Source organism: Macrococcus sp. PK (assembly GCF_022501545.1).
In the GTDB taxonomy this organism is placed as follows: domain Bacteria; phylum Bacillota; class Bacilli; order Staphylococcales; family Staphylococcaceae; genus Macrococcoides; species Macrococcoides epidermidis.
On sequence record NZ_JAEPRF010000010.1, the window covers coordinates 1 to 57,671 of the forward strand.

General features: G+C 34.4%; 57 protein-coding genes, 2 tRNA genes, 1 riboswitch and 1 other annotated feature (1 of these 61 running past the window's edge). Of the genes, 25 read left to right on the forward strand and 34 right to left on the reverse strand.

Annotated features, from left to right (window positions below; genetic code table 11):
* Positions 1-229: IS3 family transposase (locus tag JJJ02_RS07930; protein WP_240837646.1), on the forward strand; the 229-nt coding region annotated here is incomplete at its 5' end.
* A gap of 92 nt (positions 230-321) precedes the next feature.
* Here the strand turns inward: JJJ02_RS07930 and JJJ02_RS07935 are convergent.
* From JJJ02_RS07935 to JJJ02_RS07950, 4 genes are all read right to left on the reverse strand, one after another.
* Positions 322-441: a cation transporter gene (locus JJJ02_RS07935; RefSeq protein WP_396614732.1), complete on the reverse strand. Its 120-nt coding sequence runs from the start codon at positions 439-441 to the stop codon at positions 322-324.
* Between the two features lie 137 nt (positions 442-578).
* On the reverse strand, positions 579-1,055 hold the full coding sequence (locus JJJ02_RS07940; protein ID WP_396614733.1) for a CopY/TcrY family copper transport repressor: 477 nt from the start codon (positions 1,053-1,055) through the stop codon (positions 579-581).
* A 63-nt stretch (positions 1,056-1,118) separates the two neighbouring features.
* Complete coding sequence (locus tag JJJ02_RS07945) at positions 1,119-3,167, reverse strand: copper-translocating P-type ATPase (RefSeq protein ID WP_240838269.1); 2,049 nt, start codon at positions 3,165-3,167, stop codon at positions 1,119-1,121.
* Positions 3,168-3,423: 256 nt separating this feature from the next.
* Positions 3,424-3,930, reverse strand: a complete 507-nt coding sequence (locus tag JJJ02_RS07950) for a CueP family metal-binding protein (RefSeq protein WP_240838271.1) — start codon at positions 3,928-3,930, stop codon at positions 3,424-3,426.
* A gap of 271 nt (positions 3,931-4,201) precedes the next feature.
* Between JJJ02_RS07950 and JJJ02_RS07955 the strand changes: the two genes are divergently transcribed.
* From JJJ02_RS07955 to JJJ02_RS07965, 3 genes are all read left to right on the forward strand, one after another.
* On the forward strand, positions 4,202-4,567 hold the full coding sequence (locus JJJ02_RS07955; protein WP_240838273.1) for an ArsR/SmtB family transcription factor: 366 nt from the start codon (positions 4,202-4,204) through the stop codon (positions 4,565-4,567).
* Entirely contained in the window at positions 4,560-6,974 is a 2,415-nt protein-coding gene (locus JJJ02_RS07960; RefSeq protein WP_240838281.1) for a heavy metal translocating P-type ATPase, read from the forward strand. The genes JJJ02_RS07955 and JJJ02_RS07960 overlap by 8 nt, the downstream gene beginning before the upstream one ends.
* 79 nt (positions 6,975-7,053) lie before the next feature.
* Positions 7,054-7,671, forward strand: coding sequence for a CadD family cadmium resistance transporter (locus JJJ02_RS07965; RefSeq protein ID WP_240838283.1), 618 nt, complete (start codon positions 7,054-7,056; stop codon positions 7,669-7,671).
* A 389-nt stretch (positions 7,672-8,060) separates the two neighbouring features.
* On the opposite strand, the gene JJJ02_RS07970 is transcribed toward JJJ02_RS07965, so the two are convergent.
* The 9 genes from JJJ02_RS07970 to JJJ02_RS08010 all read right to left on the reverse strand — a co-directional run bounded on the left by JJJ02_RS07970 (position 8,061) and on the right by JJJ02_RS08010 (position 15,328).
* Positions 8,061-8,546 carry a GNAT family N-acetyltransferase gene (locus JJJ02_RS07970; protein WP_239242214.1) on the reverse strand — a complete coding sequence of 162 codons (486 nt, stop codon included), beginning with the start codon at positions 8,544-8,546 and terminating at the stop codon, positions 8,061-8,063.
* 215 nt (positions 8,547-8,761) lie between these two features.
* Positions 8,762-9,241 (reverse strand): 23S rRNA (pseudouridine(1915)-N(3))-methyltransferase RlmH, encoded by a 480-nt coding sequence (gene rlmH, locus JJJ02_RS07975; RefSeq protein WP_239242215.1) that lies wholly within the window; start codon positions 9,239-9,241, stop codon positions 8,762-8,764.
* A 299-nt stretch (positions 9,242-9,540) separates the two neighbouring features.
* Positions 9,541-10,332 (reverse strand): MBL fold metallo-hydrolase, encoded by a 792-nt coding sequence (locus JJJ02_RS07980; protein ID WP_205758311.1) that lies wholly within the window; start codon positions 10,330-10,332, stop codon positions 9,541-9,543.
* Positions 10,333-10,349: 17 nt separating this feature from the next.
* Positions 10,350-11,141, reverse strand: a complete 792-nt coding sequence (locus JJJ02_RS07985; protein ID WP_239242216.1) for a two-component system regulatory protein YycI — start codon at positions 11,139-11,141, stop codon at positions 10,350-10,352.
* Positions 11,141-12,454 (reverse strand): YycH family regulatory protein, encoded by a 1,314-nt coding sequence (locus JJJ02_RS07990; protein ID WP_239242217.1) that lies wholly within the window; start codon positions 12,452-12,454, stop codon positions 11,141-11,143. The genes JJJ02_RS07985 and JJJ02_RS07990 overlap by 1 nt, the downstream gene beginning before the upstream one ends.
* On the reverse strand, positions 12,447-14,285 hold the full coding sequence (walK, locus tag JJJ02_RS07995; RefSeq protein ID WP_111716928.1) for a cell wall metabolism sensor histidine kinase WalK: 1,839 nt from the start codon (positions 14,283-14,285) through the stop codon (positions 12,447-12,449). Before walK ends, JJJ02_RS07990 begins: the two co-directional genes overlap by 8 nt.
* A 6-nt stretch (positions 14,286-14,291) precedes the next feature.
* Entirely contained in the window at positions 14,292-14,993 is a 702-nt protein-coding gene (yycF, locus tag JJJ02_RS08000; protein ID WP_096077737.1) for a response regulator YycF, read from the reverse strand.
* 170 nt (positions 14,994-15,163) lie between these two features.
* A tRNA-Asp gene (locus JJJ02_RS08005) sits at positions 15,164-15,236 on the reverse strand.
* A gap of 17 nt (positions 15,237-15,253) precedes the next feature.
* Positions 15,254-15,328 (reverse strand) — tRNA-Glu (locus JJJ02_RS08010).
* A gap of 130 nt (positions 15,329-15,458) precedes the next feature.
* Here JJJ02_RS08010 and JJJ02_RS08015 point away from each other — a divergent pair.
* Complete coding sequence (locus JJJ02_RS08015) at positions 15,459-16,346, forward strand: YitT family protein (protein WP_240838285.1); 888 nt, start codon at positions 15,459-15,461, stop codon at positions 16,344-16,346.
* Between the two features lie 81 nt (positions 16,347-16,427).
* On the opposite strand, the gene JJJ02_RS08020 is transcribed toward JJJ02_RS08015, so the two are convergent.
* The 7 genes from JJJ02_RS08020 to serS form a co-directional block, all read right to left on the reverse strand.
* Positions 16,428-17,723, reverse strand: coding sequence for an adenylosuccinate synthase (locus tag JJJ02_RS08020; RefSeq protein ID WP_099581679.1), 1,296 nt, complete (start codon positions 17,721-17,723; stop codon positions 16,428-16,430).
* A gap of 319 nt (positions 17,724-18,042) precedes the next feature.
* The gene (dnaB, locus tag JJJ02_RS08025; protein WP_099581677.1) at positions 18,043-19,440 is read right to left on the reverse strand and encodes a replicative DNA helicase; all 1,398 of its coding nucleotides are present in this window, start codon (positions 19,438-19,440) and stop codon (positions 18,043-18,045) included.
* 18 nt (positions 19,441-19,458) lie between these two features.
* Positions 19,459-19,905, reverse strand: a complete 447-nt coding sequence (gene rplI, locus JJJ02_RS08030; RefSeq protein ID WP_111716932.1) for a 50S ribosomal protein L9 — start codon at positions 19,903-19,905, stop codon at positions 19,459-19,461.
* A gap of 2 nt (positions 19,906-19,907) precedes the next feature.
* The gene (locus tag JJJ02_RS08035; RefSeq protein WP_111716934.1) at positions 19,908-21,875 is read right to left on the reverse strand and encodes a DHH family phosphoesterase; all 1,968 of its coding nucleotides are present in this window, start codon (positions 21,873-21,875) and stop codon (positions 19,908-19,910) included.
* A 24-nt stretch (positions 21,876-21,899) separates the two neighbouring features.
* A complete protein-coding gene (locus JJJ02_RS08040) occupies positions 21,900-22,820 on the reverse strand; it encodes a DUF2232 domain-containing protein (protein WP_111716936.1) in 921 nt (306 codons plus the stop codon).
* Between the two features lie 139 nt (positions 22,821-22,959).
* A complete protein-coding gene (locus JJJ02_RS08045; RefSeq protein WP_240838323.1) occupies positions 22,960-23,475 on the reverse strand; it encodes a YceI family protein in 516 nt (171 codons plus the stop codon).
* A 263-nt stretch (positions 23,476-23,738) separates the two neighbouring features.
* Positions 23,739-25,010: a serine--tRNA ligase gene (serS, locus tag JJJ02_RS08050; RefSeq protein WP_111716938.1), complete on the reverse strand. Its 1,272-nt coding sequence runs from the start codon at positions 25,008-25,010 to the stop codon at positions 23,739-23,741.
* A 50-nt stretch (positions 25,011-25,060) separates the two neighbouring features.
* Positions 25,061-25,268, reverse strand: a binding site (T-box leader).
* A gap of 99 nt (positions 25,269-25,367) precedes the next feature.
* Between serS and JJJ02_RS08055 the strand changes: the two genes are divergently transcribed.
* Complete coding sequence (locus tag JJJ02_RS08055; RefSeq protein ID WP_099581668.1) at positions 25,368-26,177, forward strand: NAD(P)H-hydrate dehydratase; 810 nt, start codon at positions 25,368-25,370, stop codon at positions 26,175-26,177.
* 40 nt (positions 26,178-26,217) lie between these two features.
* Here the strand turns inward: JJJ02_RS08055 and budA are convergent, their stop codons facing one another.
* From budA to dnaA, 12 genes are all read right to left on the reverse strand, one after another.
* Positions 26,218-26,919 (reverse strand): acetolactate decarboxylase, encoded by a 702-nt coding sequence (gene budA / locus JJJ02_RS08060; protein ID WP_240838287.1) that lies wholly within the window; start codon positions 26,917-26,919, stop codon positions 26,218-26,220.
* A gap of 10 nt (positions 26,920-26,929) precedes the next feature.
* The gene (alsS, locus tag JJJ02_RS08065; protein WP_240838289.1) at positions 26,930-28,597 is read right to left on the reverse strand and encodes an acetolactate synthase AlsS; all 1,668 of its coding nucleotides are present in this window, start codon (positions 28,595-28,597) and stop codon (positions 26,930-26,932) included.
* Between the two features lie 190 nt (positions 28,598-28,787).
* Positions 28,788-31,451, reverse strand: coding sequence for a DNA gyrase subunit A (gyrA, locus tag JJJ02_RS08070; RefSeq protein WP_240838291.1), 2,664 nt, complete (start codon positions 31,449-31,451; stop codon positions 28,788-28,790).
* A 27-nt stretch (positions 31,452-31,478) separates the two neighbouring features.
* Complete coding sequence (gyrB, locus tag JJJ02_RS08075) at positions 31,479-33,401, reverse strand: DNA topoisomerase (ATP-hydrolyzing) subunit B (protein ID WP_302054721.1); 1,923 nt, start codon at positions 33,399-33,401, stop codon at positions 31,479-31,481.
* Between the two features lie 7 nt (positions 33,402-33,408).
* On the reverse strand, positions 33,409-34,518 hold the full coding sequence (recF, locus tag JJJ02_RS08080; protein ID WP_240838293.1) for a DNA replication/repair protein RecF: 1,110 nt from the start codon (positions 34,516-34,518) through the stop codon (positions 33,409-33,411).
* Entirely contained in the window at positions 34,518-34,736 is a 219-nt protein-coding gene (gene yaaA / locus JJJ02_RS08085; RefSeq protein WP_096077751.1) for a S4 domain-containing protein YaaA, read from the reverse strand. The genes recF and yaaA overlap by 1 nt, the downstream gene beginning before the upstream one ends.
* Before the next feature lie 149 nt (positions 34,737-34,885).
* On the reverse strand, positions 34,886-35,305 hold the full coding sequence (locus JJJ02_RS08090) for a disulfide oxidoreductase (RefSeq protein WP_099581655.1): 420 nt from the start codon (positions 35,303-35,305) through the stop codon (positions 34,886-34,888).
* A complete protein-coding gene (locus tag JJJ02_RS08095; protein WP_239242221.1) occupies positions 35,305-36,024 on the reverse strand; it encodes a DsbA family protein in 720 nt (239 codons plus the stop codon). The genes JJJ02_RS08090 and JJJ02_RS08095 overlap by 1 nt, the downstream gene beginning before the upstream one ends.
* A gap of 129 nt (positions 36,025-36,153) precedes the next feature.
* Entirely contained in the window at positions 36,154-37,395 is a 1,242-nt protein-coding gene (locus JJJ02_RS08100) for an ABC transporter permease (protein WP_239242222.1), read from the reverse strand.
* On the reverse strand, positions 37,388-38,284 hold the full coding sequence (locus JJJ02_RS08105; RefSeq protein ID WP_111716953.1) for an ABC transporter ATP-binding protein: 897 nt from the start codon (positions 38,282-38,284) through the stop codon (positions 37,388-37,390). The genes JJJ02_RS08100 and JJJ02_RS08105 overlap by 8 nt, the downstream gene beginning before the upstream one ends.
* A gap of 170 nt (positions 38,285-38,454) precedes the next feature.
* Positions 38,455-39,591, reverse strand: coding sequence for a DNA polymerase III subunit beta (dnaN, locus tag JJJ02_RS08110; RefSeq protein WP_239242259.1), 1,137 nt, complete (start codon positions 39,589-39,591; stop codon positions 38,455-38,457).
* Positions 39,592-39,764: 173 nt separating this feature from the next.
* Entirely contained in the window at positions 39,765-41,102 is a 1,338-nt protein-coding gene (gene dnaA, locus JJJ02_RS08115) for a chromosomal replication initiator protein DnaA (RefSeq protein WP_111716956.1), read from the reverse strand.
* Positions 41,103-41,558: 456 nt separating this feature from the next.
* On the opposite strand from dnaA, the gene rpmH reads away from it, so the two are divergent.
* The 17 genes from rpmH (at position 41,559) to JJJ02_RS08200 (ending at position 54,286) form a co-directional block, all read left to right on the forward strand.
* On the forward strand, positions 41,559-41,711 hold the full coding sequence (gene rpmH / locus JJJ02_RS08120; protein ID WP_096078141.1) for a 50S ribosomal protein L34: 153 nt from the start codon (positions 41,559-41,561) through the stop codon (positions 41,709-41,711).
* A 103-nt stretch (positions 41,712-41,814) separates the two neighbouring features.
* Complete coding sequence (gene rnpA / locus JJJ02_RS08125) at positions 41,815-42,162, forward strand: ribonuclease P protein component (protein WP_111716958.1); 348 nt, start codon at positions 41,815-41,817, stop codon at positions 42,160-42,162.
* A gap of 21 nt (positions 42,163-42,183) precedes the next feature.
* The gene (gene jag, locus JJJ02_RS08130) at positions 42,184-42,999 is read left to right on the forward strand and encodes an RNA-binding cell elongation regulator Jag/EloR (protein ID WP_254256952.1); all 816 of its coding nucleotides are present in this window, start codon (positions 42,184-42,186) and stop codon (positions 42,997-42,999) included.
* Positions 43,000-43,130: 131 nt separating this feature from the next.
* Positions 43,131-44,513, forward strand: a complete 1,383-nt coding sequence (gene mnmE / locus JJJ02_RS08135; RefSeq protein WP_239242223.1) for a tRNA uridine-5-carboxymethylaminomethyl(34) synthesis GTPase MnmE — start codon at positions 43,131-43,133, stop codon at positions 44,511-44,513.
* A 12-nt stretch (positions 44,514-44,525) separates the two neighbouring features.
* Positions 44,526-46,400, forward strand: a complete 1,875-nt coding sequence (mnmG, locus tag JJJ02_RS08140) for a tRNA uridine-5-carboxymethylaminomethyl(34) synthesis enzyme MnmG (RefSeq protein ID WP_111716964.1) — start codon at positions 44,526-44,528, stop codon at positions 46,398-46,400.
* Complete coding sequence (gene rsmG / locus JJJ02_RS08145) at positions 46,401-47,117, forward strand: 16S rRNA (guanine(527)-N(7))-methyltransferase RsmG (protein ID WP_239242224.1); 717 nt, start codon at positions 46,401-46,403, stop codon at positions 47,115-47,117.
* A 47-nt stretch (positions 47,118-47,164) separates the two neighbouring features.
* Positions 47,165-48,010 (forward strand): nucleoid occlusion protein, encoded by an 846-nt coding sequence (gene noc / locus JJJ02_RS08150; protein ID WP_111716967.1) that lies wholly within the window; start codon positions 47,165-47,167, stop codon positions 48,008-48,010.
* Positions 48,011-48,122: 112 nt separating this feature from the next.
* Entirely contained in the window at positions 48,123-48,884 is a 762-nt protein-coding gene (locus JJJ02_RS08155) for a ParA family protein (RefSeq protein ID WP_111716969.1), read from the forward strand.
* Entirely contained in the window at positions 48,877-49,725 is an 849-nt protein-coding gene (locus JJJ02_RS08160) for a ParB/RepB/Spo0J family partition protein (RefSeq protein ID WP_239242225.1), read from the forward strand. Before JJJ02_RS08155 ends, JJJ02_RS08160 begins: the two co-directional genes overlap by 8 nt.
* A gap of 9 nt (positions 49,726-49,734) precedes the next feature.
* Positions 49,735-50,622 (forward strand): mechanosensitive ion channel family protein, encoded by an 888-nt coding sequence (locus JJJ02_RS08165; protein ID WP_372486717.1) that lies wholly within the window; start codon positions 49,735-49,737, stop codon positions 50,620-50,622.
* Positions 50,612-50,803 carry a DUF951 domain-containing protein gene (locus JJJ02_RS08170; RefSeq protein ID WP_111716973.1) on the forward strand — a complete coding sequence of 64 codons (192 nt, stop codon included), beginning with the start codon at positions 50,612-50,614 and terminating at the stop codon, positions 50,801-50,803. The genes JJJ02_RS08165 and JJJ02_RS08170 overlap by 11 nt, the downstream gene beginning before the upstream one ends.
* Before the next feature lie 12 nt (positions 50,804-50,815).
* Positions 50,816-51,916 carry a redox-regulated ATPase YchF gene (ychF, locus tag JJJ02_RS08175; RefSeq protein ID WP_111716975.1) on the forward strand — a complete coding sequence of 367 codons (1,101 nt, stop codon included), beginning with the start codon at positions 50,816-50,818 and terminating at the stop codon, positions 51,914-51,916.
* Positions 51,917-51,937: 21 nt separating this feature from the next.
* Positions 51,938-52,261 carry a hypothetical protein gene (locus tag JJJ02_RS08180; RefSeq protein ID WP_111716977.1) on the forward strand — a complete coding sequence of 108 codons (324 nt, stop codon included), beginning with the start codon at positions 51,938-51,940 and terminating at the stop codon, positions 52,259-52,261.
* 123 nt (positions 52,262-52,384) lie between these two features.
* A complete protein-coding gene (rpsF, locus tag JJJ02_RS08185; protein WP_096077769.1) occupies positions 52,385-52,675 on the forward strand; it encodes a 30S ribosomal protein S6 in 291 nt (96 codons plus the stop codon).
* A gap of 24 nt (positions 52,676-52,699) precedes the next feature.
* Entirely contained in the window at positions 52,700-53,230 is a 531-nt protein-coding gene (ssb, locus tag JJJ02_RS08190; protein WP_099581623.1) for a single-stranded DNA-binding protein, read from the forward strand.
* A 33-nt stretch (positions 53,231-53,263) separates the two neighbouring features.
* The gene (gene rpsR, locus JJJ02_RS08195; protein WP_096077771.1) at positions 53,264-53,506 is read left to right on the forward strand and encodes a 30S ribosomal protein S18; all 243 of its coding nucleotides are present in this window, start codon (positions 53,264-53,266) and stop codon (positions 53,504-53,506) included.
* Positions 53,507-53,737: 231 nt separating this feature from the next.
* Positions 53,738-54,286 (forward strand): YfbU family protein, encoded by a 549-nt coding sequence (locus tag JJJ02_RS08200; protein WP_239242226.1) that lies wholly within the window; start codon positions 53,738-53,740, stop codon positions 54,284-54,286.
* A gap of 61 nt (positions 54,287-54,347) precedes the next feature.
* Here JJJ02_RS08200 and JJJ02_RS08205 read toward each other — a convergent pair whose 3' ends face one another.
* Both JJJ02_RS08205 and JJJ02_RS08210 read right to left on the reverse strand, forming a co-directional pair.
* A complete protein-coding gene (locus tag JJJ02_RS08205; RefSeq protein ID WP_239242227.1) occupies positions 54,348-54,956 on the reverse strand; it encodes a GNAT family N-acetyltransferase in 609 nt (202 codons plus the stop codon).
* 128 nt (positions 54,957-55,084) lie between these two features.
* The gene (locus JJJ02_RS08210; protein WP_239242228.1) at positions 55,085-56,119 is read right to left on the reverse strand and encodes a YsnF/AvaK domain-containing protein; all 1,035 of its coding nucleotides are present in this window, start codon (positions 56,117-56,119) and stop codon (positions 55,085-55,087) included.
* 369 nt (positions 56,120-56,488) lie between these two features.
* Positions 56,489-56,590: riboswitch (purine riboswitch) on the forward strand.
* A gap of 98 nt (positions 56,591-56,688) precedes the next feature.
* On the opposite strand from JJJ02_RS08210, the gene xpt reads away from it, so the two are divergent.
* Positions 56,689-57,264, forward strand: coding sequence for a xanthine phosphoribosyltransferase (gene xpt / locus JJJ02_RS08215; RefSeq protein WP_111716985.1), 576 nt, complete (start codon positions 56,689-56,691; stop codon positions 57,262-57,264).
* Position 57,265: 1 nt separating this feature from the next.
* A protein-coding gene (locus tag JJJ02_RS08220) for a nucleobase:cation symporter-2 family protein (protein ID WP_240838295.1) crosses the window boundary here: on the forward strand, positions 57,266-57,671 show its 5' portion. 863 nt of this gene lie beyond the right edge of the window; 406 of the gene's 1,269 nt are visible here — the first part of the coding sequence; it begins with the start codon at positions 57,266-57,268; its stop codon lies beyond the right edge, outside the window.

Sequence of the window (57,671 nt, forward strand, 5' to 3'; positions counted from 1 at the left end):
TCAAAGCATGTCTAGAAAAGGTAATTGTCTAGATAATTCTCCAATGGAGAATTTCTTTGGAATATTGAAACAAGAAATGTTTTATGGTGAATCATTTGATTCGTATGATGAGTTAGAAGAGGAAATTAATGATTATATGGAATATTATAATTTCGTCAGAAAGAAGAGAAAATTAAAAAGCAAGACTCCTGTAGAATACAGAAATCTTGCTTTAATGAAAGTAGCTTAATAAAAAGTTCAACTTTTTGGGTTCACTACAATCTTGAATTAAGATTTGCCGGATTTTTTATCTTGGTCTCTTTCTTCAATTATTATATAGAATCAATCAGGAATTTGAGCTTTGACTGATTCAACGCCATTTAATTGACTGACACTTCCCTCAACTTTATTAACGCAAGCCCCACATGACATTCCTTCTACATTAAGTGTTACTTTTGACATATAAATTCCTCCTTAAAATTTAATTAGATTACGCTATACAATAATTTCATCATACCCCAGGCAGGTATTTTATATTTTCTCTATTTTTTTATTTAACCAATCAATTATCTTACTTAATTCATTGTATCTACTGCTGATTAACAGTTACATTGACCTGGAACACAATTACATTGCACTTCGTCAACTGCATTCTTTTTCTTCATTTCTAATACTTCTTCTAATTCTTCTATGTCTCTAAAACTTAATGTTGATTTTGAAATTAAATCTGCAATTATTTTTCCAACGTCTTTACTACATATATTATTGAAAGTTTGTTCAAGCGTACTTTTAATAAAATCACTTTCCTTTAAATCAGTTGAATAAATGTATTTATTGCCGTCCTTTTCTGTGTTTAATACACCTTTATCAACAAGTCTGCCAATAAGTGTTTTGGTCGTGGCCGGTTTCCAATTCTTTTTATTTTCTATAGTATCTCTAATATCTTTACTCGTAGTTTTGTTTTGTGCCCAAACGACCCGCATCACTTCCCATTCGGAATCTGTGATATTTAAATCAATTGCTTTGGTCATATTTTCACCTCTAAATTTTTCAAGTATTTTTAAGATGTCTTTCATATTTCATACATTAAAGAATTAAAATACCGACTATCCTTAAGTAAGGATTTGTCGGCATTTATTTTATTCTACTTCAAATCTATGAAGTAACTGCGCATTGATTGCAACGATGATTGTACTGAGACTCATCAAAATCGCACCTACAGCCGGACTGAGTATTATCCCCCAAGGCGCCAGCACTCCTGCTGCCAATGGGAGGGCAATCACGTTATATCCGGTTGCCCAGATCAGATTCTGTACCAATTTATTATATGTTCTTTTGGACAGGCTGAATATTGCAAGAATATCTTTCGGATTACTGTCAACGAGAACGATGTCTGCACTATCCATCGCGATATCTGTGCCTGCACCCACTGCGATACCAACATCTGCTTTAGTCAATGCCGGTGCGTCATTGATTCCGTCACCTGTCATTGCAACAACCAAACCACGTTCTTGGATTTCTGCCACTTTATCTGCTTTCTCATTGGGCATTACTTCAGCATAGACTTCATCAATCCCAATTTGTTCTGCGACATAATTTGCGACTTTTTGGTTATCTCCGGTCAACATTATTGCTTTAATATTTCTCTTATGCAGCTGTTCTATTGTCTGCTTAGAACTTTCCTTAATCTTATCTGCCAGTGCAATGGCACCTGCTAATTCTTCGTTTACCAAAATAAAAACTACCGTCTTACCTTGTTCTGACCATTTATTAAAGTTCTTATCGTCAAAATCTATTTTTTGTTTACGTACATATCCCGGACTCACTACTTTGACTTGTTTATCATCAATCGTTCCTTCAATTCCTACACCAGTAATTGAATTGAAATTTGACATTTCAAGCAATTCAAGTTCTTTTAACTTGGCTTCATTGAGTATACCTCTCGCAATAGGGTGTTCCGAGTCATTTTCTATTGTTGCTGCATAACTTAAAAGGATATTTTCGTCAATATTATTGAAAGTCTGTATATCTGTAACACCAAATTTACCCTCAGTCAAAGTACCCGTCTTATCGAAGATTACAGCGTTAATTTTACGAGCCTTTTCAAACTGTGGACGTTTTCGAATTAACAAACCGTGCTTTGCAGCAAGTGATGTAGATACTGAAATAACCAAAGGTGCTGCCAGACCTAAAGCATGAGGACAAGCAATAACCAAAACTGTTACCAATCTTATGATAGCAGTATCTATAGTTGCTCCAATACTTATCCAAGCGATAAATGTGATAATACCGGCAGCTAAAGCGATATAGAATAACCATTTAGCTGCTTTATTAGTTACATCCTGAGTTTTCGATTTAGTACGTTGTGATTCTCTAACCATATCTATAACTTGTGTCAGATAAGATTCATTCATCAGTTTCTCTACTTCAATAGTGAGAGAACCTTCTCTGTTTATTGAACCTCCAATGACCTCGTCATCAACGGATTTTTCAACTGGAACAGATTCACCCGTTAACATTGATTCATCAACTTGCGACTTTCCTTTAACGATTTTACCATCCAGCGGCATTTTTTCCCCGGGTTTTACCAATAGTAAATCACCCGCTTTAATATCATCAATCTGAACTTCTTCTGTTTCACCATTTTCAGTGATACGGTTTGCCGTATCAGGCATTAATGATGCGAGGGATTCCAGGGCCTTGGAAGCATTGTTAATAGATCGCATTTCAATCCAATGTCCCAGAAGCATGATTAATACAAGAGTTGCCAACTCCCAGAACATTTCTTCCCCATCGAATCCAAAAACAACTGCCATACTATAGAAGTAAGCGACAGAAATCGCCATTGCTATTAATGTCATCATGGCTGGTTCTTTGCTTTTCAATTCATCGTAAGCGCCCTTAATGAATGGCCAACCCCCGTAGAAATAAACGAACGTGGCCAACGCTGCCACAATATAACTATCTCCAGTAAATTGCCAATCCACACCTATGAAATTTTGAATCATCGGAGATAGAAGTACAATTGGAATTGTGAATACCAGTATAATGAAGAATTTATTTCGAAAATCTGTCTCCATATGTGCATGATGATCGTGACCGTTATGATTATGGGATTCATGGTTCTCCTCATGGTTATGATGATTTTCTTCATGCTCAGCATGATTATGATTACCTTCTTTATTCATTTCTTTCCCCTCCTATATCACAATAAGATTACAACTGTAATCGATTTATTAACTTAAGTTTACATTTGTAATCGTTATTTGTCAAGCTGTTAATTTACTAAGTTTATTATAAAAAATATATGTGCAGAAACTATCCACTACATGTATTTAAAAACTAAGTAAAAATAAATTAACTGCTACTCTGTGATTTAACATTGAACTTAAAATGCAGATTACACAACACTAAATAGCATTGGGTAATCTGCATTCAATAATATTATTTAAGCTGTAAATCTGTCAGACAGGTGCTGTCATTCTCAAAAGTTGAAAAATTAGATTCAACTTTTTTTCCATCATAATTAATTTCTAAAGAGTAATTTTTATCTCTTGGCAGCCAAAAATCCAAAAAACCATTCTTAAGGGTAGTCAACTTCTCATCAACATGAACTTCTCCATCTTCATCTGTAATTTTTACATCCATCTCTTCATTTATCAGCTCTCCCTGACAACCTGTTAAGCTATGAAATTCACAAGGATGTGTATTTGAGATGTATGGTGCAATAGATACAAAAAATTCATCGTCTGGCAAATTATAGACATTCTCATCTCCATTATCTTTAACAATAAGTGTTTTATCATTTATAGATGCTGATTCTACAATATTACTAGCGCTTAATTCCGAAACCATTTCTTTAATATTTGATTCGTTCGATGCTGAGTCATCACTACAACCTGTTAAAATAAATATTACGCCCATCAAAACTGGCATTAAATATTTTTTCATTCAGATTCCTCCTTGATATTTAATTTTAACAATAATTTTTAAACAAATTTTATAATAATATGTCATTTCTATGAAAGTTATATAAACAAGTCATTTAATGTATTCATAATTAGAAGCCTTGAAAATCTCCGAAAGGATTGGTTTCTAACATTAGAAACCAATCCTTTTTAATATTAATCATATATCATTCAAACAATCATTTGACTATTTGTTTATGGTGGGATATATTATAATCATCAAACAAACAGTCATTTGAATAAGGAGGATAATTATGACAAAAGATATGTGTGAAGTTACCTGTATTCACGAAGATAAGGTAAACAGGGCTAAAAAAGACCTTGCTAAACAGAATCCTATGGATGTAGCGAAAGTTTTTAAGACTCTGTCAGATGATACAAGGGTTAAAATTGCTTATGTTTTATCTTTAGAGGGAGAGTTATGTGTTTGTGATGTAGCGAATATCATTGAATCTTCAACGGCTACGGCATCCCATCATTTAAGATTGTTGAAAAATTTAGGTATAGCAACATACCGTAAAGAAGGAAAATTAGTCTATTATTCACTAGATGATGAGCATGTTAAAGAGCTTGTAGAAAAAGCTTTCTTGCATCAAAGGGAGGTTGCTAGTATTGGATAGTTCAACAAAAACATTAACAGAAGGTAAACAGGTTTACCGTGTGGAGGGTTTCTCGTGTGCGAATTGTGCTGGGAAGTTTGAAAAAAATGTAAAAGAACTACCAGGGGTGCATGATGCTAAAGTCAATTTCGGAGCTTCCAAAATTGATGTCTTTGGCAGTGCAACCGTTGAAGATCTGGAAAAGGCTGGTGCTTTCGAGAATCTTAAAGTGGCACCTGAGAAGGCTAGAAGACGGGTCGAACCAGTGGTAACAGAAGATAAAAATGTTTACCGTGTGGAGGGATTTTCTTGCGCAAACTGTGCTGGGAAGTTTGAAAAAAATGTAAAACAACTAGCTGGAGTTCAGGATGCAAAAGTGAACTTTGGCGCTTCCAAAATTGATGTATATGGAAATGCATCGGTTGAAGAGCTTGAAAAAGCAGGTGCTTTCGAGAATCTTAAGGTAATTCCTGAAAAACTGGCGAATCCATCGATACAAGCGGTCAAAGAAGACACTAAGGCTCCTAAAGCAGAGAAAATACCGTTTTATAAAAAACACAGTACATTGCTGTTTGCCACATTACTGATTGCTTTTGGTTACCTTTCTCAATTTGTAAATGGAGAAGATAACCTTGTAACTTCCATGTTATTTGTAAGTTCGATTGTAATTGGCGGATATTCACTATTTAAAGTTGGTTTTCAAAATTTGATACGCTTTGATTTCGACATGAAAACCCTGATGACCGTTGCAGTTATTGGAGCTGCCATCATTGGTGAATGGGCAGAGGCATCCATTGTTGTCATTCTCTTTGCAATCAGTGAAGCACTTGAACGTTTTTCTATGGATAGAGCAAGACAGTCCATTCGTTCATTGATGGATATTGCCCCAAAAGAAGCACTTGTTAGGCGGAATGGTCAGGAAATAATGATCTATGTGGACGATATCGCCGTGGGTGATATTATGATCGTCAAACCAGGGGAGAAAATTGCCATGGATGGGATCATTATAAATGGGGTGTCGGCTGTCAACCAGGCTGCTATAACAGGAGAATCTGTCCCTGTTGCCAAAACGGTAGATGATGAAGTATTTGCAGGTACGCTTAACGAAGAGGGACTACTTGAAGTAAAAATCACCAAATACGTAGAGGATACAACCATCTCCAAGATTATTCATCTGGTTGAGGAAGCACAAGGGGAGCGCGCTCCAGCGCAAGCATTCGTAGATAAATTTGCGAAATATTATACGCCGATCATTATGGTTATTGCGGCGCTCGTTGCAGTCGTTCCACCTTTATTCTTTGGTGGAAGTTGGGATACTTGGGTTTATCAAGGATTAGCGGTACTTGTAGTTGGATGTCCGTGTGCATTAGTTATTTCTACTCCAATCTCGATTGTCTCGGCAATTGGAAATGCAGCTAAAAAAGGTGTGTTGATTAAAGGCGGTGTCTATCTAGAGGAATTAGGAGCCATTAAGGCAATCGCATTTGATAAAACAGGAACACTGACAAAAGGTGTACCAGTGGTAACAGATTTTAAAGTGTTAAATGATCAAGTGGAAGAAAAAGAGCTGTTTTCCATTATTACAGCTTTAGAATATCGATCACAACATCCACTTGCTTCAGCAATAATGAAGAAAGCAGAGCAAGATAATATTACTTATTCCGATGTTAGAGTGGAGGACTTCACTTCTATTACAGGTCGGGGCATTCAAGGGAATATAGATGGAACAACCTATTACATTGGCAGTCCAAGACTTTTTAAAGAATTAAATGTTTCCGATTTTAGCCTTGAGTTTGAAAATAAAGTGAAAGCTTTACAAAACCAAGGGAAAACAGCCATGATTATTGGAACGGACCAAACAATCCTCGGCGTGATTGCTGTAGCAGATGAGGTCCGCGAAACAAGTAAAAATGTGATTCAAAAACTTCATCAGTTAGGAATCAAGCAAACAATTATGCTGACAGGTGATAATCAAGGTACCGCAGAAGCAATCGGTGCTCATGTAGGCGTTTCTGATATTCAGTCCGAATTGATGCCACAGGATAAGTTGGACTATATTAAAAAAATGAAAGCCGAGCATGGTAATGTAGCTATGATTGGCGATGGCGTCAATGATGCTCCTGCACTTGCTGCATCCACTGTTGGCATTGCAATGGGCGGTGCTGGAACAGATACTGCCATCGAGACAGCTGATATTGCATTAATGGGAGATGATTTAAGTAAGCTTCCATTTGCAGTAAGACTTAGCAGGAAAACGCTAAATATCATCAAAGCGAACATCACGTTTGCCATCGGAATTAAGATAATTGCCTTACTATTGGTTATTCCAGGCTGGCTAACCCTTTGGATTGCGATTCTTTCCGATATGGGAGCCACTATTTTGGTAGCATTAAATAGTTTGCGACTGATGAGAGTGAAGGATAAATAGGTACTATATGTGTGCAATTTACGGAAGGACTTTTCATTTTGAAGAAAAGTCCTATCCCTAAAATATTGGAGATGATAAAATGATCGCGACGATACTGACGGCTACTGCGGTATATGTAGCAACAGGAATTGATTATCTCGTCATATTAATTCTTTTGTTTTCGCAAATAAAAAAAGGTCAGGTAAAACATATTTGGATAGGACAATATATAGGGACTGCAATTGTGATAGGAGCAAGTCTTTTAGTTGCACAGGGGGTTGTAAATTTAATTCCTCAGCAATGGGTTATCGGACTACTTGGACTTTTACCACTTTACCTAGGCGTGAAAATATGGATTAAAGGAGAAGAGGATGAAGATGAAAGTAGCATTTTATCCTTATTCTCCTCTGGAAAATTTAATCAGTTATTTTTGACGATGACTTTCATCGTATTGGCTTCCAGTGCGGATGACTTTTCCATTTATATACCGTACTTCACGACCTTAAGTATGTCTGAAATCTTTATTGTCACTATTGTCTTTCTAATTATGGTTGGAGTTTTGTGCTATGTCAGTTACCGTCTAGCTTCCTTCGATTTTATATCGGAAACAATTGAGAAATATGAACGTTGGATTGTACCAATTGTATTCATTGGGCTAGGTATTTATATATTGTTTGAAAATGGAACATTCATTGCTCTGATTTCATTTCTTCTTTGAAGTGGCGAATCCAAACCATAAAGTAAAGTATAAAGAGGTTATCCTATTGATTGGGATAACCTTTTTATATTTAACCAATTATCATTTACGTTAAACACATGTACTTAAAGTAAGAACATTGATTTAAACCATTTTTTTCATAATTTATCTGCAGCTTGCCATAACTTTTCTTCAAATCCGATAGTTGCCATATATTTTCCACCTCTATATTATCCTTTACACAAATATAGCAAATATTTAGATATTATGTGGGGTTTTTTGGGATTTCTATACAAAAAAATGTTGTTTAATATATTATGTAGGTATAATTAAATAGATAAATATAAGAGATTATTAAATTTTAAAAAAACTAAAACGATACATGCCGTCTTAGGGATGTATCGTTTCTTTTAGTCATTATTCAATTCTAACACCATCAATATATCCGTATCACGTTCTTCAACAACTTTAAATCCAACTTTCTCATATAATTCTTTTGCGAAATTACCATAGCTTACACTGAGCGAAATGCCTTTATAGCTTGTTTTACGCATTTCTTCTATAAACTTATGGAGTAAATGTGTTCCAATACTTTGACCACGATATTGTGGGATGATAGACATTGTTAATTCAACATAATGAGAGTCATAATATCCATAGCCTTTAACATCTCTGTCCCAAACTCTGCCCCAAATTGCACCAACGAGTTTAAAGTTATCTTCAGCTACAATACATAACTCGCGTTCAACATCAAAATTAGCATAATATTTATTAATTTCTGGAGTATATAGTATATCTCTTTCAAATGGTTTTTCATCTGGTGCAACATACAAGGCATGGTATGTAAAATCTATTAATTGCATAGTTTCAAACGGCAACATATTTCTGTATTCCATATAATTCCACTCCTATGTATACTATGGTATATTATTTACATATTACGATTATAATACATATTAAATATTATAGAAAGTTGGGGATTAAATGAATTGGAAATTGTTCAGTATTATTTGTACATTAATAAGTTTGATATCTTTTGTGATGCCCATGGTTTGAATCGTCTACACTTAATTGGACATATTATAAAAGAATCAACTAGAAAATAACCGCATCATTTGTGATAAGCTTCTCCCCTAATAATCCTAAACCCTCGATACACTTGCTCAAGCAGTATCACTTTCATCATTTGATGTGGGAAGGTCATTTTACTGAATGATAGGGCGTAGTTTGAGCGGTCCATAACGGATTGATGCAGGCCGTTTGATCCACCGATGATAAAGGTCAGATGACTTTTACCGGTATTCATCTTTTGTTCAATATCTTTTGATAATTGCACAGAATCCAGTTGTTTACCTAGTATCTCCAGCGTATACACGAAGCTGTCATCTTTCACTTTAGATAGTATTCTATCCGCTTCTTTCTTCTTCGCAATCTCAATATCTTTCTCACTCATATTATCCGAATCTTTCTCATCCGCCACTTCAATCAATTCCATTTTCGTATATGCACCAAGTCGCTTCACATATTCATCCACTGCCATCTTCCAGTACTTTTCTTTCAATTTACCCACAGTTATTATCGTTATTTTCATTTTTATTCATTTCCTTTACAAAGTTATCCTACTTATCCACAGGTTACTCACATATACACATTTCACAATCCTATTATAATCATATTTTCATCATTAATAATAGCAAATGTAACATTTTACTCTGTATAAAAATAAAAAAAGATGCCCATTTTACCGGACATCTTTATACATTGTGTATAAATCGGTACTTATCCACAAAGTTATCCCTAGTTATACACATTTTTCCGTGAATAACCTGACTTATCCACTTGTTAATAATTTATTTACTCGATATTTTTATTTAGTTTGATATATTACCACTAAATTTCATATATTTTCGTCGGTACTGCTTTATCTGTATCATGTATCATCACTTCATTCACTGTATCGATATCATGTTTATTCAGCACCTGCTCAACACTCATACGCGCTAAGTCTTTCATATTGTTATCTTGTGATAGATGCGATAGATAGATACGTTTCGTACTTCCTGTAATCACATCTCTCATCGCATACGCCGCATCTTCATTGGATACATGTCCCATATCACTTAATATACGTTGTTTCGTACTCCATGGATAGCGTCCCATGCGTAGCATATCTACATCATGGTTACTTTCAAATACGAAACAGTCTGATCCATGTATCATACCTTTCATGCGGTCTGATACGTATCCTGTGTCTGTAATCACCGTTAACTTTTTATAGTTATTATTGAAGATATAGAACTGTGGATCTACCGCATCATGCGAAACATTAAATGATTCAATATCCATTCCTGCTAATGTCTTAATTTCATATGGATTAAAAATGAATTTCTGCTCATCGGGTATTTTTCCATCCGCACGATTAATGCGTTCCCACGTTTTCTCGTTCGCATATATCGGTAACTTATACTTTCTTGCTAACACACCTAATCCTTTAATATGATCGATATGTTCATGCGTCACAAGTATGCCATTTAAATCTTCTATTTTACGGTCGATTTGTTCAAACAAACCTTCCATTTTCTTGCCTGTAAGTCCTGCATCGACGAGTAGTGATCCTTTCTCACTTTCAACGTACACTGCATTTCCTGTACTACCACTTGCTAGTACTGACATATTAATCATAAAATCACTCACTTAATTTACAAAATTGGTTGCTCTGGATTCACAGCATCTACATAATACGTATTTGAAGTGCCATCTGCTTTTAACACTGCAATTTGCCATGTTGGTTTTAACACTTGTCCACGTACTTCTCGCACGATTGAATAGTATCCAAGTCTCACTGATGTCACTGTATCGCCACGTTCTAAAGCTGTTTGATAGTACAATACTTCAATCGCTTCTTTCGCTGGAATCACTTTTTTCTTTTCGTTATTCTTTCCTAATCCTTCTTGTATATCTTTAAGATAGGTTTGTTTATAAGATGTCACTTCATTATTATCATTATATCGAAATGCGAGCTGTGCTTTATCATTATTTAGAATCGGGTACTTCCCATATACTTGATCAAAGTAAAGAATATGTTTTTTTCTATCTATGCCACTAAGTGTATATTCTTTTCCTTTATCTATTTCAATATTGATATACTCTTTTAAGCCACTAATTATCGCTCTTTCTTCGATTTTAGATAATTTAATTTTAGGTTTGACTTCACTAGTTACGACTGTTTTTAATTCATCGCTTTTTTTATCAAAGTCAGCTGAGTTTTCTGTAAATCCAGCACTCTTTGCAGACATAATATTCATCATCACATGCTTAGCAGAAGGTAGTTCTGGTAACTTGATACCTTCTTTATCAAAATCAATACGTTCTGATTTAGCATCTTCAACAATATTTGCGCGTTGAACTTTCTCATGATAGATAAAGCCTAGAGCAATATTGATAATCAGGAATACAAAGATAAATAACGATGTGGCATGTTTCCAATCCATTATTTCAGCCTCCCATTATCATACTCTTTCCATTCATCATTATATTTAATAAACCATGCAGGTTTAAATGATAACGTTGATTGAATGGTTTCTTCATCTGAGCGTTCCATATTATAACCAATCATCATGTTCGATACACGTTCAAATTGATAATGTTTATTCGATGCTAATGCAAAACGTACTTCTTCAGCTGTCGGGAGTTGTTTAACTTTTTGCTTTGCTGGTACTGCTACGCTTGTTGTATACAGTCCACGTTTATATTCATAAATGTTATCGTCTCCCCAAATAATATCTATTTCAGATAAATCACGACGATTGAATACCGGGTATCCTTTGAAGAACATTTGATATTTAATTGCACTATCCGCATGCCTTACGCCAAAATAACGATAGTCATCCGTAAATCCGCGATGTTCACTAATAAAATTAAATGAATTAATCAAGTTATTCATCGGATTTGGTTTCCCATGATCGACTTCTGATAAATTATTAAATTTATAGTTTTCATTATTCGTCATCTTTACAATACCTGTGTTTGAATTGTAAGTTTTAGAACGATTGTTGTCCGAACGTTCAATAATACTATTTTTATCGCCGAGTACCGCTTTGTTAATGTCATCTACATTAATATTATCTGCCAGGTAGCTGTATGCTTGCGTTTGTTTCGGCTTTTCCGGTACATATAAACTTGTTAATTCATCAGTTGTTCTTTCATTTGTAATAACACCTGTATAACTCTCCATCGATTTACGAGATGATTTTACTAATGTGTTAAATGCTTTACTAGAACCATTTGTTTCAATTTCTAACATACGATTATCATTTGTCATCATGTAAAGAATGATATTTTGTTGTTTATGACTATCAATAATAATGCGTTTAAATTGCGCATTACTATCACCTTTTACTGTATCTTCTAATATATCTGTTAAATACATGGCAACAGGTAATTCACCAGCATAATCTAAAATAACAAATTTATCTTTTAAAGATTTAGACATATATGAAATACCTTGATTTTTATCACTAATGTCAGAAACTTTTAAACTTGAAATGCGTTTAACAAATTCAAGTAACATATCCTTATCTGTTGTGCCATGTATATTATTATCTGAATATACAACGACTTGATAGGGTAGAAAGATACTGTTGATATCATCTACATTTTTTGGACTAAGTGCTGTATTTGTTTTAGTAATAGACGTTTCGATATTTGCAAGGTTCGGTCTAAAGTTCCATATTTTATAGGTCAACACTATACTAGATATCACGAGTGTTAACAGAATAATCCCTTTTAAGATACTCTTAAACATCCCAATCACCGTCATCTAATACTTCACACGGAAGTGTAATATAAACTGATGTACCGAATCCTTCTTTACTATTTGCCCAAATACGTCCATTATGTGCTTCAATGATTTCTTTACTAATGGCTAGTCCTAAACCTGTTCCACCCATTTTTCTCGTTCTTGCTTTATCTACTCGGAAGAAACGATCAAAGATTTTATCTACTTTATTCAATGGAATTCCAATACCATTATCTTTAATTTGAATGGTCATACGATTAAATAAAGTATTTTGTTTCACGTGGAATTCAACTTTCTTTTTACCTTTTGAATATTTCAATGCATTCGTAATCACGTTATCAAATACTTGTGTCATCTTATCCGGATCAATCTCAACGAATATACCCGTCTTCGGAATATCACGAATAAGCGTAGCATTTTTACCTTCAGACATTTCAAAACGATTAATAATTTTATGAATGAACATATTGAAATCAATCAGTTCTTTATTAAGATGATCATCTGTGTTATCCATCTTAGACAATTGCAGTAAGTCATTTACAAGACGAATCATACGATCAGTCTCTTCTCGTGTAACGCTTAAGAATTGGGGTGCTAAATCATCGTCTTTCCATGCACCTTCTTCTAAAGCTTCTATATAACTGCGCATAGAAGTTAGCGGCGTACGCAATTCATGTGAAACATTGGCTACGAATTCACGACGTTCATTCTCAACGTGGTGTTGTTCAGTAACATCATGTAATACGGCAATGTAACCCGTAATAAATCCTGTATCCTGAATAATTGTAGAAAATGAAGCACGCACAATTAACTGCTCTTTCTCATTAAGGTCAATAACAATACCACCAGCGATATCTTGTAATTCATCTAACGAATAATGCTCTTCAATATTTAAAATATCTAATACGTGACGACCTTCTACTTCATCTTTATTCATATCGAGCATCTTTAATGCCATTTCATTTACAATACGTACACGTCCACGTCTATCCGTCGCAATAACACCATCAGACATGTGTGTAATTACAGAATCAAGACGACGTTTCTCACTTTCAGTGTTCGCTTGTGCTTCCTGCACACGTTTCGATAAGTTATTAAATGTTAAAGCAAGTTCACCGATTTCATCATTTCCATAAACTTTAACACGATTTGTATAATTACCCTTTGACATTTCTAATGCCTGATTACGCATATCTGAAATTGGTTTCGTAATAGTGCGGGCAATAAAGAATCCTAATATGATTGTTATTAATAAAGACAATCCTGTACCGATAATAAAGATACTGTTAATCTTCATAAGTTGTGCGTAAACCGGTTCAATGGACTCCTCGACATGGATAACACCTAAAATTTTATTGTTATCTTTGATCGGGAAATTTTTAATCCAGACACGTACTTTACCACCGGGATCATCACGCAGTTTTACACGATCATTTGTTTTACCTAAAGAAAGAGACATTTTAATCTGGCTATCATTAATCTTTTGATTAATACTCTCACGGTTTGAATCGCTACTTGTCGCTAAAATAACTTCTGAATTATCAACATAACGGATTGTATCGATTTCTGTACGCAATGCATATTCATCAACAGTCTTTTGAATCTCTCGTTGTATTCTATTCGGTGTTTTTTTATTTTCTTTATATATATTTCTTATATCATAATTGATTGATTTTATTTGCTGGTTAATATTTGTTTCAAAGTTTTTCGTTAACTCTTTTTCTAAGTTATTCGTAAAATATAACCCAATAATCTGCATACCGATAATAATAAGTAATACATAGATTACAACGAGTTTAATGTGCAAAGATTGAAGCTTTTTATATAACGTTTTCATTCTGCACTACTCCTGCGTTTGTAAGAAGTATCCTACACCACGACGTGTTACGATATATTCCGGATGGCTTGCATCATCTTCAATTTTTTCACGTAATCTACGGATAGTAACGTCCACTGTACGCACATCTCCAAAATAATCATAACCCCATACTGTTTGCAGTAAGTGTTCACGCGTCATTACCTGCCCGATATGTTTTGCTAAGTAATGGAATAGCTCAAACTCACGATGCGTAAGTTCGATATCTACACCACGCTTTTTAATAGAATATGCTTCAGGATAAACGATAATATCTTTAATAACGATATCTGTCGACTCTTCTTTTTCTTCAGTTTGTGCCTGTGTGTAATGACGACGTAAATTCGCTTTAACACGGGCAATCAATTCGCGTGTTGAGAATGGTTTCGTAACATAATCGTCAGCGCCTAACTCTAAGCCTAATACTTTATCAATTTCAGAGTCTTTAGCTGTTAACATAATAATCGGCATATCATATTTCTTACGCACCTCACGACATACTTCCATACCATCACGACCAGGTAACATGATATCTAACAATACGATATCTGGTTGCACATCATAGATAAGATCTACAGCATCATCACCGTCATAAGCAACATGTACTTCATAGCCTTCTTTTTTCAAGTTAAATTCTAATATATCTGCAATCGGTTTTTCATCATCTACAACAACGATTTTTCTCGACATTGGCGTCCCTCTTCTCTGGTAAAATTCAATAATATCCTACTCTATAATTTACCACTGTTTTGTACTTTTTTCTATAAGGTCGCATTTTATACCTTCCACATAAAAAAAGAAGCTAGACAAAAGTCTAACTTCTAAATATGAATGAGTAAGGCGATTGCCTTACTAATTAGCGGTCCCGACGGGAATCGAACCCGCGATCTCCTGCGTGACAGGCAGGCATGTTAACCGCTACACCACGGGACCTAATGTATTAAATTAAATGGTGACCCCTACGGGATTCGAACCCGTGTTACCGCCGTGAAAGGGCGGTGTCTTAACCGCTTGACCAAGGGGCCATTAATTAATAGCACAAGATTGATTATAGCATGTTGAATTTACATTTATCAAGCATTATTTTTAAAAAATATTAAAAAATTTAGTATAATTGATATATATACTCTGAATTATTAAAGAAAGGAGCATGTTATGTCGATACCCTTGGAAAAAGTGGTAAAACAACACAAAAAGCTGCCTTTAAAAGAAAAGATTAAGCGTTTTTCTTTCATTACTTTAGGTGCAATTCTCATGGCAGTGGCACTCGAACTCTTTTTAGTACCTAACAAATTACTCGATGGAGGTATTGTAGGTATTTCAATTATGGCTTCACATTTACTTGAACTACCTCTTGGATTATTTATCTTTTTAATAAATATCCCATTCTTTTACCTAGGATATAAACAAATCGGTAAAACATTTGCTCTATCAACTTTATATGCCATTACTATTTTATCAATTGGTACAGCTCTATTACATCCCGTTCCTCCTTTTGCGGATGAGAAATTTCTAGTTACTATCTTTGGTGGGGTGATTCTTGGCCTTGGTGTTGGACTCGTCATTCGTTATGGTGGTTCATTAGATGGCACTGAAATTCTTGCCATTCTTATTAGTAATAAATCTCCGTTTTCAGTCGGAGAAATCGTTATGGTTATTAATTTCTTCATCTATGTTGCTGCCGGATTCATCTTTACATGGGAATCAGCAATGTATTCAGTAATCGCCTATTTTATTGCTTTTAAAACGATTGATATCGTCCAGCAAGGTTTAGATGAATCTAAATCTGTCTGGATTATAAGTGATCAGCACGAAGAAATTGGTGATGCTATTAATGACCGTTTAGGTCGTGGTGTTACATATTTAACTGGAGAAGGTGCTTATACTGGTGAAGATAAGAAAGTTATCTTCTGTGTCATTACTCGTCTAGAAGAATTTAAATTAAAAGACATCGTTAATCATTATGATGAAAGTGCATTTGTTGCAATCGGCAACGTATCGGAAGTTAAAGGCGGAAGATTCAAAAAGAGAGATATTCATTAAAACATACAAAAATAGCAATAAAGTAGTCTATTCTAATAGATTCCTTTATTGCTATTTTTACATTAATCATTTATCTAAAGCTTATTTATCAGTTTGCCATAAATCTTCAAGTAAGTTTGTTTGCGTTCTATCTGGTCCTACTGAGAAGATAGAAATCTTAACATTACATAATTCAGAAATACGCTCTAAATAACGACGTGCATTATCTGGTAATTCTTCCATCGTCTTAACACCAGTAACATCTTCAGTCCATCCAGGTAACTCTTCAAATACTGGCTTACAACGATTTAATGCATTTAAGTTAGCAGGGTATTCAGTAATAATTTCACCATCTAATTCGTATGCCGTACAGATTTTAACAGTTTCTAAACCTGTTAATACATCAATAGAGTTAATTGATAAATCTGTAATACCACTCGCACGACGTGAATGACGTAATACAACTGAATCAAACCAACCTACTCGGCGTGGACGTCCTGTTGTTGTACCGTATTCACGACCTACTTCACGGATATGGTGCCCATCTTCATCGAATAGTTCAGTTGGGAATGGCCCATCTCCTACACGTGATGTATAAGCTTTACATACGCCTACAACTTTATCAACAAAAGTTGGTCCTACACCAGTACCAACTGTTACGTTACCTGCAATCGGGTTACTTGATGTAACAAATGGATACGTACCATGATCGATATCAAGCATCACACCTTGTGCACCTTCAAACAATACTTTTTCTTCTGCTTCGAAAGCGTCATCTAATACTTTTGCAGTGTCCACTGTGTATTGTTTCAATCGTTGTCCTGCAGCAAAGTAAGGTTCAAAGATTTCATCAAAAGTGAATCCTTCAGCATTGAACATTTTTTCGAATAATTCATTTTTAGCGTTTAAGTTTTCTTCTAACTTTGCTCTAAATGTTTCTTCGTCCAATAAATCAGCCATACGAATCCCGATACGTTGTACTTTATCAACATATGCCGGTCCAATACCTTTTTTCGTTGTACCGATTTTATTGTCGCCACGCTTTTCTTCTTCTAATTCATCTTGTTTTAAATGGTACGGTAAAATAACTTGGGCACGATTTGAGATACGTAAGTTATCTGTACTTATACCACGTTCATTTAATGCATCTAATTCTTTTAATAAAGCAACCGGATCTACAACAACGCCATTACCGATTACTGATAATTTATCTGAATAGAAAATTCCTGATGGTACTAAGTGTAATTTATACGTTTCTCCACCGAATTTAATAGTATGACCTGCATTATTACCACCTGAAAAACGAGCAATCACATTTGCCTGTTCAGCTAAAAAATCTGTGATTTTACCTTTACCTTCGTCTCCCCACTGCGTCCCAACAACTACGATTGATGACATGCGTGCACCTCCAAATTTTCTTGACTAACCTTAGCCATTCTATCAGTATATAGCTGAAAAATCAACCAAAAACCGAACATTAATAATTATACATAATTTTTCCTCATGAATTAAGATTTTAAGTATTTAGGAATGTATAAATGAATATTTTTCTTTATTGCATTTGATTTATACTGTTTTTTCGTTTTGAAATTTAATATTTTTATTCAAAAATCAATATAATAAGTACAAACATTCATGAAATTTATTTGTAAAATACAAACAAAAACACGTACTTTAAATATATCCTTTGATTTAAAGTACGTGTTTTATAGTTTTTTTACATCATATCCGCATGTGCATAATCAATATCAGTAAATTTGTTATATTGTTTCAAGAAGTGCAGTTTAACAGTCCCTGTAGGACCGTTACGCTGCTTCGCGATAATAATTTCTATCTCCCCATTCTCATCTTGTGCACCTGCATCAACTTCCACTTCTTCGCCATCTTCGCCTTGTCCACGGTTATAATAATCATCACGATACAAGAAGGCAACAATATCCGCATCTTGTTCAATCGATCCGGATTCACGAATATCACTCATCATCGGACGCTTATCTTGTCGTTGTTCTACACCACGAGATAACTGAGATAAAGCGATCACAGGACATTCTAATTCACGTGCTAATGCTTTTAACATACGTGAAATTTCAGAGACTTCTTGTTGTCTATTTTCACTTGAGCGACTTCCAGACCCTTGAATCAACTGTAGATAGTCAATCAATATCATATCCAGTCCATGTTCCTGATGAAGTCGTCTGCATTTTGAACGGATATCTGTAATACGAATCCCTGGCGTATCATCAATGAAAATATTTGTTCGAGATAATTTACCAACAGCGACTGTGAAACGATTCCAATCTTCTCCGTCCATCTGTCCAGTACGCAGTCGATTTGAATCAACATTCCCTGTGCTACAAATCATACGTGTCGCAAGTTGATCCGCACCCATCTCAAGACTAAATATCGCTACCGTATACGGATGATCATTTGTAGCCACCTGTGTGGCAATATTTAAAGCGAACGCTGTCTTCCCAACTGATGGTCGTGCAGCAATAATAATCAGATCATTACGGTTAAAACCTGCAGTCATCTGATCCAGGTCACGATATCCGGTTGGTATGCCTGGCGTTTGCCCTTTATTATTATCAAGTTCTTCCGCATTATTAAAGACTTGTGTTAACACGTCTTTAATTTCTTTAAATCCATCTGCGCCTCGATTGGTTGATACTTCCATTATACGCTTTTCAGCATCTGCAAGTAATGTTTCCAAATCAAGTGACTCATTATACCCGTCTGCCATAATACTATCAGCAACATGAATTAAACGACGCTTTACAGCATCACGGTAAACAATATCCACATAGAAATCAACGTTTCTAGCAGTAGGAACTTTCTCTGACAATTCAATAAGATAAAGTTCACCGCCACTCGCTTCAAGCGTTCCGTCCTGCGTCATTTGATTCATAACAGTGATGATATCTACAACATCGTTTTGTTCAGATAAAGTAAGCATTGCCTGGAATATATTCTGATGACTTTGTCTGTAAAAATGTAGCGGCAATAATGTTTCAAGCACAGAAGATAATACTTCATTATCAATAAAGATAGCACCTAATACAGATTGCTCAGCTGTTAAATTAAAAGGCAGTTTCTTACCTTCAAGATAATCTGACATATTATCCTCCTCGAAATTTTATTCTGCTGTAACGTGAACTTTTAATGTACCACTTACTTTATTATGTAATTTAACCGGTACATTCGTATAACCTAGACTTCTGATACCATCATGTAAGTCCATTTTACGTTTATCAAGTTTAATACCGTGTTGCTTATTTAAAGCATCAGCTACTTGTTTAGAACTTACAGATCCAAATAAACGGCCACCTTCACCTGATTTCGCTGTTACTTTTACTTCCAGTGATTCTAATTTCTCTTTTAGTTTTTCCGCTTCTTCTAATTCATGTTGCTTATCTAACTCAACACGTTTCTTTTGTGCTTCTAACTGCTTTAAGTTTCCTGGTGTAGCTTCTACAGCATATTTATTCTTTAATAAGAAGTTATTTGCATAACCTACTGGTACTTCTTTAATTTCGCCTTTTTTACCTTTTCCTTTAACATCTTGCGTAAATATAACTTTCATAACTAATCTTCTCCTTCACTTTGTTCATTTATAGTTTGTTGTAATTGCAAAATTGCTTCATTGATCGTGACATTTTCAAGTTGTGTTGCAGCATTTGATAAATGACCACCGCCACCCATACTTTCCATAACAAGCTGAACATTTATTTCTCCTAACGATCTCGCAGAAATACCGATGACATTCTCTTTTCGCTCTGCCACCACAAAAGATGCTTCAACACCTTCGATACCTAAAAGCTCGTCAGCAGCTTGTGCAACAATAACCGGATGAATGATCTCACCTACCGGGCCATGCGCAATTGCTATGCCGTTATCTTCTAACTGCACGGTACGAATGATTTCTGAACGTTTAATATACGTTTCAATATCATCCTTTAAGAAATGCTGACAAAGAATCGTATCAGCACCATGGTTTCTTAAGAAACTTGCTGCATCAAATGTTCTGGAACCTGTACGCAGCGTAAAGTTACGTGTATCAACAATAATACCGGCAAGCATTACCGTTGCCTCTAAACGCGTCAACTTATGTTCTGTCGGTTGATATTCCAGTAATTCAGTTACAAGCTCTGCTGTAGAACTTGCATATTGTTCCATATACACAAGCAGTGGACTATCGATAAATGATTCACCACGACGATGATGATCGATCACCACTTTACGATACGCTTTATTTAATATACTTTCATCAATCACCATTTCAGGTTTATGTGTATCTACGATAACCAATGTCGTCTTCTTCGTCATTAAATTCCATGCTTCTTCAGAAGACACAAATATTTCATCGAGCTCAGGTTTTTCTGCAATTTCAGCCATAACACGGGATAAAGTATCATCAACATCATAATCATTTAAAATGATATTTGCCTTTAAATTGTTCATCTTAGCAAAGCGTGCAACACCAATTGCAGCACCGATCGCATCCATATCAGGACGTTTATGTCCCATAATAATGACGTTTTCACCCTCGATTAAAATATCGCGGAGTGCATGAGAGATAACACGTGCTCTAACGCGTGTACGTTTCTCCATAGGATCAGTTTTACCACCATAGAATCGAACGTTTCCATTCATGTTCTTAATCGCTACCTGATCGCCGCCACGGCCAAGTGCTAAATCTAAACTTGATTGAGCTAAAGTACCAAGATCCAGTAAATTTTCAGAACCTTCACCAATACCGACACTCAAAGTGATATGTGTTTTGATTTCTCGACTTTTATCACGAATATTATCTAATAAATTAAATTTTGTCTCTTCAATTTTATGTAAGATCTTTTGATTAAAGAACATCATATATTGATCTGATTGGTAACGTTTAATGTATACGTTATTTTCTTCAGCCCATTTATTAATTTCAGTCGACATCATACTATTAATTTCCGTACGTTGTGCATCAGCCATGTTTTGTGTAATTTCATCAAAGTTATCCAGGAACAATATTCCAATAATAGGTTTAGCTTCATCATATAATTGTTCTATTTCAACTTTATCGGTAATATCGAAGAAATACAAAGTATTTAAATTTTCACCATATGTTACTTTAAATTTGTAAGATTCAAAGTTGGCAGTAGCTTCTTTTACGCCTGTATTTTTAAGTTGATTCAGCAAATTAGGAAACAAATCATGAATAGATTCTGAAATAATAGGGGCAGTAATCTTCTCATTAATAAAATGATTATGCCATTCAATATGCTCATTTTCATCTAAAAGAATGACACCGATGGGTAATTCACTAATTGCATAACGTTTTCCCTTATCAATAGATGTTGATAAATTCGCAATATAAGATTCGTTGTGTCTGATACCATATCTTAAATAGAAAAGACTGATGCACGTGATGACAAAAAGTATGCCGAATGTAACCATCGCTGTCATAGGATGTACCGTATAAAGTATTCCTGTGACAATAAAAGCTGCGAGACACATAACAATAAATGGCATAATTAATGTTTGCTTATTGTACTTTCTATTCATTGTGACACCTCATTAAATTATTTATTACTTAAACTTTTTCGGCACTCTTTTCTTTAAGTTTACCATCAAATCAATAATTCCGAAAAGTTGCGTAATGGGCGCGTATAAAAACGCGATAAAGAATATAAAAGCTTTGACAATCGGATGAATCTTTCTCATCTTTATAAAATAGCTGTATAAAGATAATCCTTGAATGAATAACATCCACTCTAATACATATCTTAAGTTTATCACGATTCCGAGTGGAACATAATCAGTTTCTGATATTCCAAAATGCGCTAATAGTACAAATAAATAAATAATTAATAGTACTTTCGGCATCTGCCATGTAGATAACGGTCTAAAGTTAGGTGTTGCAATCTTAAACTGGCGTAATGCAGGTAAAGTTATCACCAATTGTAATAAGGCTAATAAAAATAGCGCTAAAATAACAATTCCAGGCACTTGTTTAATCACTTCATTCATACTTGTATTAAACATTTCTAACTGATAAGCAGGAATTGTGCCTTCTTTAACACCTTTAGACAAGTATTCATTATAAATATCAATTGTTGGCTTAAACCACGTCTGTACTTTAGGTAAATAGTCAGTTACCTGAAGGAAGATAATCGATACAAGTGTATATATACTATAAAAAACTGTAAGGATATATAGCATGCGTTCTTTTGATGTACGTTCTATCAATAATTGACCTATGATATACCCAGCAAATATCGATCCCATTATGACCTGCATCGTAAATATCGACATAAAAATAGTAATAAGTATTACGATTAAGCTCATGATATAAAAACTATTACGCGACCTGCAGAACAAATATACAGTCGGTAAAAGCAAAAACGGAGCGATAATGAATGCCATAAATGGCAAGAAATTTATCAGTAACGTTGCCATCATCATAATCATCGTAACGATAATTGTCTTACTTAAATCAAACTTCAACATAAATTCTCACTTTCTAAAAAATATTTCTATAACTATTCTATTTTACAACTTTACTTAAAATACCTCAATGTATGTACATTTTTATTAAAAATACAAAAAAAAAGACTACCTAATAATTAGGCAGTCTAAAAATTATTAATTAACCTTCGATTGAGAATTCCGCACTAACTTCAAATTTAACGTCTTTACCAACCATAACGCCGCCAGTTTCTAACGCTTGGTTCCAAGTTAAACCATATTTTTCACGGTTAATTGATCCTGATACTACTAAACCAGTCACATCTCCACCAGTCATTGGGTTTTTGTGAACTCCGTTGAATTCTAAATCAAATGTTTCTTCGTTTGTTACATCTTTGATTGTTAAGTCACCTGTGATTGTGTTGTTTGTTAATGATTTAGATACGAAAGTGATTTCTGGGTATTGTTCTACATTGAAGAAATCTCCAGATTTTAAATGACCATCACGATCAGCATTGTTTGTATCAATTGAATCAACTTTAACTGATGCTTTAACATTTAAAGAAGATAAATCATTGATATCACCAGTAACTGTTGCATCGAAATCTGTAAATTCTCCCTTAACTTTTGAAACCATCATGTGTTTAATCGAAAAGTCAATTCCTGAGTGTGTTTTGTCTAAAGTAAAGTTTGTCATTGTTAAATTACCTCTTTCGTTATTTGTTTTAGTTTTTGTTGCTTTGTCTTTACCAAAAAGTTTTTTAAACATATGTAATCATTCCTTATTCCTAACTTATATATTTAATATATCAGATATATTAAATATATTCAAGTATAAAAAATATATTATTTTGTTTTTTTATTTTTTTGATTACCATATGTTTAAAATAAAAAGACAAGATACCTCTTTTACAGATACCTTGTCTAAATTATTTTAAACAATTTATTTTTTTATCCAGATTATTTAATAACTGTTTGTCCGCCCATGTAAGGAACAAGTACTTCCGGAACAGTAATTGAACCATCTTCATTTTGATAGTTTTCAACAACTGCTGCAAATGTACGACCTACAGCAAGACCTGATCCGTTTAATGTATTCACAAATTCAGCTTTCGCATCTTTATCACGTTTGAAACGAATATTTGCACGTCTCGCCTGGAAATCAGTCATATTTGAACAAGAACTAATTTCTTTATATGCGTTATAGCTTGGTAACCAAACTTCAACATCATATGTTTTTGCTGCTCCAAATCCAATATCACCAGAACATAAATTAATCGTACGATAAGGGATTTGTAATTTTTCTAATATTGCTTCAGCATGACGTGTCATCTCTTCTAATGCTGCAAATGAATTTTCAGGTGTTTCAAAACGAACCATCTCAACTTTGTTGAATTGGTGCATACGAATTAAACCACGTGTATCACGACCCGCTGATCCCGCTTCACTACGGAAACAAGCTGTCATCGCAGTAAATTTAGTCGGTAACATATCAGATGTCATAATTTCATTGCGATAAAAGTTTGTTAAAGGCACTTCTGAAGTAGGGATAGTATATAATCCTTCTTTTTCAACTTTAAATAAGTCTTCTTCAAACTTCGGTAATTGACCCGTACCGAACATAGAATCAGCATTTACAAGTTGCGGTGTCACCATCTCCTGATAGCCATTTTCACGATGAGTATCCAGCATAAAGTTCATTAAAGCACGCTCTAGACGCGCACCATCTTTAGTTAGGAACGCAAATCGTGCACCAGATACTTTAGCAGCACGTTCAAAATCAGCCATCTTTAAATCTTCAACGATATCCCAGTGTGCTTTCGCTTCGAAATCAAACTCACGTGGTGTACCCCATTTACGTACTTCTACATTATCATCTTCATCTTTACCGAAAGGTGTTTCATCACTTACCAAGTTAGGTAAACGTACTAATTTATCACGTAAATCTGTAGATACTGTATTTAATTCTGCATCGATCGTTTTAATCTCATCACCAACTGCGCGCATTGCTTCGATTGCATCATCTGCATTTTCTTTATTACGTTTTTTAAGTGCGATTTCTTCACTTGCTTTATTACGTTTTGCTTTTAACTCCTCAGTCTGTGCAGTCAATTCACGTGTTTTTGAATCTAAATTTAAAATTTCATCGACGATTGACGTATCAATACCACGCATTTCTAATTTTTTCTTAACAAACTCAGCATCATTTCTAAATAATTTAATGTCTAACATGTTGATTGCCTCCTAATTTTATTTTTGGGTACAAAAAATACCACATCCCAAAAAGGGACGTGGTATTTACGCGTTGCCACCCTAATTAATAGTTAAAACTTTCGTCTCAACTATTCTCTCCATTACATAACGGCTCATCACCGGTTTGCCAAACTTTAATTATGGGTAGAATTTCATGTATGTAGTATCATAGCTTTCACCAACCGCTATGTCTCTAAAAATTACCTCAACATTACTTATCCCAAATGACAAATTTATTATCTAATTTGATAATATAGTATCATATAGATATAAGAATGACAACTATTTATGTCATTCTATAGCGAATAAGGATATCACATTATAAGGAGAATGATCATGCAAATTATTGAGTCTATCAGCATTCCAAAACGCAAAGTACTTACACATAAAGGGGATTACGGTCGCATATTGCTCATCGGTGGCAACCAGAATATGGGTGGGTCTATTATGATGGCAGCTCGTGCTTGTGTATACAGTGGTGGCGGACTCACAACAGTTGCTACGCACAATACAAATCATACAGCATTGCATTCAAGATGTCCTGAAGCAATGGTATCTGACATTAATGATATAAAACGTCTGACAAAACTAATAGACAATGCAGATAGTATTTTAATCGGTCCTGGACTTGGTCTGGATTTCCAGGGTAATAATGTTTTAACATTATTATTTCAACACATTCAGGAACATCAAACGTTAATTATAGATGGTGATGCTATTACTATATTAAGCAAATTAAAACATCCATTACCGAAATGTAACGTTATCTTCACACCCCACCAAATGGAGTGGGAACGATTAAGCGGCATTCCTATTGCAGAACAGACACCTGAACGTAACCGTGCTAAAGCTGATGAACTAGGTGCACATGTTATATTAAAGAAACATGAAACAGAATTATATTTAAAAAGCGGTGATTATAAAATTACTGTCGGTAATGCAGCAATGGCGTCAGGCGGTATGGGAGATGCATTAGCAGGTATTATTGCAAGTTTCCTAGGTCAATTTGATACAGAAGAAGCTATTAAACAAGCTGTATTTATTCATAGCTTAATCGGAGATCAATTAGCCCAGGAAATGTATGTTGTACCAGCAAGTCGTATTATCGATGAATTACCATATATGATGAAGAAGTTAGAAGCATAGAAAAAGCAATCCTGAATCAACTGATTCAGGATTGCTTTTTCTATTCACTTGCTTCGATATCTTTAAGCATTTCTGGATCATTCAAATCATTCTCACGGTAATGATCTGTTTGCGGCATTTTTAAGATAAAGTCTTCTTGTAAAGCCATCTCAACTTTTACATCTTCAATTTCATAATCAAATACATGACCACCTTGTTTCCCGTCATCACTTAAATAATGCACATGATAACCGCCAACACCAATACCCATAATGAAATGGGGTGTATAAAATCCAAACAACGTCCCTTCTGTATCTTGAATATCAAAATAGCCCTGTTCTTTCACTGCTTCGACTAGTTTCGGATAGGGTTGTTGTTGTTTCTTCACTGATCTTGCTTTAATCAATTTAAATTTACCTGTAATCTTTACTGCATGAAAATAGTTCATACCCTGCATTGCTTTTAATATTTCTTCGTCTAACTGTTCTTTATTTAAACTACCTTTAAAAGTTAATGTCTTGGTAGGGTTAAAGTCCATCATACTTGCAAATGGTGTTGTCTCATCGGGTGATACAATGCGTACTTTCCCTGTACTTTCGATTAAGTATGGTGTGCCGTCCAAAACAATCAGTTCACCATTTAAGCCATCCATTGTTCCGATACCATAATTTCCTGTTGAAAGTACATCTGACAATTTAAATGTACCTTCAAACATACCTCCTACAAGTGCACCCATTGTTGAATATTGATATAAGTTATTCATCGTTATCCTCCTAGTTTGTAGCGTCTGGTAATAAATCTTCCATTAATTTTGCATTGTTGCTATAATCTACAGGAATATCTACGATAACTGGTCCTTCTTCTGCCATTGCTTTCTTCAGTACATCTTCTAATTCACTAGAGTGATTCACTTTATATCCTTTTGCACCCATAGATTCTGCATATTTAACATAATCAACAGGACCTAAGTCAACTGCTGCACCTTTACCATACTTACTTACCTGCTGGAATTTAACCATATCATAATGGCCATCATTCCAAATAAGTTGTACGATTGGCGCTTTAAGTCTTACTGCAGTTTCAAGTTCCTGACCTGAGAATAAGAAACCTCCATCTCCCGCCATAGAAACGATTCTTTTACCTGGTCGGACAATTGATGCTGCAATCGCCCAAGGCAGTGCTACACCTAATGTCTGCATCCCATTTGAGAACAAGAGATGACGTGGTGCATAACTTCTAAAATAACGTGCCATATAAATATATAAAGATCCTACATCTACAGTAACTGTCGTTTCATCATCAATTAATTCACGTACTGCTTTAACGATATGTTTAGGATTTACTTTCTCAGCATTCATGTAATCTTCGGGTAATTCATATTTCTTTTGAATCATATTTGCAATATTTAATAATATTTTTTGAGCATTTTCATCAAGCTGTATATCACCTGGCTCTAATTTTTCATCTAATCGTTGAATTGTGAGCGCAGTATTACCGATCAATTCCGTTACCGGTGCATAATGATTGTCAATATCACTTTGCACTTCATCAATATGAATAATTGTTTTTTCATTCTCTTTATTCCAAATCACCGGATCATACTCAATTGGATCATAACCCACTGAAATCACTAAATCTGCATGTTTTAATAATTCATCACCGGGTTGATTTCTAAATAATCCAATACGTCCAAAGAAATGCTCTTCTAATTCTCTTGAAATAATGCCAGATCCCTGGAAGGTTTCTACAACTGGTATCGCATTATTCGTCATAAATTTTCTTATTGCTGCAGTATTTTCTTCAGATGATGCACGCATACCAAGTAAAAATACAGGTAACTTGGCTTGTTTAATTCTTTCAGCTAAAGTATCAATTTCAAAATTAGGTGCCGGTCCTAAAACAGGTGGTTCTTTTACTTCTATCGCATTTACCTCCACGTTTTCTGCAGATATAACATCTTGAGGTATACTTACAAAAGCTGCACCTTTACGCCCTTCAACACTGGCACGGAATGCATTTGTAACTGCTTCAGAAATACTGTTTGCATCTTGAACTTCAACTGAATATTTAGAAACGTGACTCATCAGACCAGCGTTATCTAAAGATTGATGTGTACGTTTTAAACTGTCTTCTCGTTTAACATTACCACCAATCGCAACAACCGGGTCACTTTCAGAATTTGCGGTCACTAATCCTGTCGCTAAATTGGTTACCCCAGGTCCACTTGTTACAAGTACAACACCAGGTTTACCTGTGATACGACCGATACCTTGTGCAATAAGTGCCGCATTTTGTTCATGACGTGTCACTATAACTTCAGGGCCTCTATCTTCTAAAACATCAAACGCTTTATCAATTTTCGCTCCTGGTACTCCAAATACATGTGTCACACCATGATTAATTAATGTATCAACGAATAAATCTCCACCTGATTTTTTCATAATATTAACGCTCCTAATTAGAATTATATTTTTTACAATTTAATGCTAGTACGATTACAAGCTGACTTCAAATAATACGCCTTTAAAATGATGATAAAACGTTTCCAGTATCATTAAAGCGTTTACACTATTACCTAGGAAATAAAAAAACTAAAGCACAACTTAAAAATCGGGCTTTAGTCTTTTTAATTTATTCTGTTTCTTCTTCGTCTTCAAAAATATCATCGAAAGATGAATTTTCTAAAATATCTTTTTGAGTGTCATCTTCTTCATCTTCAAGCGTACCAACAACATGGCCGTCTTCAGCTTCAATATCTTCGTTGTTATCTTCTAATGCTTCTTCTGTTAATGTCGTTTCTTGTTTGGCTATCACTTCACCGGGCAACTTATCTTCGTCAATTACATCGACGTCTTCTTCTTTCTCTACTTTTGCAACGGTCGCAACAAGTTGTCCTTCACCTAACTTAATTAAACGAACACCTTGTGCTGAACGACCATTTTGAGAGAATTCAGCAACATCTAAACGAATGATTACACCTTGATTCGTCACCAACATAATATCTTCGTCACCGTTAACTGTTGTGATACAAACAAGATTACCGTTCTTCTCAGTAATGCTTGCTGTTTTAATCCCTTTACCACCACGGTTAGAAATACGGTATTCTGCTTCACCCGTACGTTTACCATAACCATTTTCAGTAACAATCAATACTTCATGTTCACCATTAGATTCAATAACGTCAAGTCCTATTACTTCATCGCCTTCGCGTAATGAAATACCTTTTACACCTGCAGCTGTTCTTCCGAGTGGACGCAGTTTATCTTCTTCGAAACGGATGAGTGATGCATTTTTTGTACCGATAATTAGTTGTTTATTACCATCTGTTAAACGTACAGCAATCAGTTCATCGTCTTCTCTAAAGTTAATTGCAATCTTACCGTTTTTATTAATGCGCGCAAAATGAGAAAGATTCGTACGTTTAATAATACCTTGTTTCGTCGCAAATATAATAAAGGCATCTTCACGTTCTAAGTCTTTCACCGCAATCATCGTGCTAATCTTTTCATCTTTTTCCAGTTCTAATACGTTAACGATTGGGATTCCTTTTGATTGACGAGACAGTTCAGGTATTTCATAGCCCTTAACTTTATATACACGTCCCATATTCGTGAAGAATAATACATTATCATGAGTTGACGTCGTTACCATTTGACTAACAAAGTCTTCGTCCAAAGTATTCATACCTTGAACGCCACGTCCACCACGATGTTGTGTACGGTATGTTGATGCTGGTAAACGTTTAATATAGTTATTATGGCTTAAAGTAATAACGATATTTTCTTCATCGATTAAATCTTCATCTTCTAAATGATCAAATCCACCTGCAGTAATTTCTGTACGACGTTCATCGCCATATTTTTCACGGATTTCAATTAATTCTTCACGAATAATTTCCAGTAATTTTTCTTCATCCGCTAAGATGGCTCTTAATTCATCGATATATTTCAGTAATTCCTGGTATTCTTCTTCAATTTTGTCACGTTCAAGTCCTGTTAATCGGCGCAGACGCATATCTAAAATTGCTTGTGCCTGACGCTCAGAAAGCTTAAATTGTTCCATTAAGCCTGCCATCGCTTCAGCATCATTTTTTGAACCACGAATTAAAGCAATAATTTCGTCGATATGATCTAATGCAATACGTAATCCTTCTAAAATATGTGCACGATCTTCAGCTTTCTTCAAGTTATACTGCGTTCTACGACGAACCACTACTTTTTGATGCTCTAAATAATGATAGATTGCTTGTTTGATATTTAAAACTTTCGGTTGTCCATCAACAAGCGCTAACATATTCACACCGAAAGATGTTTGTAATGGTGTTAATTTATATAAATTATTTAAGATCACATTGGCATTCGCATCACGACGAACGTCAATAACGATACGCACACCTTCTTTTAAACTTGTCTCATCACGTAAATCTGTAATACCATCAATCTTTTTATCACGGGCAAGTTCCGCTATCTTCTCTACTAAACGTGCTTTATTCACTTGATAAGGAATTTCTGTTACGATAATTGTTTCTTTACCATTAGGACGTGTTTCAATTAAAGTTTTCGCACGCATAATGATAGAACCACGACCTGTCTCATAAGCACGACGGATGCCACTACGTCCTAGTATTAAGCCTGCAGTAGGAAAATCAGGACCTTGAATAAATTCCATTAATTCAGGAATCGAAATGTCAGCATTTTTACTTAACTCTAACACACCGTTAATCACTTCTGTTAAGTTGTGTGGAGGAATATTTGTTGCCATACCAACCGCAATTCCTGACGCACCATTCACAAGCAGGTTTGGGAATCTAGAAGGTAGCACGACTGGTTCACGTTCGTTACCATCGTAGTTACCTGTAAAATCAATCGTATCTTTGTTGATATCGCGCATTAATTCCATAGCAATCTTAGACATACGCGCCTCAGTATAACGCATCGCAGCTGCACCATCGCCGTCCATAGAACCAAAGTTTCCTTGTCCATCAACGAGCATATAACGATAGCTGAAATCTTGTGCCATACGAACCATTGCCTCATAAATTGAAGAGTCACCGTGTGGGTGATATTTACCCATAACATCTCCTACGATACGTGCAGACTTCTTATAGGGTTTATCTGGCGTCATTCCTTGATTATTCATTCCGTATAATATACGACGATGTACAGGTTTCATACCATCACGTACATCCGGTAACGCACGAGAAACGATTACACTCATCGCATAGTCAAGAAACGAATCCTTCATCTCTTTGACAATATTCTGGTCTTGTAGTTTTGAATCGTGCTCTAAAGCCATAAATGGCGCCTCCTTAAAATACTATCTTTATACATCAACGTTTGCATAAACGGCGTTTTCTTCGATAAATGTACGACGATGTTCAACAACATCACCCATTAACATTTCAAAAACTTCATCCGCTTCTATCGCATCACCTAAAGTCACTTGTAACATCGAACGGTTCTCAGGGTTCATTGTCGTCTCCCATAACTGGTCAGCATTCATCTCACCCAAACCTTTATATCGTGCTAATTGCCACTTCGGTGTAGCTGGTAATTCTTCTCTTAATTTATTTAATTCACGTTCATTATAGACGTAATATTTTTTCTTTCCTTGTTCCACTTTAAATAATGGTGGCTGTGCAATATAAATATATCCCGCTTCAAGTAGTGGTCTCATAAAGCGATAGAAGAAAGTAAGTAATAGTGTTCTAATGTGCGCACCATCAACATCTGCATCGGTCATAATAACAATCTTATGATATCTTGCTTTTGAAATATCAAATTCGCCACCGATACCAGTACCCATCGCAGTAATCATAGAACGGATTTCATTATTTCCTAAAATACGATCTAATCGCGCTTTTTCAACGTTTAAAATCTTACCTCGTAACGGAAGAATTGCCTGTGTCTTAGAATCGCGACCAGACTTCGCTGATCCACCGGCAGAATCTCCCTCAACGATGTACAATTCGCTTATTGATGGATCTTTACTTGAACAGTCTGCAAGTTTACCTGGAAGACTAGAAATTTCCAGGCCAGATTTACGTCGCGTTACTTCACGTGCTTTCTTCGCAGCAAGACGCGCACGAGATGCCATAATACCTTTTTCAACGATAATGCGAGCAACTGGTGGATTCTCCATTAAGAATCTTTCAAAGTTTTCCGCAAATAGATTATCTGTAATTTGACGTACTTCTGTATTGCCTAGTTTCGTCTTCGTTTGTCCTTCAAACTGAGGATCACCATGTTTAATAGACACTACCGCAGTAATTCCTTCACGTACATCTTCCCCTGATAATTTCTCATCGTTTTCTTTAATCAGTTTATTTTTAGCACCATAGTTATTAATGACACGTGTTAATGCACGTTTAAAGCCATCCTCATGTGTTCCACCTTCATATGTATGAATGTTATTTGCATAACTTAAAAGGTTTGTTGAGTAACCATTGTTATATTGTATTGATATTTCTACTTCAATATCATCACGCGTATCATGAATATAAATCGGTTCAGGAAATAATACTTCTTTAGATTTATTTAACAATTCAACATAAGACTTAATACCACCTTCATAGTGGTATTCATCTTCAATTACTTCTTCTTCACGTTCATCACGCACTGTAATCTTAATGCCTTTGTTTAAGAAAGCAAGTTCACGTATACGCTTTTGTAAAATTTCGTATTCATAAACTGTTGTTTCCGTAAATATTTCCGGATCTGCTTTAAAGCGTATTTCTGTTCCAGTTTTATCTGTCTCACCAATAACTTTCAAATCGAAAGCAGGTACACCTTGATGATATGCCTGATGATGAATTTGTCCGTCTTTATGTACATATACTTCTAAAGTCGATGATAAGGCGTTAACGACAGAAGAACCTACTCCATGTAAACCACCAGAAACTTTATATCCGCCACCGCCGAATTTACCTCCGGCATGCAGTACTGTTAAGATAACTTCAACAGCAGGACGACCCATTTTCTTATGCATTTCAACAGGAATACCACGCCCGTTATCTGTAACTTTAATCCAGTCATCTTTTTCTATTACTACTTCAATTTCATCCGCATATCCTGCTAATGCTTCGTCGATACTATTATCAACGATTTCCCATACTAAATGGTGTAAACCACGTGATGCAGTAGAGCCGATATACATCCCTGGTCTTTTTCTAACTGCTTCTAATCCTTCTAATACTTGTATCTGGTCAGCACCATATTGATCTAAATTTTGTTCCAAGATTGTCACCTAGCCTTCAATTAGTCGAAATATGTCCATCAGAAACATTAAATAATTTCGCTCTGTTGATTGTTTCATGTTCAATACCATCCACTGATGTTGTTGTTACAAATGTTTGAACTTTATGTTGAATTGTCGTAAGTAAATGTGTCTGCCTTAAATCATCAAGCTCGCTTAATACATCATCCAGCAATAGAATCGGATATTCTCCCACTTCCAGATTAATCAATTCTATTTCAGCAAGCTTCACTGATAAAGCTGTCGTTCTCTGTTGACCTTGTGATCCGTACGTTTGCACGTCAATATCATTGATGGCAAAAGTAATATCATCACGATGTGGGCCAAATAAACTTTGTGCACGTTCTATCTCACGTTTACTTTCTTTATTTAGCAATGTAACACAGGCTTCAATCATGGCCTGTACGTCATCAATATATTCAAGACTTGATACATACTGTAATTTTAAGTTTTCTTTTTGTTTTGTAATACCTTGATGAATAGGTAGGGCAAGTTCCTCCAGTTTTTCAATGAATGATTTACGTCGCTGCGTAAGTTTTACCGCATATTCCGCAAATTGTTCATTCAATACTTCAAGCATCGTTGTATCATTATTACCTGAGATTTTAAGTTGCTTCAGATGATGATTCTTTTGTTTGAGTATTCTTTGAAAGTTGGATAAATCATTAAGATAAACAGCAGATATCTGGCCGATTTCCATATCGATGAAGCGGCGTCTTATTTGCGGACTACCCTTAACTAAATTTAAGTCTTCCGGCGCAAATAAAACGACATTCATATGGCCGATGTATTCAGTCAGTCGCTTTTGTTCTAAATGATTCACTTTCGCTTTTTTACCTTTTGATGAAATTGTGAGTGATAATGGCATGACGCCATGTCGGTATGCTAAGTCACCTTCAATATGACTAAATTGTTCACCCCAGGTAATTAATTCTTTATCATTTGAAGTTCTGTGACTTTTAGCCATCGCTAAACAATATATCGCTTCTAAAAGATTTGTCTTTCCTTGTGCATTAATACCTATCAAAATATTTACTTCATCGCTAAAGTCTAATTTGACGGAATCATAATTACGATAATGCGATAAGGATAATGATTTTAACTTCATTATGCTTCCGTGTAAGTAATCTTGTAAGTTTCGCCTTCAACTTCTAAAAGATCATCCTGATGAAGCTTCTTACCACGTCTGTTTTCTTCTTCTCCGTTCAACATTACCGGGTTATCCTGCAGATACCATTTCGCTTGTCCGCCCGTTGAGATAATCCCTTCTGCTTTTAGAAATTGACCTAACGTAATCTCACTATTTAGTTCGACTATATTTACCATTCACGGTTCACTCCTATTCCATGTCAGTCATTATATAATTATACCTTTAATCATTAAAAATTGCATGTCTTTTCACATAAATAAAAACGCTGAATGCTTATCATTCAACGTTTTTATTTATGAACATTCCATATTGTTTTTAAAATCCTTTATTTTGCATCTGCATTTGATTTTCTAACGAGTAGCATCATCACTGTAATTAACAAAAATGCTGTTCCCGCTAAAAACGGAATTGTAATAAAACCAAAATAATTCACATACTGTGTACTACAAGGAACACCACCAACACAAGGTTTGATTGGTGCAAATCCGGGAATCTTCTGTTCCATATAGTGAATAACTGAAATACAAAACCCGATAACAGAGAATGTCATAATCAAATATTTATAGTGATATGCATTTGTAAATGCTGCAAAACCAGCAATAATCACTAAAGGATACATTAAAATCCTTTGATACCAACATTTTTCACAAGGTACATAATGCATGATTTCTGAAAAATATAAACTACCTAACATCGCAACCAGTGCAATTACCCAGGAAATATAAAAATATTTAGTGTTTTTCATTATTTTAACGCCTTATCAATAGCTTCTGTAACCGCATCGATGTTCATCGGATCAGCAAGTGCTTTACCGTTAACAATAATTGTTGGTGTAGAAGTGATATTGTGTTTTTGATATAAATCAATATCTTTTTGAACAGCAGCTTTCTCACTGTTCGCTTTAATTGCATCAACTATTTTTCCTTCGTCTTTTACGCCTGCTGTTTTAAGTGCTTTCTTAACTGCAGATATCGTTAACCATTTATCTTGAGAACCATTATGCGTTTGTAATTTAAATAATGCATCATGGAATGCCCAATATTTATCAGGATCATTTTTTAATACTGTTTCACCAGCAAGTCCGCCTAAAATTGATTCTTCAGCATGGAACGGTGTATGAATAAAGTAATAGTTTGCTTTCCCTGTATCAAAGTATTTTTTCTTGAGTTCAGGTTTCATATTGCTATCAAAATATTTACATGCTGGACATTTAAAATCTCCAAATTCAATGACTGTAACTTTCGCATCTTTTTTCCCCATCATCGGTTGACCTTTAAGATCGACTTTATTAGTGTCCACAGGATCTTTACCTTGATTGTTATTGACTGTAGAATCAACTGTCGATGTGTCGACACTATCTGTTTCAGCTTTATCTTTTTGCTTCATAATCACCATTGCTGCTAATGCTCCTACAACTAGTAATGTAAGAACCATCGTAAAAATTAATGAGCTTTTATTCTTCATCGAATTGACCTCTCTTTATTGTGTATACACAATTTGTTATTTATTTTTATATATTTTTAAAATACATAGTATAAATATTATATTAAATAAAATAACAATGCCACAATAAAATAGTTAATCTTTTGTGAACTATTTTGTTTGCAATGCTCTTTTAAAATTCTTAATCAGTCCTTTATCGTTACTGAATACACTGCCCTTGTATATTTTTGCTGCGATAAAAAACAGTGCAATAATTGTAACGATACAAATAATGATACCAATGATAATCTGAGCATCACTCGTTTTCTGAGAAATGGTTCTGAGTAACATTACTTGTGGTGTGAAGAAAGGAATAAAGCTTGTAATCTTAACAAGCATTGTGTCTGGTGTTGTTAAGCTAAACATCGCAATATAGAATGCCGCCATATTTAAAAATGTGACCGGCATTATCGCTTGACCTATATCTTCTATACGGTTTGTAAGAGAACCGACAATCGCACTTAAACTGATATATAGCAATAAGCCTAAAATTAAGAAAATAAGTGCATACATAAGTACACGAACATTTTCCTGTGTAAATTTAAATCCAAAACTTTCAATCGTTTTATTTAAATTAAATACTTGAACACATACAAAAATTGTAATCGCATAGATGATAATCTGTACCAACGCTACTGCAATGACTCCAATAATCTTAGCCATTAAATGTGTAATTGGTGAAATACTTGTGACAATCATTTCAATAACGCGTGATGATTTCTCCTGAGCAATTTCTGTAGCAATTTGACTTCCATAGTTAATCGTAATAAAGAAAATTAAAAAGATTCCTGCATACACTAATGCTGTATTTACTGCTTTACTTTCCTCTGACACTTTATCGTTAGCATCTAATGGTTTAATAACTTCATTATCAACTTTAGCCTGTGATAAAACTTTTGCTAATTTATCAGGCGCAAGATTTAGAGACTTTGCAATATTATTGCTCTGAAAAGCAGTCAATGTTGATTGTATCTGCATCAGTTCATCTGTTCCTAAGCTATCTAGTGTATAAACTTTACTTTCAATTGTTTTATCTGTATTTTCTTTAATATCAATCAATACTTTATATTTTTCATTTTTTATACCTTTTTTCCCCGCTTCAAGATCAACTATCTTTAACTTCTTTTTCTTATCTAATTTTTGATATTCATTTTTAAATACAGTTGATAATGTTTTGTCTTCGGAAGAAATAACAGTAATATCTTCTTCACTTTTATCAAAGAAATCATAAATTTTATCAGCGTTACTTAATGCGATAATCGCTAGTATTACGATCAACGTCGAAATGATAAACGATTTACTCGATACTTTTTTCCAGAATGTTAACCAAAATGTCGGTATAAATTTATTCATGTCTATTACCTACTTTCTCAATGAATATTTCATTTAGAGATGGTTCATTGACCTGGAATCTTGAAACATAGCCCATTTGTTTAACAGCATCGAATATGATAGGTGCTACCTCTCCATTAGCAATTTGAATACGCACATCATTTTTATTTTGACTAAATTTTGTTACGCCAGGAATATTCGCTAACGTACTAAAATCATGTTGTCCTTCGATAATAATTTCTTTCTTGCCAAAATCATGTTTCACTTGTTTAATTTCTCCTGAAACAACCGTCTTACCTTTATTCAAAATACATACATGTTCACACATCTCTTCTACATGTTCCATGCGATGCGAACTAAATACAATCGTAGCACCATTTTCATTGATTTCTTTAACAGCTGATTTTAACAATTCTACATTCACTGGATCAAGACCACTAAATGGTTCATCCAGGATTAGTAGTGATGGATTATGAATGATGGCACCAATCAATTGGATTTTTTGTTGATTACCTTTAGATAAGTCTTCGATTTTCTTATTTTTATTTTCTGGTACATCGAAACGATCGAGCCAATAATCCAGAGCTTTATCAATATCCTTTTTGTTCATACCTTTTAACTGGGCTAAATACTGAATTTGTTCACTTACTTTTAATTTTGGATTTAAGCCACGTTCTTCAGGTAAGTAACCTATTTTGTCAGTTACAGAATAATCAATCGGTTTACCGTTATATGTAATTATTCCTGCCGTCTTAGATAGAAGACCTAAAATCATGCGAAATGTTGTCGTTTTTCCCGCACCATTTCCGCCTAAGAAACCAAGCATCTCACCAGCAGGTACAGAAATATTGACATTGTCTACTGCTTTGAAATCATTAAATTCTTTACTAACATTCTCCAGAATCAGCATTTTGCTACCTCCATCATAGTTTTTGAGGATTTCCATACTTTAAGAAAATAATGTTATCTCACTTAAAATAGTAATATATTTCATATTTTATGACAAGTATATTTGTCAAAATAAAAACTTTATTTGTCAAAACAAAAAGCTTAAACCAGAATTTGGCTTAAGCTTTTAAATTAATATGTTCTTATCGGTAAAATAAGCTGAACTAAATTTTCATCTTCTTCGGGCTTCAGAATAAATGGGCGCATCGTTCCAAAGAACTCGATTTGAACATCATCATTATCAATGGCACGTAGTGCATCCATCATATATTTTGAGTTAAAGGAAATTTTGATACCTTCTCCTTCAAATTTATTTGTCTTAACATCTTCTTTCACCGTACCGATTTCAGGAGAAGTAGAAGATAATTCTACTGCATTCTCTACAGCGGATAATTTAATAACGTTATTTCCTCCTTCTCGCGCGAGTAATGAAGCACGATCAATCGCGTGGAAAAAGTCTCCGTTATTAATAGATAATGCCGTCTCATAGCTTTCCGGGAATAAACGTGATGTATCTGGATAATTTCCTTCAAGCAAACGTGAAATAAAGTTAATATTACCAACTTTGAATAATACTTGGTTTGATGCAAAGAAAATATCGATTGTTTCTTCAGTATCATCAATAATTTTATTTAACTCACTTAATGCTTTTCCTGGAATAATGACATTGATTGTTTCAATGTTCGTGTTTTCCAGTTGCAACTTTCTTAAAGCTAAGCGATGTGAATCTGTTGCAGTACAGTTTAATATACCATCACTTATCATCCAGTTAACACCTGTTAACACTGGTCGTGTTTCTGACGTGGACACTGCAAAATTAGTTTGTTTGATAATATTTTTTAAAACTTTAATTGGCAAAGTTATTGCTTCTTGTTCACTTACTTGTGGTAATAATGGATATTGATCTGAATCAATACCCGATACATTAAATTCTGATTGTCCTGAAGTAATTTTTGCCTGGAAGTTATCGTTTGTTTCAATTGTTACAGTATCTGCAGGTAATTTTTTAATGATATCTACAAAGAAACGACCTGGTAATACGATTGATCCTTTCGTATCAACAGATAAAATTTCATTGTCGCCTTGTTCAGTAGGAATCGTAATTTCAATCGATACTTCTGAGTCTGACCCTGTTAATACTAATTTGTTATCAAAAGCATCTAATTTAATACCCGTTAACACTGGTAAAGTTGTTCTTGGAGAAATGGCTTTTAATGTATCATTCAATTGAGTAATAAAGTGATCTCTTTGAATTGTAAATTTCATAATGAATAAGCTCCTTAAAATGATATTTATATATATATTTTATCTCTTTTAAAATCGTAATAATAGTAGTAAGGGCTGTGAATAGGTGGATAAGTCTATTGAACTGAGTGAAGCGCAGATATCCACATGTGTATAACTTGTTTATATGTCGCAAAAAGTTATACACAATTTTAACTTTATCCCTTGATATCTTTTTCGATATTTTTTAAATCACTTTTCAAACTATTATCATGTTCTAATTTTTTTCTGATCTTTTCATGCGCATGTATGACAGTTGTATGATCTCTTCCACCAAATTCTTCACCAATTTTAGGTAAAGAAAAGTCAGTAAGCTCACGTGCTAAGTACATTGCAATTTGTCTAGGAAATGCAATAGATTTAGTACGTTTTTTTGCACTGAAATCTTCTAGACGTATATTATAGTAAGCACCAACAGCTTCCTGAATATCCTGAATCGTTACTTTCTTTGGTTTACTAGAAGCGATAATATCTTTTAAAGCCTCAGCTACTAAATCAGAGTTTAGTTCACGGTTTACTAATTTAGAATAGGCAACAACTTTTGTCAGAGCACCCTCAAGTTCACGAATATTTGATTGAATTTGAGTGGCGATATAAAGCATTGCTTCATTTGGAATCTCTATATTTTCTTCCTCTGATTTTTTACGTAATATTGCGATACGTGTTTCAAGATCAGGTGGGGTAACGTCTGTCGTTAATCCCCATTCAAAACGTGAGCGTAAACGTTCTTCTAAAGTAGGAATTTCTTTTGGAGCACGATCACTTGAAATTACAATTTGTTTATGATTTTGATGAAGTTCGTTAAATGTATGGAAAAATTCTTCTTGTGTCGATTCTTTTCCAGCTAAAAACTGAATATCATCTATAAGCAGTACATCAACATTACGATATTTCGATCTAAATTCTTCAGTTTTGTTGTCTTTAATAGAATTGATGAATTCATTCGTAAACTTTTCACTTGAAGTATATACGACCTTTGCATTTTCCTTATGTTCCATAACGTAATGACCAATTGCGTGCATTAGATGTGTCTTACCTAATCCTACGCCACCATATATAAACAGCGGATTGTATGCTTTTGCTGGTGCTTCAGCAACTGCTAAACTTGCTGCATGACTAAAGCGATTACCGCTTCCGATGACGAAAGTGTCAAAGGTATTATCAGTGTTGAGTTGACTTGGCAAAATTTCCTGAGAAGCAGGTCTTTCAGCAGGTTTATTTGCCTGAAAATCAGTATCGGAATCATCAAATTCATCAGAAATGACTTTAATATTTAAATGTTCTCCGATAGTTTCTTCTATTACTTCCTGAATTAAGTTTAAATAATTTTTTTTCAGCCAGTCTGCATTGAAAGAAGTTGGTGCTAAAATAACGATTTGATTGTTATCCAGAGATTTGATCTTTGTTTCACTAAACCAAGTATCGTAACTTGCGTTCGTTAGTTTTGTCTGTAATTTTGTTAAAACTTTATCCCATATCGTATCGATTCCACTCATAATGTTCCTCTTTCTTATAAAAAAATTTCAAAGTTATACACAGTATTAAAAATGTGAATAAACATAAAACACAGGTTTGAATAGTTTATCCACAAATTATACACAAAATGTGGATAAAAGTCATAAACTAATTCTTTATCCACAGGAAACATATCAAAATCTTATCAAAAAAAGATTATAATATCAAGTGTTACATCGACTTATCCACAAACATATACTTAACCACATTGGACTTTAAAAGTAAAGTTGAATATGTGATTTAGGATGTGAATAACTATAGAATAAGTTAAATCTGATTTATGATTATCCACAAAAATCTGTGAATAAATGTGGATAAGTGGATATCTTTCTTTCAATCTGTTCTTAGAAACAGGTTGATTTTAGACGTCGCTTTTGATATACTTCAATAGTTACTGTAAATCACTAGACGAAATTCGATAGATGAAATATAAATTAATGGAGGTGTTTTTAGTGGTAAAACGTACTTATCAACCAAATAAACGTAAACATAGTAAAGTTCATGGATTCCGTGCACGTATGAGCACAAAAAACGGCCGTAACGTATTAGCGCGTCGTCGTCGTAAAGGTAGAAAAGTATTATCAGCATAAGATCACTGAACAATTCAGTGGTCTTTTTTATTTTGTTTAAAACAGGTCTGTATTCTAGTATAATGAATAAAAGTATCTATTTAGTGATAGAAGTTGGTGTATCGTGGAAAAAGCATATCGAATCAAAAAAAATGATGATTTTCAAAAAGTTTATAAACAAGGTAAGTCCGTTGCTAATAAACAATTTATCATCTATAGACTAAGAAATCAGGAAAATGAGCATTTTAGATTAGGCATTTCAGTGTCAAAAAAAATTGGAAATGCTGTGACACGTAATCGTATAAAAAGAGCGATTAGAGAAAGTTTTACGCGCCATAAACAAGATATCATTAAAGATGATTTTATTGTTATTGCCAGAAACCCTTCAAAAGATATGACAGTTGAAGAGATTCATAAGAGTCTGGAGCATGTCATGAAGATTGCGAAAGGTTTTAATAAAAGAATCAGTTAATCTAATGATGGAGGTATGCCTGTGTTAGAGAAAAATTATATAGCCGGTACTGTTGAACTTGCGATTCAACAAGGACTTGATGAATTAAATCTGCAAGAAAAACAAGTAAAGATTGATGTTATTCACCCAGGAAAGAAAGGCTTTTTTGGTATTGGCAAAGCTGATGCAGAAGTGAAACTTACTGTAATTGATCCTGAATTAAAGAAGCTTTCTACTATTGAAGCAGTTAAAAATAGAAGTGAATACATAACTCAGGAAACAGAAGAACAAACGATTAAGACTGAACGCGTGCAACATGAACAATCGGACGATAAAAAGGTTATTGATACTGATGTAGTTATAATTGCTACTACTGAAAAAGAGTCGCTATCAAAACAACAAGCAAAAACAGATGCACTGAATCAAACTGAAAAATATATCACGGCTATTATTCAGGAAATGGGTATTAATACTTCTGCTACAAGCAGCTTTAAGAATAATAGTGAAGTTGTAATTAATTTGGAATCAAATGACGCTGGACGAATTATCGGAAAGCGCGGACAAGTATTAAATAGTCTGCAGTTGCTTGCTCAAAATTATTATAACCATATTGAAAAAGGTTATATGACTGTGACGCTGGATATCGAGAATTACCGTGAGAAACGTAAAGAAACGTTACAAAATCTCGCATTAAATATGTCAAAAAAAGCAGTTGCTACACGTAAACCGGTAAAGTTTGAACCTATGCCGAATTATGAGCGAAAAATTATGCATCAAATATTGACCAATATCGAGAATATCGAAACATATTCAGAAGGTCGCGAACCTCACCGTTATTTAGTCATTAAAGCACGTTAATTCTATAACTCTGACTAACTCTAAAAACATTAAGTTTTTAGAGTTAATCTGTTTATTTAAAGCAAAAGTGTTTTCATTTTTAACATTTCAAACTACAATCAACAAATGGACATTTAAAGGAGGATCAATGTATGGAATTCGACACAATTTCAAGTATTTCAACACCAATGGGAGAAGGGGCCATTGCTATCGTTAGACTTTCTGGAGATGAAGCGATAAATATTGCAGACAAGATATATAAAGGTAAGCATAAATTAATCAATGTTGATTCACACACGATAAATTACGGCCATATTATTGATCCTGAGACAAATGACGTTGTTGAAGAAGTAATGGTGGCAGTAATGCGTGCACCTAGAACCTATACAAGAGAAGATATTGTTGAAATCAATTGTCATGGTGGTATTATGACGGTTAATCGTGTACTAGGACTAACATTATCGAATGGTGCAAAGTTAGCTGAGCCAGGAGAATTTACAAAACGTGCATTTTTGAACGGTCGTATTGATTTATCTCAAGCAGAAGCGACAATGGATTTTATTCGTTCTAAAACAGATCGTGCCTCAAAAGTTGCAATGCAGCAAATTGAAGGTCGACTTAGCACACTTATTAAAGGATTGCGTCAATCAATCCTGGAAATTCTAGCACAAGTAGAAGTTAATATTGATTATCCTGAATATGATGACGTAGAAGAAGCTACGAATCAATTTCTATTAGCAGAAGCTGAGAAGATAAAGACGAGCATTGAGTCTTTATTACAAACTGGTACGCAAGGTAAAATCTTACGTGAAGGATTATCAACAGTTATCGTTGGTAAACCTAATGTAGGTAAATCATCAATGTTAAATAATTTAATTCAAGATAATAAAGCAATTGTTACGGAAATCGCAGGAACAACACGTGATGTATTAGAGGAATATGTAAACGTACGCGGCGTACCTTTACGTTTAGTAGATACGGCAGGTATTCGTGAAACAGACGATATTGTAGAAAAGATTGGTGTTGAACGTAGTCGCGAGGCTTTAAGCAAAGCTGATTTAATTCTTTACGTATTAAATTATAATGAAGCATTAACAGAAAGTGATTATCAGCTTGCTGAAGTCATTAAAAATGAAGATGTTATCGTTATTATTAACAAAACAGATTTATCACAAGCATTAGACATTGAAGCGGTGAAACAAATGGTTGGTGTAAATACACCAATTGTGATGACATCGATGGTTGACCAAAGTGGTATAGAACAGTTAGAAGAAAAGATTCGTGATCTATTCTTTGAAGGTACAGTATCGAATCAAGATATGACGTATGTTTCAAATGCACGACACATTAGTTTATTAAAAGACGCTAAACAATCAATCAGTGATGCTATTATGGCTGCTGAAAGTGGCGTGCCAATAGATATGATTCAAATTGATTTAATAAAAACTTGGGAATTGCTTGGAGAAGTGATTGGAGAGTCTGTTGCAGACGGCTTAATCGATCAGTTATTTAGCCAGTTCTGTTTAGGAAAATAAGGAGGAAACATTTTGGAACAAAGATATGATGTAATTGTTGTTGGTGCCGGTCATGCAGGTGTTGAAGCGGGACTCGCTGCAGCGAGAAAAGGTGCAAAGACTTTAATGCTAACAATTAATTTGGACTCAGTCGCTTTTATGCCATGTAATCCATCGGTAGGTGGACCAGCAAAAGGGATTGTTGTTCGAGAAATAGATGCTTTAGGTGGCCAAATGGCTAAAACAATCGACAAAACGCATATTCAAATGCGTATGTTAAACACTGGTAAAGGTCCTGCAGTGCGTGCATTACGTGCTCAAGCAGATAAAGTACTTTACCAACAAGAAATGAAGGATGTTATTGAGAATACGGACAACCTAGATATTATGCAAGGTATGGTTGAGCGTTTAATTATAGAAGACGATAAAGTAAAAGGTGTCGAAACAATTATTGGTACAACGTATTATGCAGATGCTGTTGTATTAACAACAGGGACATTCTTACGTGGAGAAATTATTTTAGGTAACATTAAATATTCTTCAGGACCAAATCACCAAATGCCATCAATCACATTAGCAGATCACTTACGTGAAATTGGGTTTGATATTGTGCGCTTTAAAACGGGAACACCACCTCGTGTGAATGGCAATACAATTGATTATTCTAAAACTGAAATTCAGCCTGGTGATGAAGTACCACGTGCATTCAGTTACGAAACGACTGAGTTCATCTTAGATCAGTTACCTTGCTGGTTAACATATACGAATGCTGCAACACATAAAGTGATTGATGATAATTTACATTTATCAGCGATGTATTCAGGCATGATTAAAGGAACAGGTCCACGTTATTGCCCGTCGATTGAAGATAAATTCGTGCGCTTTAATGATAAACCACGTCACCAAATCTTCTTAGAGCCGGAAGGACGCAATACGAAAGAAGTCTATGTACAAGGCTTATCTACAAGTTTACCTGAGCATGTGCAACTTCAAATGTTACAATCCATTCCTGGGCTAGAAAAAGCAGACATGATGCGTGCGGGTTATGCGATTGAGTATGATGCAATCGTTCCTACACAATTATGGCCAACACTTGAAACGAAAAAGATAGATGGCTTATTTACTGCGGGACAAATTAACGGAACGAGTGGATATGAAGAAGCGGCAGGTCAAGGTTTGATGGCTGGTATTAATGCTGCAGCAAAAGTATTAAATCACGAACCGTTAATTTTAGGGCGTCACGAAGCATACATTGGTGTATTAATCGATGACTTAGTAACGAAAGGTACAAATGAACCATATCGACTACTTACAAGTCGTGCAGAACATCGTTTATTATTACGTCATGATAATGCTGATTTACGCTTAACGGAAATCGGGAAAGAAATTGGTTTGATAGATGAAGCGCGTTATGCTAAATTTATTGCAAAGAAAGCTGCTATTTCCGAGGAAATAAAACGTTTAACTGATACGCGCATTAAACCAAATGCGTTGACACAAAGTATGATTGCATCGCGTGGTGGAACTGCTTTAAAAGATGGTATTTTAGCGATTGATTTATTACGTCGTCCTGAAATGGATTATAATTCAGTTGTGTCACTTATTGACAGTGATATTACAGTGGATGAAGCAGTAGCTGAACAAGTAGAAATCCAGACGAAATACGAAGGTTACATTCAAAAGTCATTACAACAAGTTGAAAAAGTAAAACGTATGGAAAATAAAAAAATTCCAGAAAATATTGATTATGATGATATTCATTCATTAGCGACAGAAGCTCGTCAGAAATTAAAGGAAGTTAAACCTTTAAGTATTGCTCAGGCTTCAAGAATTTCAGGTGTGAATCCTGCAGATATTTCAATTTTATTAGTCTATATTGAACAGGGAAAAATTAAAAGGGTGAACTAGATGAACGAGACGCAATTCGTACAAAAATTACAGGAAAAAGGCTTTACTATCACTGAAAAACAACAAAAACAATTTGCAATTTACTATGAAACTTTAGTAGAGTGGAATAAGCTAATGAATTTAACTGCTGTAACTGAAAAAGAAGAAGTATATTTAAAGCACTTTTTTGATTCAATTACACCAAGTTTCTATTATGATTTTACGAAGATTCAATCCATTTGTGATGTTGGTGCAGGTGCTGGATTTCCAAGCATACCATTAAAAATTATGTTCCCTCATCTTGAAGTGACAATCGTTGATTCATTAAATAAACGCATCAACTTCTTAAATCATTTAAGTGCAGAACTTGATTTGACGAACGTTCGATTTATTCATGATCGTGCTGAAACGTTTGGTAAGAGTGAGTACCGTGAATCATTTGATGTTGTAACAGCACGCGCAGTTGCGCGTCTTTCAGTACTTAGTGAATTATGTCTACCTCTTGTTAAAAAAGGTGGTCATTTTATAGCGTTAAAAGGTGCCCAAGGTGAAATAGAAGTTGAAGAAGGTTTATTTGCAATTTCAATTTTAGGTGGAGAAGTCATTCATAATCATCCTTTAACGCTACCAGAAGAAGATAGTATGCGTTATATTTTAGATATTGAAAAGAAACGTCAAACACCTAAAAAATATCCACGCAAACCAGGCACACCGAATAAAGAGCCTTTATTAAAGTAAGATATTAAATTGTTATCGTATTTTGAAGTGAAAGTGAGTCGATTGATATGAAAAAACCCTTTTCTAAATTATTTGGACTAAAAGATAAAGAAGAAGATGTTGAAGTACAACGTCAGAACGGTAATGTCGTTACAGTTCCAGTAGAACGCATTGTACCGAACAGATATCAACCAAGACAAATTTTTGATGAAGAAAAGATTAAAGAATTAGCAGAATCCATTCGTTCATATGGTTTATTACAACCTATCGTTGTACGTCCAATTGAAGAAGGTATGTATGAAATTATTGCCGGAGAAAGACGTTTCCGTGCATTAAAGTTCAATGGCACTGCTGAAACAGAAGTAATTGTTAAACAAATGAATGACAAAGAAACTGCTGCGATTGCTTTAATCGAAAATATTCAACGTGAAAATTTATCAGCTGTTGAAGAAGCGGAAGCTTATAAGAAGTTATTAGACTTAGATGGTATTACGCAACAGGATCTTGCGACAAGTTTAGGTAAAAGCCAGTCGTTTATTGCGAATAAGTTAAGACTATTACGCTTATCTCAACCGATTTTAGATGCATTGAGCAAGCAGCAAATTACAGAACGACATGCCAGAGCATTGCTTGCATTAGATGAAGTTGGACAAAAAAAGATGCTGGACATTATTAAAAGCCAAAATTTAAATGTGAAGCAGACAGAAGAACGTGTTAAGCGTATGTTGGGTGGAGAAGATGTGAAACCTAAACGTATTGGCTTTACGAGAGATTTAAAGCTTGCATTCAATACAATCGGTGAAAGTTTAAAAGCAGTTGAGAAAAGCGGCGTAAAAGTAAAACGTAAAGATACCGAGTATGAAAATTTCTATGAAATTTCTATAAAAGTATTTAAGAATGATATGAATCAATAAAGTGGATGATACTTTCATCCGCTTTTTTCTGTTCACGGATTGTCTGTGCAGAAATTCGATAAAATTGTTATAATCGTTACTATATGAAAAACATGAGTAGGAGAGAATATTGATGACAAAAATATTGGCCATCGCAAACCAAAAAGGTGGAGTTGGTAAGACGACAACATCAGTTAACTTAAGTGCTGCATTAGCGGAACTTGGTAAAAAAGTTTTATTAGTAGATACTGATCCTCAAGGTAATGCCACGAGTGGTGTTGGTGTAGATAAGAATAACGTAGAAAATTCAGTGTACGACATGCTTGTTGAAGATGTAAATATCAATAAATGTGTTTTAGAAACAGCGGTTGAAAACTTATATATCATTCCAGCTAATATTGCATTAGCTGGAGCTGAAATTGAGTTAGTTTCTGCGATGAGCAGAGAAGTACGTTTAAAATATGCATTTAAAGAGTTAGATACTGATTTTGATTATATCATCATTGATTGCCCACCTTCATTAGGTTTACTCACAATCAATTCATTTACTGCAGCGAATGGAATCGTAATCCCTGTACAATGTGAATACTATGCGCTAGAAGGTTTGAGTCAATTACTGAATACAATTCGTTTAGTACAACGCCATTTAAATCAATCGCTTGAAATTGAAGGTGTATTATTAACGATGCTGGATGCACGTACGAATTTAGGTAATGACGTGATTGCAGAAGTAAAAGACCACTTTGGTGAAAAAGTATACGATACGATTATTCCGCGTAATGTCCGATTATCAGAAGCACCTTCTCACGGGCAACCGATCAATGTATACGATGCCCGTTCAACGGGAGCTAAGACTTATAAGAGCTTAGCTGAGGAGGTTGTACGCCATGGCTAGAGGTTTAGGTAAAGGATTAGGAAGGGGCTTAGATGCACTTTTCCAGGAAAACCAGCAGGATGAATTAGTAGAAGATATCAGTCTTTCAGAATTACGACCAAATCCATATCAGCCGCGTCATGAATTTGATGAGCAGGCATTGAACGAATTAAGTGAATCGATTAAGGTGCATGGTGTACTGCAACCTATCGTTGTACGTAAGTCAGTGAAAGGTTATGACATTGTTGTAGGTGAAAGACGTTTTAGAGCGAGTAAATTAGCAGGTAAAGTAAAGATTCCGGCAATCGTTAAGCAATTAACTGATACACAAATGATGGAACTTGCGGTGATTGAGAATTTACAGCGTGAAGATTTAAATCCACTGGAGGAAGCGAAGAGCTATCAATTTCTAATGGATAAATTGAATTTAACACAAGCTGAAACAGCAGATCGTTTAGGTAAATCAAGACCGTATATTGCGAATATGCTGCGTCTTATGAATTTACCACAGGCGGTTAAAGATTTAATTGATCAAAAGAAAATTTCAGGCGGACATGGACGTACATTACTTGGACTAAAATCAGAAGAAGAAATGATTTCAGTTGCTAAAAAAGTAATCGCTGAATCGATGAGCGTACGTGAACTAGAAAAATATATTAAAGATTTAAATCATACAGAAGCTAAGCCGAAGAAAGAAAAGAAAAAACCAGTGTTTCTTGTGAAACATGAAGAAAACTTAAAGCGTCATTTAGGAACAAAAGTTGAAATTTCTAAATCACGTAAAAAAGGAAAAATTGCAATAGAGTTTACTTCTGAAGAAGAGTTTAATCGCCTTATTGCATTGTTAGAGAATACACAGTAGGTGAATGTAGTGAACGATATTATGAATGAAATAGAAAGTACCTTTTTTGATTCAAAACTATGGATTAGTATTGGGACAGATATTTTATGGTCGATTATTTTATTGTTATTCGCCGTTATTGTCATTAGAGTCGTACATAAATTCATTGAACAATTTTTTAAAGTAAGGCGTAAAACATATTTATCCCAATCAACGAAGCGTGACACAACTTTGATTAAACTACTGCAAAATATTGCATCGTATGTGATTTGGTTTATCGTATTAACGACAATACTGAGTAACTTTGGTGTGAAAGTCGAAAGTATTATTGCGGGGGCTGGTATTGCGGGTATCGCCATTGGATTTGGAGCACAAACTTTGGTCAAAGATGTTATTACTGGCTTTTTTATTATCTTTGAAAATCAATTTGATGTTGGAGATTATGTTAGAATAAATACAACAGGTACTACTGTTGCAGAGGGGACTGTTCAATCTATTGGTCTCCGTTCAACACGTATTAAATCTTTTACAGGTGAACTTACGATTTTGCCTAATGGCACAATGAATGAAATTGTAAACTTCTCGGTGAATAACTCGATTGCAATCTTCGATATTTCCGTATCAAGTGAAGAAAATATTTCGCATATAGAATCCATATTGCAGCCGTATTTACTAACATTACCTGAGAAATATGTTGATTTAGTAAAAGCACCTGAAATGTTAGGTGTTGAAATGGTTAGTGCAGGAGAAACAAAAATAAGAATGTCGGCAGAAACTTTACCGAATAATCATGTGAAAGTTTCAAGAATATTACGTGGTGATATTAAAGAATTTTTAGATCAAAATGGCATTCACGTACCTATGCCACGTGTTGTTATGTACAATCAACCAAATAAGGATGATCACAATGCAAAATGATTATGAATTAAATACAATTGTTGAAATGAAGAAACCACATGCGTGTGGAGAGAAACTGTTTAAAGTAATTCGTTTAGGTGCGGATATCCGTATTAAATGTGAAGGTTGCGGTCGTAGTATTATGTTGCCAAGACAAGAATTCAATAAAAAAATTAAAAAGATAACGGCACAGGCCGAATAAGGAGAAGAAATTATGGCTTTAACAGCAGGAATTGTAGGATTACCAAACGTAGGAAAATCAACATTATTTAATGCAATTACAAAGGCAGGAGCACTTGCAGCGAACTATCCGTTTGCTACGATTGATCCTAACGTTGGTATCGTTGAAGTACCAGACGTACGTTTAGATAAATTAACTGAATTAGTAACACCTAAAAAGACAGTACCAACAGCATTTGAATTTACTGATATCGCTGGTATCGTTAAAGGTGCTTCTAAAGGTGAAGGGTTAGGAAATAAATTCTTATCTCATATCCGTGATGTTGACGCAATTTGTCAAGTTGTTCGTGCATTTGAAGATGAGAATATCACGCATGTATCAGGAACAGTAAATCCTGTTGATGATATCGAAGTTATCAATATGGAGTTAATCTTAGCGGATTTAGAATCTGTTGAGAAACGTTACGCACGTGTTCAGAAGATGGCAAAACAAAAAGATAAAGATGCAATGGTTGAAGAATCAATCTTAGCAATTATTAAAGAAGCTCTAGAAAATGAACGTCCTGCAAGAAGTATTGAATTTTCTCCGGAACAAGAGAAAATTGTTAAAGGTATGCACTTGTTAACTGCAAAGCCAATGTTATATGTGGCAAATGTATCTGAAGATGATTTAGTGGCAGGCGAAGAAAATGAACATGTAAAAGCAATTAAAGCATATGCTGATAATGAAGGTTCACAAGTCATTGTTATCAGTGCGCGTATTGAAGAAGAGCTAGCGGCATTAGATGAAGAAGATAAAAAAGAATATTTAGCAGATTTGGGTATTGAAGAATCTGGGTTAGATAAATTGATCAAAGCTTCATATCATTTATTAGGTCTTGCTACTTACTTTACAGCTGGTGTACAAGAAGTGCGTGCGTGGACGTTTAAACGTGGTATGACTGCACCACAATGTGCAGGAATCATTCATACTGACTTTGAACGTGGATTTATCAGAGCAGAAACTGTAAGCTATGATGATTTAATTGAACATAATGGTATGACTGCTGCAAAAGAAGCGGGTCGTGTACGTTTAGAAGGAAAAGATTATATCATGCAGGATGGCGACGTTGTTCATTTTAGATTTAACGTATAATTAAACAAACAGGAGCATAGCATGCAACCATTAAAACGAATCATATACTGTATCAAAATTATTATTAAGTCTGAAGATAAAGTAAACCCGATGTACCATGTTACATATCATTATTTAGTACAGGCAGTATCATTATCTGAACCGGTGAAACTAAATGATTCAATCTATAATAAAGTCTCGTTTCCAAGGACTGCGATACGCTATTTAGACATTATTGAAACAGATGAAATAAATCCTGATGATTCAGATTATGAAGAATATGTATATTTGCATCGCACTGGTGATATTAAATTATTCTATTCAAAAGAACTGGTGACTTATCAATTAAATGAAGTTCATCAGTAATTTATAAAACAAATGATTGATGAAAAAAGTAAACTATGCTATAATTCTCTATTGTGAGTAATGAAAATTATTCCTTGCTTTATTAAATAATAAAGCCGCATAGACCATAAGGAGGTGTAAAAGATGAGAAAATACGAAATTATGTATGTCGTACGTCCGAACATTGAGGAAGATGCTAAGAAAGCTTTAATCGAGCGTTTCGAAGAAATTCTTACTTCTAACGGAGCGGAAATCATCGAATCAAAGGATTGGGGTAAACGTCGTTTAGCTTACGAAATCAACGATTTTAAAGAAGGTTTCTACCAAATCGTTAAAGTAAACTCAACTGATGCTGCTACAAACGAATTCGATCGTTTAGCAAAAATCAACGATGACATTATCCGTCATATCGTTATACGCGAAGAAGAAAAATAAACCTAACATGTGGGGGCGATTTATTTGCTTAACCGAGTTGTATTAGTAGGTCGTTTAACAAAAGATCCAGAATACAGAGTCACACCATCAGGCGTGTCAGTAGCTACATTTACATTAGCAGTTAATCGCACATTTACAAATGCGCAAGGAGAGAGACAAGCTGATTTTATCAATTGTGTCGTTTTCCGTAAACAAGCAGAAAATGTGAATAACTTCTTAAACAAAGGTAGTTTAGCTGGGGTAGATGGCAGATTGCAATCACGTAGTTATGATAATCAAGAAGGCCGTAGAGTATATGTAACGGAAGTAATTTGTGATTCAGTACAGTTCTTAGAACCGAAGAATGCAAATCAAAACCGTTCAAATAATGATCCGAGTCAAGACTATTCAAGTTATGATCAAGGTGATTATGGACAACAATCTCAAGGTCAAAATTATCAATCAAATTATAATAACAACAATCAACAACAGTCTAATACATCAGCACCATCAACGAATCCATTTGCAAATGCAACTGGACCGATTGATATTAGTGATGATGATTTACCGTTCTAATAAAGAAAATTGTAAGTAAGGGAGGCAACAATCATGGCAGGTGGACCAAGAAGAGGCGGTCGTCGTCGTAAAAAGGTTTGTTATTTCACAGCAAACGGAATTACACATATCGACTATAAAGAAGTAGAAATGCTTAAAAAATTCATTTCTGAACGCGGTAAAATTTTACCACGTCGTGTAACAGGAACTTCAGCTAAATACCAACGTATGTTAACTGTAGCAATCAAACGTGCACGTCATATGGCATTATTACCATATGTTAAAGATGAGCAATAAGATATAATTTATAAGCTGCAATCCATTAGGATTGCAGCTTATTTTTTATGTTCATCAAATATTCAAAAAATTTATATTAAATTCATATTTATTATAAAAATTTAATGTAAATTGTAGTGTTATTTTACAATTAAAATGTTGAAATTGTTATAAAAAGTAAATATAATAAATTTTGTAATTATTAATATCTTTTGATAATTACATAAAATTTAGGGAGGGAGGTTGACCGATATGAACAATTGGCTGGATACTAATCATTCATTTGAATTGAATCCATTTAACCGATTGATTTTGTACAAAATCTATCAAATCTTAGAAAAGCTTGATCCACCTAATGCTGAAATGCATCGATTACATCAGAAGATTGTGAGAGATGGTCTTGACACTCAAAATCATATTCTGCTGGAAGAACTGGCATTAGAATATGAAAAAATACCTTCTTATGTAACAGAATTTGTGGAAGCAGTAATTTCTATGTATGCACATATGACAAAGTCATATATGTCACTTACAAAAAGTGAGGTTGAAGTATTAAAAGAGCATCCTTATTTTTCTTTCTTAGGATTTAATCTTAACGAAGAAACGGATTACGAGTTATACGCATTCTTTTATCTTCATGAAATGCGCCATTATGAAGGAAAGCTAGATTTATCACTATTTAGCACGCTTCCAAAAAAACCGTTAAGCATCAAAGCTTATCAAGGTATGTTAGATGTTTATGAGCATCACAAAATAAACTCGTACCTTTCATTTGAAGTGCTATGTAAAATATTAAAGTAGCTATACATAATCATAAAAAATAAAAATAAGAGATATATAGATTTTGTCTATATATCTCTTATTACATTTCAGCTAATAAATAATCGGTTGTTTTAGGGTCAATATTATTACATTGAATATATTTAACACGATAAATATGTTCGATTGCTGTTCGTGCCTCTGTTTTATTGCTTGTTTTTAAATACAAATTCATTGGTACAGGATCGTCTTCATGTAGACCGGGTTGATGATAATTGAAGTCTGTTTTTGAAAAACCAAATTTCTTATAAAATGAGTCAAGTGGGCTATTACCATCGCCATCTTTTTCACATTCGAGCATAATATGTTCGAGTACAGTACCATTATTCTCACAAAGTTTCACCATAATATCTTCAGCCTCATCCATAAGCTGACGGGCTATTTGTTTACCACGTACTTCTGGATTTACGACAAGATATACGATGTAGCCAATACGATATGTCACTTCTAAATGGAATGCAATAAACCCATACAATGTATCATCCTCATAAGCGGCGATAAAATGATAACGTTCTTCATCTTTTCTTTTAACGTTAAAAGATTGTGTAAATACTTCAATAGGTTCTCGGATTTCATAATCAAATTCAGCATTATATAAATCCATACATTGCTGAAAATAATGATCCGGTTCTGTAAGATGTAAAAATTTCATTTTAATACTCCATTTACATTATTTAATATTCTTATTGTATCACTTCATCTCATTTAAAGCACTTTTAGAAATTCTACATAAAAAAAGAAAAGCCCCGAAGGACTTTTCTAAAAATTAATATATTGTAATTAACGACGGTCAGTTAAGTCGTTATCTAAACGGTCACGGTCTAAATCATCACGACGGTGTGCATTTGTATCGTCGATTTCAACTTCTTCACGACGAACTTCTTCTGAAACGTGTTCAGTGTCAGTTACACGATTTTTCTTGATTAATAATTCTTCAGATACTACGTTTTCTTTATCGATAGATACGCGTTCTTCAGTTAAAGGGACACGGATAGTTTCTTCGTCTAAATCGTTATCGAAGTGACCATCAGCTACTGTTTCGTTAACTTTACGACGTTCGATTGTAACTTCATCGTGAGATACTGGTACATCAAATTCTTGACGCTCAGATACTACATTTTTGTCGATTGTAACTTCACCAGATTGAACTACATCTTTGTTAACACGTAAACGTTCTTCGTGTAATTGAATTTTTTCGTCATCTGAAATGTCGTTACGGTCTCTTAAATCGCTATCTAAATAGTTTAAACGCTCTTCTCTTGATAAGTTGTTGTACTCTTCATAGCTTAATCCACTGTTATTGTAATTGTTATTGTTATTCATATTTACTACTTCCTCTCCATTGTTTAAGTTGTTTGTTCTGTGTTTCTCAGCATATTGTGCATCAGTCTCAGTATTTGTACTTGCTGCATACCCAAGACCAGTATGGTCAGTTTCATTAAGGTGACCTGGAACATCGTTGTGTCTTAATGTGTCGCCTTCATCTGTAGTGTAAGCATCATTATCTACATATAATAAGATTTTTCCGCTGTCTACAGCATTATCATACTCGACACGTTCTGATTCACTTAATTCTAATTTGTCAAACACTCGATGTTGTGGGTCTTCTCCAGTGAAGAATGCTGCCACTTTATCACCGAAAGAACCTTCAGCATCTTTAAATTGTACATCTGTGTAATCTAAAGCTGAACCATCTAATTTGTTTTTAGAAATGACATGTAAGTCATGCTCTGCAATACCTTGTGATTTTAGTTGGTCGATTCTACGTAATAAACTTTCTTCATTTAAAAATGTTTCTAAGTTTCTCATTTTCATCGTACCTCCAAATTGTTTGTATTGTCGTTGCTTGATGACTGTTGTTTTGTTGTTATGCTAAATAGATACCCGTGAACTTAAAAGGTAAACACAAATAAAAAAGAATTTTTTCTAAATTTAGAGAATTATAAATGACATATATATAGAAGAAAAGCATACTTTTTTCATAAAAAAATTAACGAAAAAATTAAAAATCTTTTAAAAAATATTAAGTTTTAGTGGGAATTTCATAGTTAACACGGTTATATGACCATTTAAAACATTAAATAAAATAACTAATCCAATATAAATAAATACTGATTATTTTGAATAATGCGTCATTTTGAAGTGGTATTGCTAATTGCTCATAATTTTGATATTATCTATAAAATATTATTAATAAGAATAACTCATATAAATTAAAGGATATGGCTTTAGCGTTTCTACCACATTACCGTAAATGATGTGACTATGAGTAATAAAAGTTGTATTTATTTATATAAATACACGTATTACTCATCTTAAATTTTATTTAAGATGAGTTTTTTTTATATTCTTTTTCAATTTTTAATAAAGTGATGGAGGTCATTATGGAATTATTACAACAAAAAGTTAAAGAAGACGGTGTAGTAATTGATGGAGGAATTTTGAAGGTTGATTCATTTTTGAACCATCAAATTGATGCTAAACTGATGCATGAAATCGGTAAAACGTTCTATGAAACGTACAAAGATGAGAATGTTACAAAAATCCTGACGATCGAAGCATCAGGTATTGCACCAGCTATTATGGCTGCATTGCATTTTGATGTTCCTTGTTTATTTGCAAAAAAGGCGCAGCCTAGTACTTTAACAGAAGAAGTTTATCAGACTGATATTCATTCTTATACGAAGAATAAAACGAATCATGTTATTATCTCTAAAAAGTTTTTAAATGAAAATGACCGAGTATTAATCATTGATGATTTCTTAGCAAATGGTGAGGCGGCACTCGGATTATATGATTTAGTAGATCAAGCAGGGGCAAGTTGCGTGGGTATTGGTATCGTAGTTGAAAAAAGCTTCCAAAAAGGATACCAAAGACTAATAGATAAAGGATTAAGTGTCACAAGTTTATGTAGAATCGCTTCTTTAGATAATAATCAAGTAACATTGGTAGGCGAATAAGATGAAAAATTTATTATTAAGTATTCAGCATTTGCTCGCAATGTATGCCGGTGCAATTATTGTTCCAATCATCGTCGGGCATGCATTAGGATTTAGTGCACAAGAAACGGCATATTTAGTTTCTGTCGATATCTTTATGTGTGGTGTTGCTACATTCCTTCAAGTATATAAAGGTATCGGGATTGGCTTACCTGTAGTACTTGGATGTACCTTTACTGCCGTAACCCCAATGATAATGGTAGGTTCAAAACACGGAATAGATGTCCTTTATGGATCACTCTTTGCTTCAGGGATTATTATCGTACTTATTTCACCGTTCTTTTCATACCTGGTAAAGATATTCCCGCCAGTAGTAACAGGTAGTGTTGTAACGATTATTGGGATTACGTTAATGCCAGTAGCGATGA

Coding starts and splice junctions, on each gene's coding strand:
- alsS (WP_240838289.1), bottom strand. CDS start 28,597: ATGAAAAAATCAGGTGGAGATTTATTCGTTGATACATTAATTAATCAT.
- JJJ02_RS08035 (WP_111716934.1), bottom strand. CDS start 21,875: ATGAATAGAAAGTACAATAAGCAAACATTAATTATGCCATTTATTGTT.
- JJJ02_RS07990 (WP_239242217.1), bottom strand. CDS start 12,454: ATGTTTAAGAGTATCTTAAAAGGGATTATTCTGTTAACACTCGTGATA.
- serS (WP_111716938.1), bottom strand. CDS start 25,010: ATGTTAGACATTAAATTATTTAGAAATGATGCTGAGTTTGTTAAGAAA.
- JJJ02_RS08210 (WP_239242228.1), bottom strand. CDS start 56,119: ATGAAAATGAGAAACTTAGAAACATTTTTAAATGAAGAAAGTTTATTA.
- JJJ02_RS08055 (WP_099581668.1), top strand. CDS start 25,368: ATGCAAATTATTGAGTCTATCAGCATTCCAAAACGCAAAGTACTTACA.
- budA (WP_240838287.1), bottom strand. CDS start 26,919: ATGAATAACTTATATCAATATTCAACAATGGGTGCACTTGTAGGAGGT.
- rpsR (WP_096077771.1), top strand. CDS start 53,264: ATGGCAGGTGGACCAAGAAGAGGCGGTCGTCGTCGTAAAAAGGTTTGT.
- recF (WP_240838293.1), bottom strand. CDS start 34,518: ATGAAGTTAAAATCATTATCCTTATCGCATTATCGTAATTATGATTCC.
- JJJ02_RS07935 (WP_396614732.1), bottom strand. CDS start 441: ATGTCAAAAGTAACACTTAATGTAGAAGGAATGTCATGTGGGGCTTGC.
- JJJ02_RS08045 (WP_240838323.1), bottom strand. CDS start 23,475: ATGACAAACTTTACTTTAGACAAAACACACTCAGGAATTGACTTTTCG.
- JJJ02_RS08200 (WP_239242226.1), top strand. CDS start 53,738: ATGAACAATTGGCTGGATACTAATCATTCATTTGAATTGAATCCATTT.
- JJJ02_RS08205 (WP_239242227.1), bottom strand. CDS start 54,956: ATGAAATTTTTACATCTTACAGAACCGGATCATTATTTTCAGCAATGT.
- noc (WP_111716967.1), top strand. CDS start 47,165: ATGAAAAAACCCTTTTCTAAATTATTTGGACTAAAAGATAAAGAAGAA.
- walK (WP_111716928.1), bottom strand. CDS start 14,285: ATGAAAACGTTATATAAAAAGCTTCAATCTTTGCACATTAAACTCGTT.
- rplI (WP_111716932.1), bottom strand. CDS start 19,905: ATGAAAGTTATATTTACGCAAGATGTTAAAGGAAAAGGTAAAAAAGGC.
- JJJ02_RS08170 (WP_111716973.1), top strand. CDS start 50,612: ATGCAAAATGATTATGAATTAAATACAATTGTTGAAATGAAGAAACCA.
- rpsF (WP_096077769.1), top strand. CDS start 52,385: ATGAGAAAATACGAAATTATGTATGTCGTACGTCCGAACATTGAGGAA.
- JJJ02_RS08040 (WP_111716936.1), bottom strand. CDS start 22,820: ATGTTGAAGTTTGATTTAAGTAAGACAATTATCGTTACGATGATTATG.
- JJJ02_RS07970 (WP_239242214.1), bottom strand. CDS start 8,546: ATGGAATACAGAAATATGTTGCCGTTTGAAACTATGCAATTAATAGAT.
- JJJ02_RS08160 (WP_239242225.1), top strand. CDS start 48,877: ATGGCTAGAGGTTTAGGTAAAGGATTAGGAAGGGGCTTAGATGCACTT.
- JJJ02_RS08090 (WP_099581655.1), bottom strand. CDS start 35,305: ATGAAAAACACTAAATATTTTTATATTTCCTGGGTAATTGCACTGGTT.
- JJJ02_RS07980 (WP_205758311.1), bottom strand. CDS start 10,332: ATGATTAATATGTCAGTACTAGCAAGTGGTAGTACAGGAAATGCAGTG.
- JJJ02_RS07950 (WP_240838271.1), bottom strand. CDS start 3,930: ATGAAAAAATATTTAATGCCAGTTTTGATGGGCGTAATATTTATTTTA.
- JJJ02_RS08015 (WP_240838285.1), top strand. CDS start 15,459: ATGTCGATACCCTTGGAAAAAGTGGTAAAACAACACAAAAAGCTGCCT.
- JJJ02_RS08105 (WP_111716953.1), bottom strand. CDS start 38,284: ATGCTGATTCTGGAGAATGTTAGTAAAGAATTTAATGATTTCAAAGCA.
- rlmH (WP_239242215.1), bottom strand. CDS start 9,241: ATGAAAATAACGATAATAACTGTGGGTAAATTGAAAGAAAAGTACTGG.
- JJJ02_RS07955 (WP_240838273.1), top strand. CDS start 4,202: ATGACAAAAGATATGTGTGAAGTTACCTGTATTCACGAAGATAAGGTA.
- mnmE (WP_239242223.1), top strand. CDS start 43,131: ATGGAATTCGACACAATTTCAAGTATTTCAACACCAATGGGAGAAGGG.
- rsmG (WP_239242224.1), top strand. CDS start 46,401: ATGAACGAGACGCAATTCGTACAAAAATTACAGGAAAAAGGCTTTACT.
- JJJ02_RS08155 (WP_111716969.1), top strand. CDS start 48,123: ATGACAAAAATATTGGCCATCGCAAACCAAAAAGGTGGAGTTGGTAAG.
- JJJ02_RS08095 (WP_239242221.1), bottom strand. CDS start 36,024: ATGAAGAATAAAAGCTCATTAATTTTTACGATGGTTCTTACATTACTA.
- JJJ02_RS07940 (WP_396614733.1), bottom strand. CDS start 1,055: ATGAAAGACATCTTAAAAATACTTGAAAAATTTAGAGGTGAAAATATG.
- JJJ02_RS07965 (WP_240838283.1), top strand. CDS start 7,054: ATGATCGCGACGATACTGACGGCTACTGCGGTATATGTAGCAACAGGA.
- gyrA (WP_240838291.1), bottom strand. CDS start 31,451: ATGGCTTTAGAGCACGATTCAAAACTACAAGACCAGAATATTGTCAAA.
- dnaA (WP_111716956.1), bottom strand. CDS start 41,102: ATGAGTGGAATCGATACGATATGGGATAAAGTTTTAACAAAATTACAG.
- JJJ02_RS08100 (WP_239242222.1), bottom strand. CDS start 37,395: ATGAATAAATTTATACCGACATTTTGGTTAACATTCTGGAAAAAAGTA.
- JJJ02_RS07985 (WP_239242216.1), bottom strand. CDS start 11,141: ATGGATTGGAAACATGCCACATCGTTATTTATCTTTGTATTCCTGATT.
- yycF (WP_096077737.1), bottom strand. CDS start 14,993: ATGTCGAGAAAAATCGTTGTTGTAGATGATGAAAAACCGATTGCAGAT.
- ychF (WP_111716975.1), top strand. CDS start 50,816: ATGGCTTTAACAGCAGGAATTGTAGGATTACCAAACGTAGGAAAATCA.
- dnaB (WP_099581677.1), bottom strand. CDS start 19,440: ATGTCAGATTATCTTGAAGGTAAGAAACTGCCTTTTAATTTAACAGCT.
- xpt (WP_111716985.1), top strand. CDS start 56,689: ATGGAATTATTACAACAAAAAGTTAAAGAAGACGGTGTAGTAATTGAT.
- JJJ02_RS08180 (WP_111716977.1), top strand. CDS start 51,938: ATGCAACCATTAAAACGAATCATATACTGTATCAAAATTATTATTAAG.
- yaaA (WP_096077751.1), bottom strand. CDS start 34,736: ATGGTAAATATAGTCGAACTAAATAGTGAGATTACGTTAGGTCAATTT.
- JJJ02_RS08020 (WP_099581679.1), bottom strand. CDS start 17,723: ATGTCATCAATCGTAGTTGTTGGGACGCAGTGGGGAGACGAAGGTAAA.
- JJJ02_RS07945 (WP_240838269.1), bottom strand. CDS start 3,167: ATGAATAAAGAAGGTAATCATAATCATGCTGAGCATGAAGAAAATCAT.
- rpmH (WP_096078141.1), top strand. CDS start 41,559: ATGGAGGTGTTTTTAGTGGTAAAACGTACTTATCAACCAAATAAACGT.